This is a genomic window from Mesorhizobium sp. M0217, assembly GCF_040321955.1.
Lineage (GTDB): Bacteria > Pseudomonadota > Alphaproteobacteria > Rhizobiales > Rhizobiaceae > Mesorhizobium.
This window is the reverse complement of record NZ_JAMYSN010000031.1, coordinates 1-53,248: the sequence shown is the minus strand read 5'-3', so window position 1 is coordinate 53,248 and position 53,248 is coordinate 1. Positions and strand designations below refer to the sequence as shown.

The 53,248-nt window shown below is 62.2% G+C and carries 63 protein-coding genes and 1 pseudogene (1 of these 64 cut by a window edge); 29 read left to right on the top strand and 35 right to left on the bottom strand.

The features are described 5' to 3' along the window. From NKJ18_RS29200 to NKJ18_RS29180, 5 genes are all read right to left on the bottom strand, one after another. Window positions 1–2 carry a 2-nt sliver of a TIGR02117 family protein gene (locus tag NKJ18_RS29200; protein ID WP_023715183.1) on the bottom strand. The gene continues 664 nt to the left of window position 1, outside the view, so a 2-nt sliver of its 666-nt coding sequence is all that appears in the window; its start codon straddles the left edge of the window (only 2 of its three bases are visible, at window positions 1–2); its stop codon lies off the left edge, out of view. A 105-nt stretch (window positions 3–107) separates the two neighbouring features. Then, complete coding sequence (locus NKJ18_RS29195; protein WP_023671483.1) at window positions 108–911, bottom strand: amino acid ABC transporter ATP-binding protein; 804 nt, start codon at window positions 909–911, stop codon at window positions 108–110. Window positions 912–995: 84 nt separating this feature from the next. Next, window positions 996–2,153: an amino acid ABC transporter permease gene (locus NKJ18_RS29190; protein ID WP_023705694.1), complete on the bottom strand. Its 1,158-nt coding sequence runs from the start codon at window positions 2,151–2,153 to the stop codon at window positions 996–998. A 4-nt stretch (window positions 2,154–2,157) separates the two neighbouring features. After that, a complete protein-coding gene (locus NKJ18_RS29185; RefSeq protein WP_023671481.1) occupies window positions 2,158–3,345 on the bottom strand; it encodes an amino acid ABC transporter permease in 1,188 nt (395 codons plus the stop codon). 62 nt (window positions 3,346–3,407) lie between these two features. Continuing rightward, a complete protein-coding gene (locus NKJ18_RS29180) occupies window positions 3,408–4,436 on the bottom strand; it encodes an amino acid ABC transporter substrate-binding protein (protein WP_023715182.1) in 1,029 nt (342 codons plus the stop codon). A 458-nt stretch (window positions 4,437–4,894) separates the two neighbouring features. Between NKJ18_RS29180 and NKJ18_RS29175 the strand changes: the two genes are divergently transcribed. From NKJ18_RS29175 to NKJ18_RS29155, 5 genes are all read left to right on the top strand, one after another. After that, window positions 4,895–6,064 (top strand): cystathionine beta-lyase, encoded by a 1,170-nt coding sequence (locus tag NKJ18_RS29175; protein WP_023671479.1) that lies wholly within the window; start codon window positions 4,895–4,897, stop codon window positions 6,062–6,064. A gap of 226 nt (window positions 6,065–6,290) precedes the next feature. Continuing rightward, the gene (locus tag NKJ18_RS29170) at window positions 6,291–7,379 is read left to right on the top strand and encodes an HPP family protein (protein ID WP_352761058.1); all 1,089 of its coding nucleotides are present in this window, start codon (window positions 6,291–6,293) and stop codon (window positions 7,377–7,379) included. Between the two features lie 99 nt (window positions 7,380–7,478). Then, window positions 7,479–8,147 (top strand): RNA polymerase sigma factor, encoded by a 669-nt coding sequence (locus tag NKJ18_RS29165; protein ID WP_352761057.1) that lies wholly within the window; start codon window positions 7,479–7,481, stop codon window positions 8,145–8,147. A 115-nt stretch (window positions 8,148–8,262) separates the two neighbouring features. After that, window positions 8,263–8,787 (top strand): DUF4142 domain-containing protein, encoded by a 525-nt coding sequence (locus NKJ18_RS29160; RefSeq protein ID WP_023824487.1) that lies wholly within the window; start codon window positions 8,263–8,265, stop codon window positions 8,785–8,787. 10 nt (window positions 8,788–8,797) lie between these two features. Next, a complete protein-coding gene (locus tag NKJ18_RS29155) occupies window positions 8,798–9,109 on the top strand; it encodes a cupredoxin domain-containing protein (protein ID WP_023730436.1) in 312 nt (103 codons plus the stop codon). Here the strand turns inward: NKJ18_RS29155 and NKJ18_RS29150 are convergent. After that, on the bottom strand, window positions 9,085–9,969 hold the full coding sequence (locus tag NKJ18_RS29150) for a crotonase/enoyl-CoA hydratase family protein (RefSeq protein WP_023730435.1): 885 nt from the start codon (window positions 9,967–9,969) through the stop codon (window positions 9,085–9,087). The two genes, NKJ18_RS29155 and NKJ18_RS29150, sit on opposite strands and share 25 nt — an antisense overlap. Window positions 9,970–10,050: 81 nt before the next feature. On the opposite strand from NKJ18_RS29150, the gene NKJ18_RS29145 reads away from it, so the two are divergent. Continuing rightward, on the top strand, window positions 10,051–10,641 hold the full coding sequence (locus NKJ18_RS29145; RefSeq protein WP_023730434.1) for a TetR/AcrR family transcriptional regulator: 591 nt from the start codon (window positions 10,051–10,053) through the stop codon (window positions 10,639–10,641). Window positions 10,642–10,733: 92 nt separating this feature from the next. On the opposite strand, the gene NKJ18_RS29140 is transcribed toward NKJ18_RS29145, so the two are convergent. Then, window positions 10,734–11,960, bottom strand: a complete 1,227-nt coding sequence (locus tag NKJ18_RS29140) for an anion transporter (RefSeq protein WP_031203129.1) — start codon at window positions 11,958–11,960, stop codon at window positions 10,734–10,736. 767 nt (window positions 11,961–12,727) lie between these two features. Next, entirely contained in the window at window positions 12,728–12,964 is a 237-nt protein-coding gene (locus NKJ18_RS29135; RefSeq protein WP_023671471.1) for a hypothetical protein, read from the bottom strand. 273 nt (window positions 12,965–13,237) lie between these two features. Between NKJ18_RS29135 and NKJ18_RS29130 the strand changes: the two genes are divergently transcribed. The 5 genes and pseudogenes from NKJ18_RS29130 to NKJ18_RS29110 all read left to right on the top strand — a co-directional run bounded on the left by NKJ18_RS29130 (window position 13,238) and on the right by NKJ18_RS29110 (window position 16,039). Beyond that, the gene (locus NKJ18_RS29130) at window positions 13,238–13,564 is read left to right on the top strand and encodes a hypothetical protein (RefSeq protein ID WP_023727873.1); all 327 of its coding nucleotides are present in this window, start codon (window positions 13,238–13,240) and stop codon (window positions 13,562–13,564) included. 772 nt (window positions 13,565–14,336) lie between these two features. Beyond that, a pseudogene (locus NKJ18_RS29125) lies at window positions 14,337–14,503 on the top strand (Thivi_2564 family membrane protein). 13 nt (window positions 14,504–14,516) lie between these two features. Next, window positions 14,517–14,810 carry a hypothetical protein gene (locus tag NKJ18_RS29120; protein ID WP_352543700.1) on the top strand — a complete coding sequence of 98 codons (294 nt, stop codon included), beginning with the start codon at window positions 14,517–14,519 and terminating at the stop codon, window positions 14,808–14,810. Between the two features lie 161 nt (window positions 14,811–14,971). Further along, the gene (locus NKJ18_RS29115; protein ID WP_023705683.1) at window positions 14,972–15,442 is read left to right on the top strand and encodes a GFA family protein; all 471 of its coding nucleotides are present in this window, start codon (window positions 14,972–14,974) and stop codon (window positions 15,440–15,442) included. A 402-nt stretch (window positions 15,443–15,844) separates the two neighbouring features. Next, window positions 15,845–16,039: a hypothetical protein gene (locus NKJ18_RS29110; protein ID WP_023689885.1), complete on the top strand. Its 195-nt coding sequence runs from the start codon at window positions 15,845–15,847 to the stop codon at window positions 16,037–16,039. A gap of 83 nt (window positions 16,040–16,122) precedes the next feature. Here the strand turns inward: NKJ18_RS29110 and waaF are convergent, their stop codons facing one another. Then, window positions 16,123–17,145, bottom strand: coding sequence for a lipopolysaccharide heptosyltransferase II (waaF, locus tag NKJ18_RS29105; RefSeq protein ID WP_352761052.1), 1,023 nt, complete (start codon window positions 17,143–17,145; stop codon window positions 16,123–16,125). Between the two features lie 518 nt (window positions 17,146–17,663). On the opposite strand from waaF, the gene NKJ18_RS29100 reads away from it, so the two are divergent. After that, entirely contained in the window at window positions 17,664–18,647 is a 984-nt protein-coding gene (locus NKJ18_RS29100) for a glycosyltransferase family 25 protein (RefSeq protein WP_352761049.1), read from the top strand. Window positions 18,648–18,666: 19 nt separating this feature from the next. Here the strand turns inward: NKJ18_RS29100 and msrA are convergent, their stop codons facing one another. The 9 genes from msrA to NKJ18_RS29055 form a co-directional block, all read right to left on the bottom strand. Continuing rightward, complete coding sequence (gene msrA, locus NKJ18_RS29095; RefSeq protein WP_023814803.1) at window positions 18,667–19,185, bottom strand: peptide-methionine (S)-S-oxide reductase MsrA; 519 nt, start codon at window positions 19,183–19,185, stop codon at window positions 18,667–18,669. A 68-nt stretch (window positions 19,186–19,253) separates the two neighbouring features. Beyond that, entirely contained in the window at window positions 19,254–19,577 is a 324-nt protein-coding gene (locus NKJ18_RS29090) for a hypothetical protein (protein ID WP_023689880.1), read from the bottom strand. Window positions 19,578–19,580: 3 nt separating this feature from the next. Next, entirely contained in the window at window positions 19,581–19,772 is a 192-nt protein-coding gene (locus NKJ18_RS29085; protein ID WP_352761046.1) for a hypothetical protein, read from the bottom strand. Beyond that, window positions 19,757–19,996, bottom strand: coding sequence for a hypothetical protein (locus tag NKJ18_RS29080; RefSeq protein ID WP_023684348.1), 240 nt, complete (start codon window positions 19,994–19,996; stop codon window positions 19,757–19,759). Before NKJ18_RS29080 ends, NKJ18_RS29085 begins: the two co-directional genes overlap by 16 nt. A gap of 96 nt (window positions 19,997–20,092) precedes the next feature. Beyond that, window positions 20,093–20,296: a Pam3-gp28 family putative phage holin gene (locus NKJ18_RS29075; RefSeq protein WP_023689878.1), complete on the bottom strand. Its 204-nt coding sequence runs from the start codon at window positions 20,294–20,296 to the stop codon at window positions 20,093–20,095. After that, window positions 20,293–20,985, bottom strand: a complete 693-nt coding sequence (locus NKJ18_RS29070; protein ID WP_023814806.1) for a glycoside hydrolase family 108 protein — start codon at window positions 20,983–20,985, stop codon at window positions 20,293–20,295. Before NKJ18_RS29070 ends, NKJ18_RS29075 begins: the two co-directional genes overlap by 4 nt. A 170-nt stretch (window positions 20,986–21,155) precedes the next feature. Further along, entirely contained in the window at window positions 21,156–22,100 is a 945-nt protein-coding gene (locus NKJ18_RS29065) for a glycosyltransferase (protein ID WP_023814807.1), read from the bottom strand. Between the two features lie 36 nt (window positions 22,101–22,136). Next, a complete protein-coding gene (locus NKJ18_RS29060) occupies window positions 22,137–23,894 on the bottom strand; it encodes a phage terminase large subunit family protein (RefSeq protein ID WP_352761043.1) in 1,758 nt (585 codons plus the stop codon). A gap of 265 nt (window positions 23,895–24,159) precedes the next feature. After that, window positions 24,160–24,864, bottom strand: a complete 705-nt coding sequence (locus NKJ18_RS29055) for a hypothetical protein (RefSeq protein ID WP_155923799.1) — start codon at window positions 24,862–24,864, stop codon at window positions 24,160–24,162. 46 nt (window positions 24,865–24,910) lie between these two features. Here NKJ18_RS29055 and NKJ18_RS29050 point away from each other — a divergent pair, with 46 nt between their 5' ends. Next, window positions 24,911–25,732: a HEAT repeat domain-containing protein gene (locus tag NKJ18_RS29050; RefSeq protein ID WP_352761041.1), complete on the top strand. Its 822-nt coding sequence runs from the start codon at window positions 24,911–24,913 to the stop codon at window positions 25,730–25,732. 332 nt (window positions 25,733–26,064) lie between these two features. Here NKJ18_RS29050 and NKJ18_RS29045 read toward each other — a convergent pair whose 3' ends face one another. From NKJ18_RS29045 to NKJ18_RS29035, 3 genes are read right to left on the bottom strand one after another with little or no spacing between them, the layout of a single operon-like run. After that, the gene (locus NKJ18_RS29045) at window positions 26,065–26,802 is read right to left on the bottom strand and encodes a terminase large subunit domain-containing protein (RefSeq protein ID WP_352445939.1); all 738 of its coding nucleotides are present in this window, start codon (window positions 26,800–26,802) and stop codon (window positions 26,065–26,067) included. Next, window positions 26,702–27,088, bottom strand: coding sequence for a hypothetical protein (locus NKJ18_RS29040; RefSeq protein WP_023730426.1), 387 nt, complete (start codon window positions 27,086–27,088; stop codon window positions 26,702–26,704). The genes NKJ18_RS29045 and NKJ18_RS29040 overlap by 101 nt, the downstream gene beginning before the upstream one ends. Further along, window positions 27,081–27,506 carry a hypothetical protein gene (locus NKJ18_RS29035; protein ID WP_352761039.1) on the bottom strand — a complete coding sequence of 142 codons (426 nt, stop codon included), beginning with the start codon at window positions 27,504–27,506 and terminating at the stop codon, window positions 27,081–27,083. The genes NKJ18_RS29040 and NKJ18_RS29035 overlap by 8 nt, the downstream gene beginning before the upstream one ends. 440 nt (window positions 27,507–27,946) lie before the next feature. Here NKJ18_RS29035 and NKJ18_RS29030 point away from each other — a divergent pair, with 440 nt between their 5' ends. The 5 genes from NKJ18_RS29030 (at window position 27,947) to NKJ18_RS29010 (ending at window position 30,474) form a co-directional block, all read left to right on the top strand. Continuing rightward, complete coding sequence (locus NKJ18_RS29030; protein WP_023727105.1) at window positions 27,947–28,762, top strand: class I SAM-dependent methyltransferase; 816 nt, start codon at window positions 27,947–27,949, stop codon at window positions 28,760–28,762. Between the two features lie 247 nt (window positions 28,763–29,009). Continuing rightward, window positions 29,010–29,453: a Ros/MucR family transcriptional regulator gene (locus tag NKJ18_RS29025; RefSeq protein WP_023671447.1), complete on the top strand. Its 444-nt coding sequence runs from the start codon at window positions 29,010–29,012 to the stop codon at window positions 29,451–29,453. Window positions 29,454–29,495: 42 nt separating this feature from the next. Next, window positions 29,496–29,690 carry a hypothetical protein gene (locus NKJ18_RS29020; RefSeq protein ID WP_023689866.1) on the top strand — a complete coding sequence of 65 codons (195 nt, stop codon included), beginning with the start codon at window positions 29,496–29,498 and terminating at the stop codon, window positions 29,688–29,690. A 114-nt stretch (window positions 29,691–29,804) separates the two neighbouring features. Then, window positions 29,805–30,074: a hypothetical protein gene (locus tag NKJ18_RS29015; RefSeq protein WP_023697755.1), complete on the top strand. Its 270-nt coding sequence runs from the start codon at window positions 29,805–29,807 to the stop codon at window positions 30,072–30,074. Between the two features lie 94 nt (window positions 30,075–30,168). Then, a complete protein-coding gene (locus NKJ18_RS29010) occupies window positions 30,169–30,474 on the top strand; it encodes a hypothetical protein (RefSeq protein WP_023671444.1) in 306 nt (101 codons plus the stop codon). 22 nt (window positions 30,475–30,496) lie between these two features. Here the strand turns inward: NKJ18_RS29010 and NKJ18_RS29005 are convergent, their stop codons facing one another. Both NKJ18_RS29005 and NKJ18_RS29000 read right to left on the bottom strand, forming a co-directional pair. After that, window positions 30,497–30,910 carry a DoxX family protein gene (locus NKJ18_RS29005; RefSeq protein ID WP_023700688.1) on the bottom strand — a complete coding sequence of 138 codons (414 nt, stop codon included), beginning with the start codon at window positions 30,908–30,910 and terminating at the stop codon, window positions 30,497–30,499. 145 nt (window positions 30,911–31,055) lie between these two features. Continuing rightward, window positions 31,056–31,559 carry an Lrp/AsnC family transcriptional regulator gene (locus NKJ18_RS29000; RefSeq protein ID WP_023671442.1) on the bottom strand — a complete coding sequence of 168 codons (504 nt, stop codon included), beginning with the start codon at window positions 31,557–31,559 and terminating at the stop codon, window positions 31,056–31,058. An 84-nt stretch (window positions 31,560–31,643) separates the two neighbouring features. Between NKJ18_RS29000 and NKJ18_RS28995 the strand changes: the two genes are divergently transcribed. The 4 genes from NKJ18_RS28995 (at window position 31,644) to NKJ18_RS28980 (ending at window position 33,620) form a co-directional block, all read left to right on the top strand. Next, the gene (locus NKJ18_RS28995) at window positions 31,644–32,201 is read left to right on the top strand and encodes an RBBP9/YdeN family alpha/beta hydrolase (RefSeq protein WP_023697757.1); all 558 of its coding nucleotides are present in this window, start codon (window positions 31,644–31,646) and stop codon (window positions 32,199–32,201) included. Between the two features lie 67 nt (window positions 32,202–32,268). Next, window positions 32,269–32,634 (top strand): VOC family protein, encoded by a 366-nt coding sequence (locus tag NKJ18_RS28990; protein WP_352761036.1) that lies wholly within the window; start codon window positions 32,269–32,271, stop codon window positions 32,632–32,634. 402 nt (window positions 32,635–33,036) lie between these two features. After that, window positions 33,037–33,213: a hypothetical protein gene (locus tag NKJ18_RS28985; RefSeq protein WP_023671438.1), complete on the top strand. Its 177-nt coding sequence runs from the start codon at window positions 33,037–33,039 to the stop codon at window positions 33,211–33,213. Window positions 33,214–33,326: 113 nt separating this feature from the next. After that, entirely contained in the window at window positions 33,327–33,620 is a 294-nt protein-coding gene (locus NKJ18_RS28980; RefSeq protein WP_023685943.1) for a DUF982 domain-containing protein, read from the top strand. A gap of 49 nt (window positions 33,621–33,669) precedes the next feature. Here the strand turns inward: NKJ18_RS28980 and NKJ18_RS28975 are convergent, their stop codons facing one another. After that, entirely contained in the window at window positions 33,670–34,389 is a 720-nt protein-coding gene (locus tag NKJ18_RS28975; protein WP_023671436.1) for a Crp/Fnr family transcriptional regulator, read from the bottom strand. A 281-nt stretch (window positions 34,390–34,670) separates the two neighbouring features. Here NKJ18_RS28975 and NKJ18_RS28970 point away from each other — a divergent pair, with 281 nt between their 5' ends. Both NKJ18_RS28970 and NKJ18_RS28965 read left to right on the top strand, forming a co-directional pair. Next, the gene (locus NKJ18_RS28970) at window positions 34,671–34,901 is read left to right on the top strand and encodes a DUF6894 family protein (RefSeq protein ID WP_023671435.1); all 231 of its coding nucleotides are present in this window, start codon (window positions 34,671–34,673) and stop codon (window positions 34,899–34,901) included. 106 nt (window positions 34,902–35,007) lie between these two features. Beyond that, window positions 35,008–35,508, top strand: a complete 501-nt coding sequence (locus tag NKJ18_RS28965) for a hypothetical protein (protein ID WP_023685942.1) — start codon at window positions 35,008–35,010, stop codon at window positions 35,506–35,508. Window positions 35,509–35,546: 38 nt separating this feature from the next. On the opposite strand, the gene NKJ18_RS28960 is transcribed toward NKJ18_RS28965, so the two are convergent. The 3 genes from NKJ18_RS28960 to NKJ18_RS28950 form a co-directional block, all read right to left on the bottom strand. Then, window positions 35,547–37,661, bottom strand: a complete 2,115-nt coding sequence (locus NKJ18_RS28960; protein WP_023715168.1) for an EAL domain-containing protein — start codon at window positions 37,659–37,661, stop codon at window positions 35,547–35,549. Window positions 37,662–37,806: 145 nt separating this feature from the next. Continuing rightward, on the bottom strand, window positions 37,807–38,364 hold the full coding sequence (locus NKJ18_RS28955; RefSeq protein WP_352761034.1) for an RNA polymerase sigma factor: 558 nt from the start codon (window positions 38,362–38,364) through the stop codon (window positions 37,807–37,809). Window positions 38,365–38,514: 150 nt separating this feature from the next. Next, entirely contained in the window at window positions 38,515–38,904 is a 390-nt protein-coding gene (locus NKJ18_RS28950) for a DUF427 domain-containing protein (protein ID WP_352761032.1), read from the bottom strand. Between the two features lie 820 nt (window positions 38,905–39,724). Between NKJ18_RS28950 and NKJ18_RS28945 the strand changes: the two genes are divergently transcribed. From NKJ18_RS28945 to NKJ18_RS28930, 4 genes are read left to right on the top strand one after another with little or no spacing between them, the layout of a single operon-like run. Continuing rightward, window positions 39,725–40,216, top strand: a complete 492-nt coding sequence (locus NKJ18_RS28945; RefSeq protein WP_023671429.1) for a Csu type fimbrial protein — start codon at window positions 39,725–39,727, stop codon at window positions 40,214–40,216. A 27-nt stretch (window positions 40,217–40,243) separates the two neighbouring features. Beyond that, complete coding sequence (locus NKJ18_RS28940) at window positions 40,244–40,966, top strand: fimbrial biogenesis chaperone (RefSeq protein WP_023828877.1); 723 nt, start codon at window positions 40,244–40,246, stop codon at window positions 40,964–40,966. Further along, window positions 40,938–43,352, top strand: a complete 2,415-nt coding sequence (locus NKJ18_RS28935; protein ID WP_023828876.1) for a fimbria/pilus outer membrane usher protein — start codon at window positions 40,938–40,940, stop codon at window positions 43,350–43,352. Before NKJ18_RS28940 ends, NKJ18_RS28935 begins: the two co-directional genes overlap by 29 nt. A 14-nt stretch (window positions 43,353–43,366) precedes the next feature. Continuing rightward, a complete protein-coding gene (locus NKJ18_RS28930; RefSeq protein WP_023685934.1) occupies window positions 43,367–44,323 on the top strand; it encodes a Csu type fimbrial protein in 957 nt (318 codons plus the stop codon). Here NKJ18_RS28930 and NKJ18_RS28925 read toward each other — a convergent pair. The 7 genes from NKJ18_RS28925 to NKJ18_RS28895 all read right to left on the bottom strand — a co-directional run bounded on the left by NKJ18_RS28925 (window position 44,317) and on the right by NKJ18_RS28895 (window position 51,148). Beyond that, window positions 44,317–45,294: a branched-chain amino acid ABC transporter permease gene (locus NKJ18_RS28925; protein ID WP_023685933.1), complete on the bottom strand. Its 978-nt coding sequence runs from the start codon at window positions 45,292–45,294 to the stop codon at window positions 44,317–44,319. The genes NKJ18_RS28930 and NKJ18_RS28925 overlap by 7 nt on opposite strands. Before the next feature lies 1 nt (window position 45,295). Next, window positions 45,296–46,183: a branched-chain amino acid ABC transporter permease gene (locus tag NKJ18_RS28920; RefSeq protein ID WP_023685932.1), complete on the bottom strand. Its 888-nt coding sequence runs from the start codon at window positions 46,181–46,183 to the stop codon at window positions 45,296–45,298. 174 nt (window positions 46,184–46,357) lie between these two features. Next, window positions 46,358–47,062: an ABC transporter ATP-binding protein gene (locus NKJ18_RS28915; protein ID WP_023671422.1), complete on the bottom strand. Its 705-nt coding sequence runs from the start codon at window positions 47,060–47,062 to the stop codon at window positions 46,358–46,360. Then, window positions 47,059–47,850: an ABC transporter ATP-binding protein gene (locus NKJ18_RS28910; protein ID WP_352460554.1), complete on the bottom strand. Its 792-nt coding sequence runs from the start codon at window positions 47,848–47,850 to the stop codon at window positions 47,059–47,061. The genes NKJ18_RS28915 and NKJ18_RS28910 overlap by 4 nt, the downstream gene beginning before the upstream one ends. A gap of 14 nt (window positions 47,851–47,864) precedes the next feature. Beyond that, window positions 47,865–49,073, bottom strand: coding sequence for an ABC transporter substrate-binding protein (locus NKJ18_RS28905; protein ID WP_352761027.1), 1,209 nt, complete (start codon window positions 49,071–49,073; stop codon window positions 47,865–47,867). Window positions 49,074–49,294: 221 nt separating this feature from the next. Next, entirely contained in the window at window positions 49,295–50,341 is a 1,047-nt protein-coding gene (locus NKJ18_RS28900; protein ID WP_352761025.1) for a GSU2403 family nucleotidyltransferase fold protein, read from the bottom strand. Window positions 50,342–50,551: 210 nt separating this feature from the next. Further along, window positions 50,552–51,148 carry a YdeI/OmpD-associated family protein gene (locus tag NKJ18_RS28895; protein ID WP_352761022.1) on the bottom strand — a complete coding sequence of 199 codons (597 nt, stop codon included), beginning with the start codon at window positions 51,146–51,148 and terminating at the stop codon, window positions 50,552–50,554. Window positions 51,149–51,319: 171 nt separating this feature from the next. Here NKJ18_RS28895 and NKJ18_RS28890 point away from each other — a divergent pair, with 171 nt between their 5' ends. Then, on the top strand, window positions 51,320–51,934 hold the full coding sequence (locus NKJ18_RS28890; RefSeq protein ID WP_023715162.1) for a hypothetical protein: 615 nt from the start codon (window positions 51,320–51,322) through the stop codon (window positions 51,932–51,934). Window positions 51,935–52,129: 195 nt separating this feature from the next. Here the strand turns inward: NKJ18_RS28890 and NKJ18_RS28885 are convergent, their stop codons facing one another. Next, the gene (locus NKJ18_RS28885; RefSeq protein WP_023743299.1) at window positions 52,130–53,041 is read right to left on the bottom strand and encodes a S1C family serine protease; all 912 of its coding nucleotides are present in this window, start codon (window positions 53,039–53,041) and stop codon (window positions 52,130–52,132) included. Between the last annotated feature and the right edge of the window lie 207 nt (window positions 53,042–53,248).

Sequence of the window (53,248 nt, the reverse complement as noted above, 5' to 3'; positions counted from 1 at the left end):
ATGCGGCGGCGGCTTTGTGTTTCAATGGAGAAGATCAACCCCGACCCCAGATAGCAAAAGAGCCCGGCCGCATTACGGCCGGGCTCTTTTGGTTCGCATGAAAATGCTCAGTGCAGGATCTGCGACAGAAACAGCTTCGTGCGCTCGTGGCGCGGATGGTCGAAGAACTCGGCCGGCGTGTTCTGTTCGACGATCTGGCCCTGATCCATGAAGATCACCCGGTTGGCGACCTTGCGGGCAAAGCCCATTTCGTGAGTGACGCACAGCATGGTCATGCCTTCCTCGGCCAGGCCCACCATCGTCTCCAGCACTTCCTTGATCATTTCGGGATCGAGCGCCGAGGTCGGCTCATCGAACAGCATGATGCGCGGGTTCATGCACAGCGAACGCGCGATCGCTACGCGCTGCTGCTGGCCGCCCGACAGCTGGCCCGGATATTTGTTGGCCTGTTCGGGGATCTTGACGCGCTTGAGGAAGTGCATGGCGATTTCCTCGGCCTGCTTCTTCGGCGTCTTGCGCACCCAGATCGGCGCCAGCGTGCAGTTCTCCAGGATGGTCAGATGCGGAAACAGGTTGAAGTGCTGGAACACCATGCCGACCTCGCGGCGCACCTCGTCGATCTTCTTGAGATCGTTGGTGAGTTCCTTGCCGTCGACGATGATCTTGCCCTTCTGGTGCTCTTCCAGCCGGTTGATGCAGCGGATCATGGTCGACTTGCCCGAGCCCGAAGGACCGCAGATGACGATGCGCTCGCCGCGCATCACCTTGAGGTTGATGTCCTTCAGCACATGGAACTCGCCATACCATTTGTGCATGCCGATGATGTCGATTGCGACATCGGTGGTCGAAATGTGCATCTTCTTGGCATCGACCTTGATCTCTTCGGCGCTGACGGCGTTTTCTATGACCATGGCAGGTTCCCCTTTTTGTTCTGTCTTTTAGCTATGATGCATGTCGTTGTCCCAAAACCGCTAAACACTTTTGGGCGACATGCATCAACGTTTGTGGCCGGTGTCGAGCCGGCGTTCCGTGTACATCGAATACCGCGACATGCCGAAGCAGAACAGCCAGAAGACGAAGGCTGCAAAGATGAGACCGGATCTCGCGGTCTGTGGGGTCGCCCAATTGGCGTCCGAGAAGTTCTGCTTGACGACGCCAAGCAGGTCAAACATCGAGATGATGATGACGAGGCTTGTGTCCTTGAACATACCGATGAAGGTATTGACGATGCCGGGGATGACCAGCTTCAGTGCCTGCGGCAGCACGATCAGCACCATCTTCTGCCAGTAGCCCAGGCCAAGCGAATCCGCACCCTCATACTGGCCCTTGGGGATCGCCTGCAGGCCGCCGCGCACCACTTCGGCCATATAGGCGGCGGCAAACAGCGAGACGCCGATCAGCGCCCTGAGATATTTGTCGAACGAAACCCCGGCGGGCAGAAACAGCGGCAGCATGACGCTGGCAAAGAACAAAACGGTGATCAGCGGGATGCCGCGAACGAACTCAATGAAGACCACGCACAGTGTCTTGACGATCGGCATCTTGGAGCGCCGGCCAAGCGCCAGCACGATGCCCATCGGCAGCGACACGGCAATGCCGACAAAGGACAGGCTCAGCGTCACCAGCAGCCCGCCCCATAGCTGGGTCTCCACATGCGGCAGGCCGAAGATGCCGCCGACCAGGAGCACGAACGCGATGATCGGCAATGCCAGGAATAGAAGAATGGCGTTCAACCCCTTGCGCGGCACGCGTGGCATCAGCAACGGCACCAGCAGCGCCACGAACAGGACGGCGACCAGGATCGGCCGCCAGCGCTCTTCCAGGGGATAGCGGCCAAGCATCAACTGGCCGAACTTCGCGTTGACGAAGGCCCAGCAGGCGCCTGACCAACCGTCCGGCTGGATGCCGCCTTGCGCCACCGTGGCGCATACAGTCCGGTCCGGCCCCGTCCACTGGGCGTTGATGAAGGCCCAGTTGACGATGGGCGGCACGATCATCACCACCAGCGCAATAGCCACTACAGTCAGGATGACGTCGCCCACCGAACCGATCAGGTTCTTGCGAACCCAGGCCAAAGGCCCTCGCACGCCGGCCGGGGCTTGTTGAGCGAGTGCCATTTCGGTCCGCACCCAGGAGGTATCATGTTCCTGCATGGCCTTACCTCTCCACCAGCGCCATCCTGGCGTTGACCACATTCATCACCGCCGACGTCACCAGGCTGATGATGAGATAGACGACCATCATGATCAGCACACCCTCGACCGCTTGACCGGTCTGGTTCAGCACTGTGCCGGCGATCGCCGTCAGGTCGGGGTAACCGATGGCAATGGCCAGCGACGAGTTCTTGGTCAGGTTGAGATACTGGCTGGTCAGCGGCGGGATGACGATCCGCATGGCTTGGGGAACGACGACAAGCCGCAGGATAGATCCCGGCCGTAGCCCCAGGGCGCCAGCCGCTTCGGTCTGACCCTTGCTGACGCCGAGAATGCCGGCGCGCACGATCTCGGCGATGAAGGAGGCCGTGTAACAGGACAGCGCCAAATAGAGAGACAGGAACTCCGGCCCGATCTGAAAGCCTCCGGTCAGGTTGAAGGTCGATTGTTTTGGAAAGTCGAAGCTCAAGGGAAAGCCGCTCAGCGCATAGGCCAGGAGCGGAAGGCCGACGATCAGCGCCGCCGAAGTCCAGAATACGGGAAACTGCTGGCCGGTTGCCATTTGCCGCTGGCGTGCCGTGCGCGCGACAAAAAAAGCCATGGCGATGCCGACGAGCAAGGCGACAAACATCAGCCAGGAGCCGTCGCCCCAGATAGCGCGCGGAAAATAGAAACCGCGTTGGTTGAGGAAAGAGCCGAACGGCAAATTGAAACTGTCGCGAGGCGCCGGCAGTACCGCGAGCACGCCTGAATACCAGAAGAAGATCACCAGCAGCGGCGGGATGTTGCGGAACACCTCGACATAGACCGTGCAAATCTTGCGAACCAGCCAGTTGCGCGATAACCGGCCGACGCCGACAATGAAGCCAATGATGGTCGCGGTGATAATGCCGGCAACGGCGACGATAATGGTGTTGATAAGCCCGACGACAATGGCCTGGCCATAGGTCGAATCGGAATCATAAGCGATGGGCCTGACTGGAATGTCAAAGCCTGCTCGGTTGTTCAGGAAGCCAAAACCGGAAGTAATATGCAGGCGCTGCAGGTTGACGATGACGTTGTGGACGATCCACCAGACGCCCGCCACCAGCAAGATGACAACCACCGCCTGGAAGAAAAACCCGCGGACTTTCGGATCGTTGATGAAGGAACCGCGGCTCGGCTCCTCGCGAAGAACTTCCTGCGACGCCATTGCTCATCCCCTGGAAAGAGAAACCGGAAGGCAGATGATCTGCCTTCCGGATCACATTTCGATCAGCGGATCGGCGGTGCGTATTGCAGGCCGCCCTTGGTCCACAGCGCATTGATGCCGCGCGCGATCTTCAGCGGGCTTCCGGTGCCGACATTGCGCTCGAACATCTCACCGTAATTGCCGACTGCCTTGACGATGTTGACGACCCAGTCATTGCTCACGCCAAGGTCGGTTCCGATCTTGGTTTCGGCTTCCTGACCGAGCACGCGCTTGATCTCCGGATTATCCGAGGTCTTCATCTCTTCGACATTGGCCTGGGTGATGCCCAGTTCCTCTGCCTGCAACAGGGCGAAGTAGGTCCACTTGACGATGTGGTACCACTGGTCGTCCCCCTGGCGTACGGCAGGGCCGAGCGGCTCTTTGGAGATGATCTCGGGCAGCACGACATGGTCGGCCGGCGCACTCAGCGTCAGGCGGATGCCATAGAGGCCGGATTGGTCGGTGGTGTAGACGTCGCAGCGGCCGGCGTCATAGGCAGCGTTGACCTCTTCCAGCTTTTCGAAGACGACCGGGTTGTACTCCATCTTGTTCGCCTTGAAGTAATCGGCGAGGTTGAGCTCGGTGGTGGTGCCGCTCTGCACGCAGACTGCCGCACCTGAAAGCTGCAGCGCCGAATTGACGCCAGGCAGTTTCTTGGCGTTGATCATGAAACCCTGGCCGTCATAATAGGTGACGCCGATGAAGTTCAGGCCAAGCGCGGTATCGCGATTGATGGTCCATGTGGTGTTGCGCGACAGGAGATCGATCTCGCCCGACTGCAACGCGGTGAAGCGCTCCTTGGCGCTGAGCGGCGTGAACTTGACCTTGGAGGCATCGCCGAAGACTGCACCAGCGACAGCGCGGCAGAAATCCGCGTCGATGCCTTTCCAATCGCCTTTGTCGTCAGGCGCCGAGAAGCCGGCCAGGCCCGTCGAGACACCGCACTGGATGAAGCCCTTCGCCTTGACGGTATCGAGCGTTGTCGCCGACGAGGCCGAAGCCATCCATCCAAGCGCAGCGGCACCGAGAATGCCAATTGCAATATGTTTCATAACCCACAGACCCTTTTCTGTTTTCAGGTAAACCCTGATCCTCAGGCAAATCCTGATCTTTTCCCGCGTGAACCCGGCTCCCATCCGGCTCATTCCGGAACCTCGCGTCGTAATCGACGCCCGGCCCCTCCCATTCACGAACTGCATCGAAGGCGATTATCTCTGTGAGGTCAAGGGAAATGACCGTTTCACGACAGCTTTGAAAACCAATTGCCGCAAATGCCTGAATTGCGGACAACACCCTCAGGAAAGCAGCAAGCCCCGCAAACAAAAACGGCAAAGTCCGTCGACGCTAATCCACATCCACTCATGAAATCCGCGGCTCTGGATTGCCACGCGTTCCAGACTATTCATGGGGGAATTGGCCTATGCAAAGGGCACCGCGTGGCGGGCGCCCGCTGTTGCACGGCCAATGCCGCCGCTCTATGGCTAGCGCTTTCACCACGAGGCGAAGAGCAATGGCGACTGACTGCAACGAGATGGGTATCAACACGCGGCTTGCCCATTCGGGCAACAATCCGCACGACTATTTCGGCTTCGTCAATCCGCCGATCGTGCATGCCTCGACCGTGCTCTATCCCAATGCGTCGGCGATGGCGGCGCGCAGCCAGAAATACACCTATGGCACACGCGGCACGCCGACCACCGATGCGTTGGCGCATGCGATCGACGCGCTGGAAGGCTCCGCCGGCACCATAATCGTGCCGTCGGGCCTGGCGGCGGTGACCGTTCCGTTGCTGGCGTTTCTCTCGGCAGGCGATCACATCCTGATTGTCGATTCCGTTTACCATCCGACCCGCAATTTCGCCGACACGATGCTGAAGCGGCTGGGTGTCGAGGTCGAGTATTACGATCCGCATGCCGGCGCCGGCATCGCCAGCTTGATCAAGCCGAACACCAAAGTCGTGTTTACGGAATCACCGGCCTCCAACACCTTCGAGGTGCAGGACGTTCCGGCGATCGCCAAGGCGGCGCATGAAACGGGCGCCATCGTCATGATGGACAACACCTGGGCAACGCCGCTCTATTTCCGTCCGCTCGACCACGGCGTCGATATCTCGATCCATGCGGCGACGAAATATCCGGCCGGGCATTCGGACGTGCTGCTGGGCACAGTGTCTGCCAATGCCAACTGCTGGAAGCAGCTTTGCGAGACGTTCTACACGATGGGCTGCTGCGCCGGCCCCGACGACGTCTATCAAGTCCTGCGCGGCCTGCGCACGATGGGCGTTCGGCTGGATCACCATCAAAAGAGCGCGCTTGCCATTGCCGTCTGGCTTGAAGGCCAGCCCGGCGTGGCCCGCGTGCTGCACCCGGCGCTCCCCAGCCACCCCGACCACGCGGTGTGGAAGCGTGATTTTTCCGGCTCGAGCGGCATCTTTTCCATCGTGCTCAAAGGCGGCGGCCAGAGACAGCAGCATGCCTTCCTCGATGCCTTGAAAATCTTCGGTCTCGGCTATTCCTGGGGCGGCTATGAGAGCCTTGCCGTGCCGGTCTTCCTCGGCGACCGTACCGTCGCCAAGGGCCCCTATGACGGCCCGCTGATCCGGCTGCAGATCGGGCTCGAGGATGTCGAGGACCTCAAGGCCGATATCCTGCGCGGGCTGGAAGCGGCCGCTGCGGCATGACACCAGCAAACTTGCGAAGCTGATTCCGCTAGCCCGCTTAACCCGTTGAAAGGATTGGCGAGCGACTTTCGTAGGACGATCGACGTCGCAAAGCCGCTCATGGGTAGACCAAGCGCAATGTTATTTCCCCAACGCGCGCTTTTTCGGATCGGTTTGACTTTCAAAATCGTCGGCCCAACGCCATTGCAGGCGCTGCGCCCACAATTCCAGCCGGACTGAGCTTACCATGGCCTTTCGTCTCTTTGTCCCCATTCTCGCCGGCGCGACGCTGCGCGAGCGCCTCATCGCCTGCATCGGGGCGATGATCGGCATTGCGCTGACCGGCGCGATCGGCGCGCTGGTGCTTGGCAACGGCCCGCATGTGCCGCTGCTGGTGGCGCCGATGGGGGCTTCGGCGGTGCTGCTGTTTGCGGTGCCTGCAAGCCCGCTGGCGCAGCCATGGTCGATCATCGGCGGCAATACAATATCGGCGCTGGTCGGCGTGATCGTGGCCCATTTCGTCCATCAGCCCGTTCTCGCCACGGGCATTGCCGTGGCGATGGCGATCGCCGCCATGTCGTTCTCACGCTGCCTGCATCCGCCGGGCGGAGCCGCCGCACTGACCGCCGTGCTCGGCGGGCCGGCCGTGATCGGTGCCGGCTTCCTGTTTCCGTTCGTGCCGGTGGCGCTGAACTCCATGATGCTGGTCGCGCTCGGCTATGCTTTCCACAGGCTGTCGCGACGCAGCTACCCGCATGTGCCGGCCCCTGCCCCGAAAAGCACGCACGGAACCATCGATCCGCCGGCTCAGGAGCGCATCGGCTTCCGGGCCGAGGACATCGATGCCGCGCTGGCTGCGCTCGACGAGACCTTCGACATCGACCGCAACGATCTCGAACAACTGCTGCGACAGGTCGAACTGCAAGCGACGATGCGCGCACACCGAACCATGTTGTGCGAGGACATCATGTCGCGCGACGTGATTTCGGTCGATGAACACGCGTCCGCCGATCGGGCGCGTCATCTGCTGCTCGACCACAATATCCGCACGCTGCCGGTTGTCGACAAGGACGCCAGGCTGGTCGGCACCGTTGGATTGAGGGAATTGGCGCGAGCCGGCGAAGCCGTCGGAAGCGTTACGTCGGCAGCGTCGACCGCCGCCACCGGTACGCCCGCCATGGCCCTGCTACCGGTGCTCACCGACGGCCGCACCCATGCAGTCATCATCGTGGGAGAGGACAGCCGCATCCTTGGTCTGATCACGCAGACCGATCTGCTTGCGGCAACGGCGCGAGCACAGGCTGCTGACAGGCGGTTGACGGAAGCAGTATTCTAGGCGCCGTCGGAGCCCGAAAATAGCCGGGAACCTTTTGCCGGCGATGTCATCCAATGTCTTGATCGAGGTTCGGTCGGGGATTGGATCGAGGAACTTGCCATGCCTGCTATGTCTGTAGCAATGCCCACTGCTGCTTCAAGCGAGATGCTTCTCGTGCGCCGCGCGCTGGCACGCGAAGGCAACGCCTTCCGCATCATCATGAAGACCCATAATCAGCGGCTCTATCGCATCGCTCGCGGGGTGGTGCGCAACGATGCTGAAGCCGAGGACATCGTCCAGGAGGCCTATGTCAGAGCCTTTGCCCATCTCGATGCCTTTCGCGGGGAGTCCTCATTGGCCACCTGGCTGTCGCGCATCGTCATCAACGAGGCGCTCGGTCGTCTGCGCAAAAGGCGGCGGACGGTGGCGAAAAACCCGCAAGCCGAAATCATCCAGTTCCCCCTCAATCCCAGCGACGATCCGGAGCGGACGATGGCGCAGCGGCAGATCCTCGAGTTGGTGGAACGGGCGACCGACAGCCTGCCCGATGTTTATCGGACGGTGTTCGTGGCGCGGGTTATCGAGGGGCTCAGTATCGAGGAGACCGCCGAGCTGCTTGGCGTGCGGCCGGAAACCGTCAAGACAAGGCTACACCGCGCCCGCGCCCTGGTACGCAAGGCACTCGACGACCAGATCGGGCCGGTGCTGCTCGACGCCTTCCCGTTTGCCGGCCGGCGCTGCGACAGGCTGACCAGCGCCGTCATGCAGCGGCTCGGCCTGGAGAGCTGATCATCGGCTGATTTGGCCGATTTCCCCGGGAACGTTTGCCGCCGCTGCGCATCCAATGACCGTCAATTGAAAAACATGGCCCGGCGCGATCCCGCGTCCGGGCGAAGGAGATGCCATGCTTACCCGACACACCGCCACCCTCGCAGCCTTGCTGCTGCTTGGCGCCGCCCCGCTTGCACAAGCCGCCGACAAGCCGACGGACCCGCAGATCGCCCACATCGCCTACACCGCAGGCGTCATCGATGTGGAAGCCGCCAAGCAGGCGATCAAGAAATCGAAGACCAAGGAGGTCGTGGATTTCGCCAACGACATGGTGCGCGACCACGAAGCGGTCAACGCGCAGGCACTGGAACTGGTAAAGAAGCTGAAGGTGACGCCGGAAGACAACGCAACCAGCCAGGCGCTGACCAAGGCTGCGGCCGAGGAGCGGGCGAAGCTCGCCAAACTCGACGGCGCAGCCTTTGACAAAGCCTATGTCGACAACGAGATCGCCTACCACAAACAGGTCGACGGCGCGCTTGAAACCCTTTTGATCCCATCGGCCAGCAATGCCGAGTTGAAGAGCCTGCTGCAGACCGGCCTGAAGATTTTTCAGGGCCATGAACAGCACGCCGAGCATGTTGCAGGTATGCTGAAGTAAGGACCAGGCCATGTCGAAACGGCTGCTATGGATTGCACTGGCGCTGGTCTTCGGGACCTCACCCGTGCAGGCCGAAACCATCCAGGTCACCATCGACAAGCTTGTCTTTTCGCCGGCCACCGTCGAGGCGAAGGTCGGCGACACGATCAAGTGGGTGAACAATGACGTGTTCGCCCACACGGCTACCGTCAAGGGCGGCTGGGAAGTGATGATCCCGCCGAAGTCAACAGCGAGCCTGACCCTGCAGAAGGCGGAAGCGGTCGACTATTTCTGCCGCTTCCACCCCAACATGAAAGGTCATGTGGCCGTGACGGCGCCTTGATCGCGGTCCGCAAGCCCGTCCTGCTGCGTTGAGGCTCGCTTGGCTTCATCCGGCCGGGTGATGTGCGTCCACGAGCCGTGACAGCCCGGCTGGCGGCGTGCGATCCAGGCATCCAGCCCTTCGCGCAGATCAGCGGTCGGAGCCATGCGGGCGAACTGCTCGGCCTCGACAGCCAAGCCATCCGCGATGCTCTGGTTCAGGCCGCGCGCCACTGCTGTGAGGATCGAGGCAATTGCTGCAGGAGAATGCCTGGTCATGCGCCGGGCGAGATCAATTGCGGCGGGCATCAGCTCCTCATGCGGCACCACCTGATTGACGAGGCCGAGTTCGAGGGCGCGCGGCGGCGGGAACCAATCGCCGGTCAACAGCAGCTCGAGCGCCCTCTTGCGCCCTGCCAGCCTCGGAAGCCGCTGCGTGCCGCCGAAAGCAGGCGGCATTGCAAGGTTGATCTCAGGCTTGGCGAACAAGGCGCGGTCGCTGGCGATAGCGAGCGGCACGGCTTCGGTGATCTCGCAGCCGCCGCCGAAGGCGATGCCGTTGACGGCGGCGATGACGGGCTTGCGGAACGCCTCCAGCCTTGCCGTCAGCCGCTGTCCGCGCATGACGAAGTCGCGCAGGGCAACGTCGACGCCGATGGCCACGCTGCCTGAGAACTCATGGATGTCGCCGCCGGCGGAGAAGGCGCGCTCTCCTGCTCCAGTGAGGATGACGGCGCGGATGGCATCGTCGGTCTCGGCGGCATCGAGGAGCGCAAGCAGGCGATCAATCAGCGCATAGTTCAAGGCGTTGAGCTTCTCCGGCCGATTAAGTGTGAGGATGGCGATCCCGTTGCGGGCCCCGGTGAGCACAAGCTCGGTCATGTCTTTTCCTTCCCTGTGTTTGTCGACGGAGAGGATCAGGCTTTCGGTTGTATGTATATTCACTAGTCGGTATACTTGCGTATGAGCGAAGCACCAAGCCCTACCCGCAAACGCATTGTCGATGCCGCAACGAAGCTGTTCTATGCCGAGGGGATCGGCCGCGTCAGCGTCGATGCAGTGGCGGAAAAAGCCGGGCTGACCAAGCGCACGCTCTACTATCATTTCAAGAGCAAGGACGATTTGATCGCGGCCTATCTCGACGGTCGCGACCAGCCGAACCTCAAGCAGATAGCCGGCTGGTTCGAGATGGCCGAAGGCGATGTCGAGCGCAAGGTCGAGGCGATTTTCACCAATCTGGCGCGCGTGGCGAAGCACCCGAAATGGAGAGGCTGCGGCTTTCTGCGCACGGCAGCCGAACTCGCTTCCATGCCCGGACACCCGGCCGTTAAAGCGGGGGCGCGGCATAAGCAGAATTTCGAGACCTGGCTGGCCGGCGAACTCACAGGCCACGGCGTCGACGAGCCGCAGACCCTGGCGCGCGAAATCGTGCTTTTGATGGACGGCGCGTTCTCGATCATGCTGATCCACCGCAACCCCGACTATGTCGAGGCCGCCGGACATGCCGCTGCAACGCTGGTTCGAGCAAGGTCAGGATCGGCGACTATCCGCTAGAGCGTTCACCGTTTAATGGAGACGGCGAAACACGCTATTTCTTTGACGCAATTCCGGACGGAGAACCACTTCACACTTTTCGTGGAGTTGCTCTAGAATCCAGCCGCCAGCCATGCCGTGCCGACGGCAAGGGTGAGCAGCGTCAGTGGCAGGCCGACCTTGAAGAAGGCTGAGAAGGACAGCTGCGTGCCGGCCGCCCGCGCCTGTTCGGCGACGATCAGGTTGGCGACCGAGCCAAGCAAGGTGAAGTTGCCGGCCAGCGTCGAGCTCATCGCCACCACCAGCCAGGCACGCCCGGGGTTCTCAAGGCCGGGTATGAATGGCCGCAGCGCCAGCACGGCCGGAACATTGCTCATGATGTTGGAGAGCACCGCGGTGAAGCCCGATAGACGCCAGACGTCGTCCAGCCCGAGGTTCTTGGCCGAGGCGATGATGTCGGGCGTCAGCAGCGTCTTTTCGGCGCCGGCGACAACGATGAACAGGCCGGCGAACATGAACAGCAGCGGACCGTCGATCTCGCGGTAGATGCGGGCCGGCTTGATGGCGCGGGTGAGCAACAGGATGGCGCCGCCGATGAGCGCTGCCTTGGCAACCGGAACGCCGGCGAAGAAGGCGATGGCCAGGCCGATGCAGACAACCACCGCCTTCAGCACCTGTCCCGGCAGCATGCGGCCGCGATAGACTTCCGGGTTGAGATCGGCGGTGCGGGCGAATTCGGCGCGGTAGACGATGCGCACGATGACGATGACCGCGACGAGGCCGAAGAGGGCAACCGGCGCCAGGGCGGCCGAAAAGGCCGGGTAGGAAATTCCCGACAGCGCGCCGATGACCATGTTCTGCGGGTTGCCGGTGATGGTGGCGACGCTGCCGCAGTTGGACGCGGTGGCGGTGGCGATCAGATAGGGAATGGGATTGCGATTGATGACACGGGTGACGTGGACGACGATCGGCGCCATGACCAGGCAGATGGCGTCGTTGACCAGGAACGCCGACAGCACGCCGGTCAAAAGCGTCACCATCACCAGCAGCACGAAAGGCGCGTGCGCATGCTCGATAGCGTAGGCGCCAAGCGCCCGGAAGGCGCCGGACACCTTCAGATGCGCCACCACGATCATCATCCCGAGCAGCAGCGTAATGGTGTCGAAATTGATGGCGCGATAGGCATCTTCCATACTGAGTGCGCCGATGGCGATCATCGCCGCACCCCCCAGCAAGGCGATCCCTGCCCGGTCGAGACGGAGGCCTGGAATACGCCCGATTGCGACGCCGGCATAAGTCAGGACAAGGATCAAAAGTGCCGCTGCGCCCATCAATGTCATTGGCAGACATCCTTGTCCAAACGAACCGACGCAGAAACGGACTGTTCCCGCTCAGGCATTTGCCGGGCAGCTTTAACGCCGCTCCAGCAAAGCGAAAGCCTATAACGATCCGAATGCGAAAATCGGTGGGCAAAATCGCGGGTCGACCGATGCCGGGAGCAACCGGAGCTTGACTTTGAGACGGCCGAAATTGGGAACGAGACACGCGCGGCGGACTGCCGGTGGCCTGAGATCGCCATCCGCGAAACTTCCCCCTCGGAAGGCTCGTGATCTATGTGATTAAATTCTAATTTAGGCTTTCCGGGTATGGATAGCTTAGCCGTATTTCGGCCTTGGGGTTTCAGATGGTCCAGGTTCTTGAGAGGGAATGCCGTGTCTCGGAGAACGAGGCTCTGCTGGCGCGTCCGATAGAATGTCCACAATGCCACGGAACCCGCAAGGTGTTTGTCTGTGCCCGGTGGGCGAGCTCGAACGGCCATTGCTGCCCTGGAGGAACACACCGGCTCAGGTGCCCCGGTCACAGCGTCACGTGCATGGAGTGCGAAGAGAACCTTGAGCGTATCTGAAAGCGATCGCGACCATTTCCTGTTCGGAAAACGCAAAAAGCCCGCTCCGGCGAACCGGAGCGGGCTTTGCAACAATACGCCAAGAGTACCCTGCTGAGACCAGTACCCTGCCGAGAGCCGACCCGCTTTGCGTTTCCGCCACTGCAATAAATTGGTAGCGGCACTTCCAGAAAAAGCGATTGTTGGCTAACCGCCGTCGGATTACTCGCCCGACTGGCCGTCGCCAGTCACACTGCTGCCCAGAATTCCAAAGTCCTGAGACTTTGTTCCTTGTCCCGCAGTCAGGAATCCATCCGCATCCAGGCCGCGCCGCAGCAGTTCCCGCACTGCCGCGGACCGGCTTGGCATGCGCTTTTCGAAGCGCCAGTTTTCCAAGGCAGCCAATTCCTCGGCTGTCAGCATGATCTGCAGTCGCTCGGGTCGTTCCAGCTCGGCCATTCGCGCCTCCAACCGTCAAGACCAAAAATATGGTGAGTTAGTATGTGTCTCAATTGCAGTATAGCTAGGGGTCCCCGTGCAGCGCGTCAAGAGAGGCTGATGGGTGACTCACATACAAGACCAACGATGAGGAAGACACGCCGATAGCACAACCCTCGCAGTCTGCTAACTACTTGATTTACTTGAGAATATTTTATATTCTTCTTGCCATCTGAAGGTCGTTGGCGCATCTTGATCACGACGGGACAACCGGCTCCTGAAAGGAAGGTTTCCATGCGCTACGGATATTCGGCTCGGCTACGGGAGGATCTCAATTCACGGGTCCTGGGCGCGCTGCGCTCGCGCGGAATGGTCAATATTGCGGTGGTTGCCGAGGACATACGATTGCGTAACCTGGACGAGAACGTCGCCCTTGAAGACGTCGAGCGGCTTGTGATGCAGACGGCCCAACTCTACGGCGCGGTGATGGAATTGGACGGACTGACCTCCGTCGAGGCGGGGAGATTGACTTCGCTTGCCGACGATAAGCACGAACTGTCTGGCATCGGCAATTCCGACACCACAGGCGGCCAAACCGCTCCCCTGCTGGGATTGTCCTAAGCGCGACCCTCTCTTTCAATCGACAAAATCCGCGAGAGAGATTTGGACCGAACTCGGCGGCGCCTGGAGCGTCCAGACGACGCCTTGTCCCCAAATTCCAGTTGTCCGGTGCCGCTAAGCGCTTGTGGCGCAACCCGCTGGAGGACGACGGAGCCAAAACCGCGGCGCGTCGTCCCACTCAAGTTCGGCGGCCTCGTTGTAGAACGTGATGCGGCCCCGTGTGTCGATGGTGTAGGCTGCAACGGGCAACGCTCCCAACAAACTGGCGGGCCCGACACCTGGGATTCCAATCCCCGCATGTTGGATGACGTATTTCCCTACCCCAAATTCCCCACCTGCTCGATTTGCCCGTTCCGCGGTAGCTGAGATGCACGTGCGAGGTTTCGGTTCCCGTCGTCCCCTTGGGACGGCAATTGTTCTCCTGCGAAAAGGCGATCACCCGCCGGGCGGCGCCGGATCTCAGGGCTCGCGCAAATGTCGACAACGAAGCGCAACTCAGGCCGTCTTTGTCGGAAGCTCGTCAACCCGAGGCGGTTCTCCCGTTAGCCCCGCCTGACGCCAGCAACAAGTTGCCTGGGACTGTGTCGCCGATGGCAAACGACAACCATTGCGGCAAACAGGCCCTGATCGGCATCCAGCTTCAAAGGCTGCGGAACGTTGTTTCGCGGCCTTTACGCTGCGCCGATGGCTTCGCATCGACAGGAACCAATCAAGGGCCAGAGCATTTGCCGCTGCGTACTCTTCTCAGACGTAGCCAGACGGAGTGAGGGACATGGCTTCATCGGTACTTATCGGCATTCTAATCACTTTCTGGTGATCATCCTGGTGCTCTATCTCATCCAGCGTCTGCCGCTCGATGGCCGCACGAGGCAGATCGCGCAGATCGTTGTCATCATTATCGGCATCATTTCGCTGTTGAAATACCTGGCCGTATTTTAGGATAAGGATCGCCATGACATCCCAAACAATCGCATGGATCATTGGAACGGCGTTGTTTGCAGCAACAAGCACGGCCCACGCCCGACCCGACACGCGTTCGATGAGCTGCGAGGAGACGCAGCGCCTGATCCAGAGCCATCACTCGGCGGTGTTGACGACCGGCCGGAATACTTACGATCGCTATGTCCGCCAATACGGCAACGAGTGCGACTGGCCGGAGGTGCCGGTCGCTGCCTCCGTTCCGACACGTGATCGCCAGTGCCGTGTCTATTGGTGCCGGGAACCGGTGTTCGATTTCCCGAACTGACACATCCAGCAGCCTTGCGGCGGTCGTTGCCATGGCGCTCCCGGGTTCAGACGATGCTTTGCGCGAGGCGACATGGAACCCTTGCGCTGCGGGTGAATTGATTGTGCGCATGGCGCTGCAAGATGTAGTGGTGTGATGCCCAACCAGATGGAGGAGCGGTCATGCCCAATGATACAAGGCGGAGCGGCAGCTGCCTGTGCGGCGGCATCCAGTTTTCGGTGACAGGAGATCCCTTTCGGATTGGCCTTTGCCATTGCAAGGACTGCCGCAAGGCTAGCGGGTCGGCTTTTTCGGCGTTTGCAGTGTGGCCGCTCGAGGCGTTCGAAACGACGGGTATCGTCAGCAGCTACGGCGACAGAAGTTTTTGTCCCACCTGCGGCGGCCGGGTCCCTTTGGTTCGTGAGAATGAGGTGGAAGTGACGATTGGCAGCCTCGATGAGGTGCCCACCGAAGGGCTGGAGCCCAGCTATGAACTCTGGGTCAATCGCCGTGAGCACTGGTTGCAACGCTTGCCTGCCGCCCGGCAATTCGAGCACGACCGGGTCGATGACGAGCCGACAAACCGGACAGCCGAACCAATTTCTGACGGTGTCGAGACGCCGTCTAGCTTGCCGCAACGCAAGTCGGCCTAGCGCGAGCGGCGCAGACAGCCGGCAGGCAGGAAATCGTTCTCGAAACCGCCCGATGCCGAACGGAGCGTCCCCGGTCAGCTGGAATTCGTCTTGTGGTTGCAACGATGCTACGTTTGTTTGGAAACGAGAGCTTAAGACCACGCAATATCGTTACGTCAACTATGCTGTCCAAGCATCTCGTGGTGTGAACTGAAGGAATCTTCCTTTCTTGTACAAAAAGAAGCTTTGTTTATTTTCTTTCCGTCACATATTGTAGCGAATCTTGAAGCCGGATGGGGCGGCTTTCATGCAGCCAGCGCCTTCGCAGGATCGCGGTCCGCACGTGCAATATCCACTTCACGGCAATCTTCATGCAAGCATAGTCAGCGCAAAGTTCATGCGCAGACATTGGGGGGGGCACCAATGGACCAGCCGAGCAAAATGGAGAACCTGCAGTTCGCGCAAGGGATGCTGCGGGAGCTTCGGCAGAAAGCCGAAGCCGACGGCCAGAAGCTTCTGACCTACCTCATCGACATGGCCTACCTTGAAGCCAGCGACCGCATCCGTGCACATTGGGTCGGCAATCACGAGCCCGAAAACCGCAGGGCCAAGGGGTAGTGTCAAGGGGTAAACCCGAAACGGGGCTATGGTTGCCCCCACGGAGCGTTTGATCAGACGCTTGGGGCCGGCGAGGCCACCGGTCAGTTGGCAATACCGGCTGAGAGGTCAGCCAGAACCTCCCTCACCCGAGTTTCGCTGACGCCGCGCGTGTCCTTGACCCAGCTAGGCGTCGAAAGCGGCGGTTCGATAAAGCGAACATGGTTGTTTACGGGCCCATGCACATAGGGGCGATTCAGCCCGTAGATGAGCGCGCATGGGACGTTCAGGGCAGCGGCGGCGTGGGAAATCCCGCCATCAACCCCGAGGAACATGGTCGACGCGGCGATCTGGCAAATCGCGTCAGCAATCGACGGGGTCGAGGTGAAGTCGATTGCCTCAGGAATGGCGGCGCGGATTTTTGCGGCACCGGCGTGCTCGCGCGGTCCGCCCACAATCCAGATTGCCCAGCCGCGATCATGATGGTCTCTGGCGATCGAAATGAAGCGCTCGACGGGCCATGAGCGGAAATTCTCAATGTCGGCAGTATAGAGCGCCAGGGCCGGTCGGCCGGCATCGATCTTCTTGTGCTGGCGCCAATCGTCCAACTCGGCCGGATCGACCACAAGCCGGGGCGCCGGCCACTCTGCGCCCGCAGCCGGCTTTTCGCCAAGCGAGGCAATCGAGCAGACCTCCTCGAAGAGCCGCGTCTTGCGGGGTCCGAAGGCCCATAGATGCGCCAACCAGCCGGCGGGGAAGCGATTGAGGAGGCCGAATTGCAACTCCTGCGGATAGCCGATGCGCTCCTCTATTCCGGCCATGAACGCCATCAGCGCCGCCTTGGTGCTGCTGGTCATCAGATAGGCCGTACGGTAATTTTCCTTGCGCAACTCACCAACCAGGCGGCTGCGCTCGCCAAAACCGGGGCGCTGATGACGCTTGGCAAGCGCCCAGCCCTTCCTGACATGCGGCATCAGGCGCGCCAGCGGCGCTGCGACAGGCGAGGTGACGACATCTATGGGGCGATCAGGAAATCGCGCAGCGATGATCTGGATGGCAGAATGGCAACGGACGAAGTCGCCGACCGCGGGGAAGCCGACGAAGAGGATTGGATCGCCGGTCGTCAAGGAAGCGCTTCGCCGTCAACGATGCGGAGTGTAGGGGTCGCGCGAAAATGGACGGGAGGCATTTCGGGATCGATCGAGGCGTGCAGGACTTCGTCCTGTGGGCGGCCGGTGCCGGCCGACGACCTAGCGCCGGTGCAAACCAAATCGACATGACGCTGAATCAGCCGCATTGACCTTGCCTCACAATGCTCTCAAGACGGCCCAGTTGCGTCACGGGCTGGGCATTGTCAAGGTCGCGCCAGAAACGCAAAAAGCCGCGGCGGCCTCGACCGGGTTACGGAATCGTTAATCAGCGCTTGCTACTATGCCGGATGACCAAGAATCTCGGCAATGCGCCCACGACCATCTCTAGGCAACAGCCAAAGACCTCCGCTCTTGGTCGGCTGGCGCCGCCCTGTTTCCCCTTGTGGTCGTCGCGCTTGGATACATGATCGGCCGGCAATTCTTCGGCTTCTAGGGCGACTCGACTCGTCTATCCGCGCACGGTTAAGCCTCGCGCCTCGCCGGGGATGCAGTCAATGTCCACCCAACCTCCAAAATCAACCGGCGGCACGTACGCCGCTACCCACTGCCCCGCACGTAAGCAAATTTTGTGCAATAACGGGAACGTGATATTCACTGATCACCGGACAAAGGGGGCGCTGATGAGGTGTCTGGTGATCAATCTTGATCGTTCTCGCGATCGGCTGGCGCATGTCGCGTCCGAGTTCGGCCGGATCGGAGTACCACTTGAGCGTGTCTCCGCCATTGATTGCCCCGATTGCTGCTCTGTCGCCAAAAGCCCGCTGAGCGCTGCTGAGGTTTGCTGTTTCCTGAGCCACCGCTCGTGTCGGGAGATCGTTGCGAACGGCGCGGATCAATATGGCGCGGTTTTCGAGGACGACGTCGTTTTCGGCGCTGGCGCCGGCTCGCTGCTTGCTTCCGATCGATGGGTGCCACGCGATGCCGATGTGATCAAGCTGGAAACGCATTTTGCCAAAGTGAGGGTCGGACGCAAGGAAGTCGCTCTCGATGATGGGTTTTCGCTTGCCAGACTTTATGGGCTGCACGCGGGCGCCGCAGGCTATGTCCTCTCCAGATCGGCAGCGCAAAGATTGCTGCGCAGGACCATGCATCTGAGAGGAGAGGTCGACTTCGTTCTTTTTCACCCAGGATTCATGACCTGCTCGCTCAACCGAATCTATCAGATCATGCCGGCGCTTTGCGCACAGCACCATTTTGTTTCGGGACGAGAGCGCTTTCCAAGCCTCGTGCGACGGCCCGGGAGGCGGCCAAAGGAGTTTCTCGATCGAATTGTTGGAGAAGCGGTGCGAACCTTTGCCTATCTTCGAAACCAGAGCCTGACCGGAACAAAGAAGATCGAGGCCGTCGCGTTCTCAGACTCTGAGGTCGACGACAAACCCGTCCACGGCGCGTTCGTCTATGGGCAGCCCGAGCACGGCCACCTCTACGAGGCGGCCGGCATACCGATCGCGCGGAAGAATAGTTCGACCGCCAGATAAGCAGACGATAGCGGCTGCGTTACGAAACAGCCTTTTCGCGGACCGGAAGCTTCCAGCCCGGCCTGACAAAGTGGCAGGTATAGCCGTTGGGGTATTTCTCGAGATAGTCCTGATGCTCTGGCTCCGCCTCCCAGAAATCGCCCGCCGGCGCAAGCTCGGTGACGACCTTGCCCGGCCACAGTCCAGAGGCATCGACATCGGCGATGGTGTCTTCGGCGACGCGCTTCTGCTCGTCGCTGGTGTAGAAGATCGCCGAGCGATAGCTCATTCCGACATCGTTGCCCTGGCGGTTCCTGGTGGTCGGATCGTGGATCTGGAAAAAGGATTCGAGCAATGTGCGAAAGCTGATCCTGGCCGGATCGAAAACGATCTCGATGGCTTCGGCATGGCTGCCGTGGTTGCGATACGTGGCGTTGGGCACATCGCCACCGCTATAGCCGACGCGGGTAGAGATCACGCCGGGACAGCGCCGGATCAAATCCTGCATGCCCCAGAAACAGCCGCCGGCTAGGACTGCACGTTCGGTGGACGTCGCCATATCATACCTCCATTGGATTGCTCCTTAGGTAGGCATTGTCGCTGGCTTCTTCCAGCATCTCAAGTGCATCACTCGTTGCCGGCCGAGCCGAACCGCCGCACGATGACCTCGAAGACGATGTCGGAAATCCACATGGCCGAGACGCCGATCAAAAAGGCGGCGGCGAGCGTCGTGGTGTCGTCGGCCGGATCGGGGATAGGCATGCCGGTTGCCCTGAACCAGGCGACGGCAGGCAGCGTCAGATACGCAGCCGCCAGCGCCCCGCAGATCGGCGAGGCAATCATCTCGCGCAGCTTGTAGCGATGGCGCGACAGTGCTCGCAGCACGCCGCCAGCTAGCCCGGCGGCGACGACCGGCCCCTTGATGCCGAGCATGTCGAAGAGGTCGTGCATCGGCTAAGGCCTCCATGCGCAGAGCTTTTGTCCCTTGCGGTTGTGCGCCAGGAGCGCTCTCGCCTCGGCGTCCGACAGGACGTCGACGGCTTCGGCCGACAGGCGCAGCGGGCTCGAAATCGCGCAGAAGCCGCCCGAAGCAGTCGTGCACCCGGCAAGCGCCACAAGCAGCGCAAGCATCAGTCCCTTGCCCATGATTTCAGCTCCTTTCGAACAGCGTCCGCCGGCAGTGCGCCGACGTCGTTCTGCACCTGCTCAGCGACCGCGCGCGCCGCGGCCTCAGCGGCCGCCAGTTTGCCGCGCTCGGCCCTGGCGCCGGCCAGCCGCTGGTGAGCGCCCCAGCAAAGGGCGGCGATGACCGATGCCAGGAAGCCCAGCAGCGCTTTGTTGCCAAGCAGGACGGCGAGGAGCGCGCTCACAGCAGCCACCCGGCGACAAGCCCGGCGGCAAAGCCGATAGCATAGAGTTTCGCGGCTTCGAGATAGGCGATGAGCAGTTGTTGAAACCCTTCCATGTCAGTGCTCCCAGCCGGATTTGCGGGCCAACCAGTGCCAGGTCTCGGTGACCGAGGCGATGGCGAGACCGGCGGCGATCTCCAGACCAGCTTGAATGTCGGGGTCGGAAGAAAATGCCGCCGCGTCGTCGGCGCCGAGCAGGCCACGCGCGACCAGAACACCGGCGCCGTAACGCAAGCCGATGCGGATGAAGACGGCGATCATGTCGAACTCCTTGCGAAAATCGATTTCAGGATTTGAAGCAGCGCACGCCAGAACGGCAGGCGTTCGACGGGGCTGACGCGCCCGCCGGTAGACACCGGCGGCATCGCACTGCCGGGCTTCGGCGAGAGCGCTGATGGCAGGGTCGGGGAGCCCGGCAAAGGTGCCGGAGCGGGCTGTAGTGCCGACATCAACAGCGCCTGGGAACGGACCGACCTGATGCGATCGCTCCAACCCTTGCCGAAAACCGGCCAGGTCGGCAGCCGCCGCAGGAATGCCAGGCGGGCATCGCATAGATCGTCGATGACTGCGCCCGGTGGCCTGGCGCCCACAGCTTTGAGCGTGGCCGGGCCGATCCTGCCGTCCTGTGCGGTGCCAACTGCCGCCTGCAGATATTTAGCCGCCCTGCCCGGCCCACTGTTCACGGCGAAGTCGAAGACAGCATAGTCGACACCGCCGGGAAGCTCGGCGCCGGCTACCGCGTCCCAATAGAAGCGGCGATAGACCGTCGCCACCTGAGCGTTGCTGATCTCTCGCAGATCGGCCTTGCTGGCATCCGCCTTCACGTAGCGGCGGAAATTGGCGATGGTAACGCCTTTCATGGTAGCGCCACCGGGATCGGCCGGATTGTCGGACCAGCCGCCTTCCGATTTGAGGACGAGCGCAAGCGCCCGCGCGAAGTTGCGGTCCATGGGTAACCTCTGGAGATTGTGGAATTTAGCTCGGAGATTTTAGCCAGTCACAGATCACGCAAAGGAGACGAGTGTCCTGTTGATCCTGTTTGTGCCGACGGCATGTCGGTTGGCCAGCTATAACGCTTCCTCACCGGATAGGAATTTTGGATGGAGCGGCTAAAGCGGGCTCACGGAAGCACTTCGCCGTCAAGGATGCGCTTATAGAGTTCCAGGTAGGCCGTTGCGGTTTTCTGGATCGGAAATCTTTCGGCTGCCGATTCACGGCATGCTCGCGCGGAAATGCTGTTGATCTCATTGAGACCGTGAGCAAACTCATCATCGGTTTCGAAGAAACGCCCGCTGTCTGCATCGACCGTTTCGGCAAGCGCACCGCACCGAGTGGTCAGCACAGGCGTTCCGCACAGCATTGCTTCGACCGCCGCCATGCCGAACGGCTCTGCCCAGGAGATCGGGTTAAGGAAGGCGTACGCCTCGCCGAGCAATCGGAGCTTTTCCTCGCCATCAACAGTGCCGTGGAAGCGGTAGCGCCGCGATAAGCTCTTGAAGAACAGAGACTCTTTCCGGGTTTGGCTGCGCCCGAGCAACTTCCACCTCGAGCCACCCGCAATATCGAGAGCGAAGTTAAATTTCTTCGCCAGATCGACGGCCCGGTTGAGGCCCTTCCCGGCCCTCGCGATACCGCCCAAAAACAACAGCCGCTCACCTTTCCGATCTGCCAGCCGGTAGGCATCCACAGGGAAGCCGTTGTAAACAAACGTTTCTCGATCATGATGATGCGCGTGACTGGCGCTGACGAAGCTGTAATTTTGCCCCTTCCTCGGGGCGTTTGGAACATAGCCGTGCAGAGTGTAAAGCGCACGATATGGGCTTTCTACATCGTACCAGCCGTTGAAATGCACGATGTCAGTATTGATAGGGATCGCCCCCAGACATTCCACTACTGACGCGGCCTGCCGGACCTCGCAACGCGGATGGGTGGAGCCCACTCCGGCAATGAGTGTGATTTCATGTCCGAGAGATGCGAGTGCGCTGGCGAGCCAATCGATTTGCCGCTGGGTGCCGCCATAGCCTCGACAGGGAATTTTGCCTTGCACTGCAATAGTAATATGCATGTTCCAACGTTTAGACCGTTGCTCACATTTCGCAAGCTAGGCCCACGCTCTCACAACGAGTTTCCAGCTAGCGTTCGTTATGTCGTTAAAACCTGTTCCAGCCTTGTTAAGGACTTTAAGTGCGCCAGCAGCATTACCAATCCGTACATTCAAATTGGTCGCATCTGGCACGATGCTAATAGCTTGAGCGGTCGCATCAGTTGTATTGAGAGATGGGTTAATGGGTATCTCGTCACCAACCGAATACCCCGAATTAACCGTAGTACATTGAATGAAGGCTGCATAGAGCTTCGGCTTCACCCCCAGCCCATGAGCCAACGTCAGCGACCCGCCGGATGTGATGGTCTGTTGCGGGCTTTCATAAAACTTCTGAAGCAACGCCGTGGACGACTGGACATAGCGTGCATCCTGTTCGGCCTGCGACCATTGCAGCTTGATCCATCCTCCCCAGGCACCGCCAGCCTGCCTGCGCCGCCATAGCTTTTGGTCTGCCGCCGTAGTGTCGTTGACGAAATCATGCACCGTCTGCGTCCGGTAGCCAGTGCTTCCGTGCGCTTCCACAAACCCCAGGAACCAATTTACGCCGTCTGGCGCATTAGCCGCCGCCGAGGCCATATACCAGCCGTTGTCCAGGGCGTTGTTCCAATCGGTGATCGTCTGCGCGACGACACCGAGGTTAGGTCGGCTATCAAGTTTCAGATCAAACCCAGCCTTGACGAACCCCGTTGTAGCCAATTGCGTGGTATTCGTTCCAGGCGCTGCGGTCGGCCCCGTTGGCGTCCCGGTAAATGTCGGGCTGGCCTTCGGCGCCAGGCTGGACACCGCAATCCCACTGTCCTTCCCCACCTTGCCCGTGGTGCCCGCGAAAGTGACAATATTGTCGGTTGCCGAAGACGCAGGCCCCAAAAAATCTCCTACTCCCGTCCCGTCGGCGCCTCTGTCGCCGGCACGGTCGAACATCAGCCAGATGCCGTTGGCCACCGTCGGCAAAGTGCCGGCGCCGCTGACATAGGCGAGCGTCAGTTTGCGGTAGCGCGTCGCGGCCATCAAATCGTCGCGCAGTTTCACCACCTTGCCGTCCTTGCGATGGTAAAGCCGAAATTCCTCGAACCAGGGCAGCAGCGACGAGAACACCTTGAAGCGGCCGGACTGCATGCGGTCGAGCATCTCCATCAGCCCGGCCTCGACCGAGACCGAGCCGTCGGCGAAGCGGGCGTGGCCCGACAGCATGTTCAGCCCATGCGCGGAATATTGTCTGGCAAGTGCGGTGCCCGCCCCTTCCAGCGTCTCGCGGCGGCCGTCGCGCGGCCAGGCCCAGGGCAGCCATTCGCCCCATGGCTTCAGCGCCAGCACCTGCATCGCCGGCGTCTGCTGCGAGGCCCGCGCCGCCTTGGAGATATAGACGACATCGGCCTCCGTATCCCAGGCCAGCTCGACCGCGGCCGACGGATGGTCCCAGCCGAAATCGAGCGCGCCTATCCGCGGCCAGTAGCGCGGCAGCCGGAACGGCTCGCAGGCAATCAGCTCCTCGGCAATCGGAAAGATGCGGCCGGAGCCCAGCACCGGAATGCCCTTGGCCCTCGCTTCGCGCTCATGTTCGGGATAGGCGGCGATGATCGCGGCACGCTCGTCCGGCGAATAGTGTTCGACGTCGTCTATGGTCATGAAGGTGACGTGACGGGTCATGCAAGCATGCTCCAATAGAGTGTGGCCATTGATACCACCGCTCGTCAATGCGAAGCTGACCCAAGACTTGGGGGAACACATGATTCGGATTGCAATCGTTGTCGCCATTGCCGCCAGTGCATCTGCATGCACCAGCCAGGCGAATGTTCCTTACGATACGAGTAAAAAAATCTGCAGAACCCGTACCGATCCAGGAACAGGGTTCAAACGCGAGGTCTGCGTCCCCGACACTCCCAATCAATCCTGTATGCTCTATATATATCAGTATACCGGTCGAGAGAAAATATTGTGCGGCCCATTAACGCGCAAATCGCCAACCGCCGAAGGTCGTGCCAGGCAACTTGCCGGCACCAAATACCCCTGATTCGACTTATCAACTGGGTTTGATGCGGATCACCTTTGGCGCCTGCGCATCCATGAACATGTAGCACCTGCCAAGCAGCGCCTTTTTGCCGAGCTCATCGAACACATTCTGCCCCAGCGGCGTGATCAGCACCTCGCCCGTAGCCAGCCCATCCTGGTGGCGGGCCTCGATCTCTTGCCAATGCGCATTCGCAACGTCGGAAAGCACGACATTGAAGGCTGGATGATTGTAGCTGACCAGCACGTTGCCATCATCCATGTCGGACGGCTTCATGTCCGGGTGATAGTTGTAAATCATGGCAAGCGTCTGGATGGCGGCCATGGCTGCCGCCTCATCGGACAGGCCGGCTTCCGTCAGCACGCAGGTGCCGTTTTCAAGGATGGCAAAGTCACGGCCTCTGTCGAAGTAATAGCCGAACCGTTCCTCGATGCGATCGATGGGTTGTGAAAACGAGGGTCGCCATTTGGGCACCTGGGGCTTTGACACCTCAGCACCACCCGCCGGCGACACGACAAGCGACGACAAACCGCCTGTCAATACCTGCCGCCTGTTCATGGACTTGGTTCCTCGACAACCTGGCCACCAGTCTAGTCGCGGTTCGCGATTCCGCAACGCGCCGAAACGGGAAAGCTTCGCTCTCATCTTTTCCTTTATCGCTTTATGCGGTAGGTCTTGCCGTGCATCGGCGACATCGATGCGTCTGGGCTGGTGCATTCTGCGCGGCCTGTACTCTACGCGGGTGGGACAGCCACTCTTTGCCATGACAGATCTATTCGAGGCGATGCGCCTGTCCGCCGAGGACAGCGAGGTTGCTCATCTTTTTTTCAGCGAAGGCGGTAAGATCCTGCTGCCACTCGGCAAATCGACAAATGCCATGACAGGTCAGGAGATGCTGGAGCGGCTGCTGTCGTCCCCGCATGATGACGATGGCGCGCTTGCCAACGACCTTCTCGGCGAGCTCGGCAAGACGGTGCCGTTGGAAAGCCTTCGTCTCCTGCTGACCTCTGCCAATGCTGAGACGCGAGCGGCGGGTGCGTTTATTGCCACCTTTCAAAACCAGAACATAAGTTCGATGGTGGGTGAGCTGGCCGCGCTGCTTGGGGACAGCAACCCGCGCACGCGCTTCGATGCCGTGGAGTCTATCTTGCGATGCAGTACGCGGAACGATGGTCAGCATCTCGCGCAGGCGTTGTTTGCCCTTGATGATTATCACGATGGTGTACGCATGGGAGCCGTCAAATTTGTGCGCTTTGCAAAAGACTGGCAGTTAAAGCTTGCGCGTCAGCACGCCGCGTTGCTCAGGCCGCAAACGCCGTTTTCGGCGATCGCCGATATCTCCGGGCAATGGCGAGATGATGCATCAGGCATGATCCGTGCGATGCTCGACCATTCAGAGCCGGTAGTGCGACGTTACGGCCTGGGGCTGGCCAGCCGGGCGAGGTTGGTCGTTGTTGACGCGTTCGTCGAATGGGCGCAGGCGTCCGCCGATACTGAAATCAGCAAACTGGCAACCGATTGCATCGAGCACAACCAGATATCGCACCACGCCGTATGGCAATCATCATTGCCGGCAATCGCCTGAGGCGCCGCTGATCTCGGGGTCAAGATAGCGACGTGACAGGACGTAGAGCCTGCCGAACTGATTCAAAGTAATGTCGTATGATGTTGTCGCGCACGACATTTGCGCCGGGCGTGGCGGTTCTTACCTTCTCCCCTTGTGGGGTGAGAAGCGGTCCGCGTGGCGGACGAAAAGCCAATTGCTTGGCTTTTCGAGCTTCGAACGCCCTGAGCCTGCGAAGGGCCGGGTGGTGGCCGATCCAACCCGCCGGGTCCCCGCTGCTCCGCAGCGTCCCGGCGTTCGCCGGCCTTTCGTCGTGCCACTGGCACGACGAATTCGCTTCGCGAACCAGCTGCTCACCCCACAAGGGGGGAAGGGAGAACCTCCTGCGCCGTCAAGAACCGCAACACCACGTCGCTCATGCCCAGCAGCGGCGTGAACGTCACGATGGTGATGCCGCCCGTCGCGTTGGTGCGGGTCAGGCCTTCGGAATAGATATCGAGCGGCGGCTCCTCGTCGAACCAGACGCCGTGCAGGGTTTCGCCCTGCCACTTTTCGCGGCCCTTCTCATAGCTCTTGAACGAAAGCACCGATTCATCGGCCTGCACGTCGCCGCCGCCGCCCCAGCGCACCACGATGCTGTCGAGCGCGCCCGGGGCGCCGCGGCCCATCGTCGTGTGCAGGATGGCGTTGGCCGGGATCATGCCGGTGCCCCATGCCGCCTGCTGCTGCGGCGGGCCGACGAGCACGCGCTGCGGGTTGTCGCGCGTGCCCTCGCCCGTCACGCCGGCAGCCCATAGCCTGACGGGGGTGTCGAAGGTCTTGCCCTGCCACCACGCGGGGTAGCGGCCGGTGAGATGCATGGCCCATTCGGCGCCGCCGGCCCTGGTCTTGCCGAGCTGGTTGCCGGCCATGAACAGACGTTCCCGGTTCTGCGCGCCGGCGGCGTGAAACTGAGCCTGCCTGGGATAAGGCCGGTAGGCGGCAAGCTGGTTAGTCCTGCGCCTGCGGTCCAGCTCCTGCAGCAGCGCCAGATAGTGGCGGCGCGTCTTCAGGCTGGTCGCCAAACGGCCCGAGGACGGCTTCGAAGCCACGGATGCGGCGGCGGATCTCGTCATCGCTCAGGGCTTCCAGATTGTCAGATGAAACATGCAAATCCTTGGCCAGATCCTTGGGCAGCACCGATTGCACGATCTTCAGATACTGGTCGGGCTTGTCGGCCCGGACCGCGGCAATCACGCCGGCGCCATGGGCGCGGAAATCGGCGCGAACCGCGTCGAGGAAATCATCGCCAAGCGTCTTCTTCGTCCGCTTCGGCTTGGCAGCGGCGGCAGTCGCCTTGCGGCCAGGGCGCGCACGCGGCGCCGTCCGGTCAGCCATGATCCGAGATCCCGGCGGGCTCGGCGGTCGCTGCCTGCTTCGCCTGCTTTGCCGGCCTTGCCCGCTTGATCTTGCCGGACTTGATCTTGCCGGACTTGCGCCGTGCCGATTTTGGCCCTGACCGTGTTGGGGCGGCCTTGCGGGCTGCATCAGCGGCCGGCGCGTGGCGCTTTCCGGCAGACGCGGCTTTCAGGTTTGCCCTGGCGATCGCCCTTGCGTCGTGCGCGCCGCGCGGAAAGCCGAAGCCGCCGATGGCATCGACAGGACCACCGCGAACCATGCCGATCAGCACGCCCGGCACGACCGGCTCGATACGGCCGATGCGCGCCTGCGGGGCAGCGCCCTCGAACACGCCAATGGCGCTGACGACCTCGCGGCCGTCATCGTCGGTGATGATGGTGGCATAGCGGTTGGACAAGGGAGGCCTCGCGGATAAGGCAGAATGAACCGAGGATAGCGTTCCTTCACGCCCCCCTCTGTCCTGCCGGACATCTCCCCCTCAAGGGGGGAGATTGGCAGCTCCAGGGTCGCGACCAATTTGCAGCGCTGACGATTGGCGAAAGCAAGGCGGCAGTCCGATCTCCCCCCTTGAGGGGGAGATGGCCGGCAGGCCAGAGGGGGGTGCTGTCCCGCCGACATCCGATATCCGCACGTTGTGGGCATCAGGAAAACAAAACCCGCCTCGTGGGCGGGTCGGTGGCGCAAATCAGCACCATGGACAAATCATAGCAAAGCTGCCCTCACCCGTCAATGCAGATAAGAAATAATTCCTACTCCAGTCAAAGCCTCGTCCTTTGGCGCCGCCAGCATTGCGCGAGGGCCGCTTCGATGGGATGCTGGGCCTCGTCGGAGAGCGCAATGAGCAATGTGACCAGTCACTATGGCAGCGGCGGCATCGTCGAGCGCATCCTGTCGGCTGTGCCGGACGCCAGGGCCGGCAGCCTCGCAGCCAAACAACTCTATCCGTTCGATCAGCTTCATGGCCGCGAGCTGATCGCCACGCAGGAGCATGCCGCGCGTCTTGCGCCCTCCGCTGGCGATCGGGTTCTGGACATCGGCAGCGGCATTGGCGGCCCGGCCCGGTTCCTTGCCGAGACCTATGGGTGCAGCGTCGACGGCGTCGACCTGACGCAGGCGTTCGTCGAGGCATCCCGCCGATTGACCGAGCTCTGCGGCCTAAGTGACAAAGTCCGTTTTCATGAGGCCGATGCGACAAGGCTGCCTTTTGCGGACGACACATTCGACGCGGCGATCTGCTTCTATGTCGGCATGAATATCGCCGACAAGGCGGCGGTCATCGGGCAAGCGTGGCGCGTACTGAAGCCGAAGGCCAGGCTTGTCTGGACCGAGGCGGTGCTGGCGGACGGCGAGCCTCACTATCCCTTGCCTTGGGCGGTGTCGCCTGTGGCCAGCCATCTCGTCGACCGCGAAACCCTGAAGGCCCTGTTTGCTTCAGCCGGATTCCGGGTCGACGATGTCATCGACGAAACCGGCGATCATGTCGAGCTGGCGTTGAAACGGGCAAATTCCGGCATCGTGCCCTCGCCGGCCCAGCAGCAGGCCAATGAGATCGTGCTCGGCGCCGAGTTCGTGCATCGGCGAAAAAACTACATAAGCAGCCTGAGCGAGGGAAAACTCGCGTCACTGGCCGTTATTGTTTCCAAGCCGGCATGAAACAAAAACCCGCCTCGGCGGCGGGTTGCTGGCGCAAATCAGCACCATGAACAAATCATAGCATAGCTGCCCTCACCGGTCAAGATATGTCAGGAAAGAATTCCTACATCGACATCGATCGGAGACTCGGCGATGCTAGCGCTACCACATCCGGCGTCAAGTCATATGCATATGTTCTAAAGTGCCATGCCGTCGGCGGATGTTGTCTGATAATTTGCCCTTTGGCATCAAGGGGGCAAAAGAAGCCATGTCTGAGGACAAAATCCGAAATATAAATCTGACCGCCGACATCGTCGCGGCATTCGTGCGCAACAATTCAGTGCCTCCGGATAGCTTGCCGGCGTTGATCGAGAGCGTCAATGCAGCGCTCGCGGCCGTGGACAATCCCGTTGCTCCGCCGCAACCTGCGCCTGAGCCCGCGGTCAACCGCAAGCGCTCGGTAACGCCGAATTTCATTTACTGCCTCGAGGATGGCAAGAAGTTCAGGTCGCTGCGGCGTCATCTCGGCTCCGCCCATGGCATGACGCCGGAAGCCTATCGCGCCAAATGGGACCTGCCCGGCGACTATCCGATGACGGCGCCCAGCTACGCCGCCAAGCGATCGGAGCTGGCAAAGGAGTTCGGGCTCGGCATCAGGACACCCGAGGCGCCGGCCGCCAAGGCGCCGGCCAAGAGCAAGACCAAGGCGTAAAGGCACGCCCCCTCCGTGCCGTACGCCTGCTGGAGGACGATCGTGGTGGCCGGAGAGCCCAATGACGTTCGCGTGGAACGTGTCGACCGCCGCCAATGGGCGGTGCTGGTTGCCGAGAATGGCACGGTGACCCAGCATCTGTTCATGGCCCAGGAAGCGGCCGAGGAGTTTGCCGACGGCGAGCGGACAAGGCTCGGCCTTCCCGCCAGGCCGCCGGCGGCGGATCCGCTGGCCTGAACAGTCCTTCAACCGGCTGCAGGATACAAGACGCAGCCTTCGACAGGCCGTCTAGCGACTGGTCATTAGCTGGCTCTTATGGAATCATTCCACTCCAACTCGGGGGAGAGCGGGATGGACAAACCAGCCATGGCATCCGTGTTCAGGATGCGGCAAGCGCCAGCCACTGTTTCGGGCGTTCGCAGCGTCGGCCAAGGCCAGGCCGATCCGGTCATCGGCAGAAGGCCGCTCGGCGAGGCGATCCGCTTCGTCATCGACGCCCATCCCCATTACGACATCAGCGGCGTTTCGATCGCCTATGGCGACGGCTCGGCCCCGCGCCTCGGCAGCCGGGAGGTCAAGGCGCTGTGGGCCGAATATGGCCGCCGCTGGATGGAAGAGTAGCGCAGGCCATCGGCCGACGCCTATCGCTTGCATCCCCGTCCGGATCGTAACAGCGGCTCATGCGTTGAGCGTGAGCCAAATGGGAGCAACAGCCATGAACGTCGCCAATCTGCAACTCGAAGGCCTGCTGATGGCCGTCGCCTCGATCAATCAGGTGCTGGTGCGCAAGGGCCTGCTCACGGTGGAGGATATCGACATTGCGCTGCGCAAGGCCGAGGCCATCGAAACCGGCGAGGAGCGGTCCGACGGCATGTCGGAGTCCAACCGCGACGCCGTCAACTTTCCGATCCGACTGCTGGAACTGGCCAATCAATGCCAGCCGGAGGCGGACATGCCGTCCTTCTCGAAACTGGCCCGCATGGTCGGTCAGATGAAGGAACCCTACAACGACCAGATGTGAGGCGGTCTGCCGACGCGGGGCCTCACCCTCGGCCAATCTTCGAGGCCAGCACGCTGCCCGGTCCATGCACGGCGGCGAACAGCAGGCCGGCGGCGAACGGGAAATGGGACATGAAGGCGCCGAACTCGGCCTGGTTGCCGGTCCAGTGCGACGGACCGTGGAAGGCAAAGCCGAGGAAGACCACGTAGACGGCGGCGACCAGGGCGGCCGGCGTGAAGAACGCTCCGGTCAGCAAGGCGATCACCAGCAGCGTTTCGAGGATCGCGGCGCACCAGGCCAGAAACAGCGGGAACGGGAAGCCGGCGGCGGCGATGTAGCCGGCGGTCATGTTCATATCCATGAACTTGAAGGCTGCTCCCATCGCGAACATGGCGGCCAAGGTCAGGCGGGCGATGAGAATGGCCGCGGTCTGCCACGGCGATTGAACGGCTTCCATGATGTGCTCCAAAGGTTTGCAACGGGTTTCGCCCCAAGGACGGGCGCCACGCCGCCGATCCTACACCAGCCCGCGAAATTCTTTCGCGGCAAAGCCGGACCTCGCAAAAGGAGGCGCTTGCAATCCTCTTGCCGCGCGTGGCCGCTCAGAGCTTCGCCATCAGCTCCCGCCCCAACCGTTTCGGCGGCTCGGCGCGCAGCACCACATTGGTCGTCACCGCGCCGTAGCGGCCGATGGCATCGACGATGCTTTCGAGGTCGGGCGGCGACGGCACGACCACCTTGACCAGAAAACAATCCTCGCCGGTCACCCGCAGCACCTCGACCACTTCCGGCATGGCCGCGAATTTCTTCAGGCAGGTCTGGATGTGCTCATGCGTGGTGCGCAGGCGGATCATGGCCATGGTGCCGAGACCGAGGGCGGTGGGATCGATCGCGGCCCGGTAGCCGGCGATGATGCCGCGCTCCTCCAGCCGCTTCACCCGCTCCGACGTCGCGGGCTGGGACAGGCCGACGCGGCGGCCGAGTTCGGAAATGCCGATGCGGCCATCCTCCTGCATGATCTCGATGATTGCCATGTCGGTGGGGTCGAGCCGTGGCCGGTAATCGCCGTTTGCCATGAACACCTTCAATCCATCGGAATTCTTCATCGCTTTCCGATGATCTCTCATTCCGCGAACAAGGAGAAGCCCTAGGATTGGGACATCATCTGCGGCGAAGAAACAGGATTTTCCATGACCGACTTCATCATTCTGCCGGGCAGCGGCGGATCGGGCGAGGCCCACTGGCAGACACGCTGGCAACAGGCCGACCCGGCGATGCGCCGCTTCAGCCCGGCAAGCTGGGAGCTGCCGGATTTCGACGACTGGGTGGCGGCGCTGGACGTCGCGGTGTCACAGGCACAGACCCCGCCGGTGCTCGTCGCCCACAGTCTCAGCTGCCTGCTGGTCGCGCATTGGCAGGCGGTGTCGAGCCGTCGGATCGGCGGGGCGTTTCTGGTTGCGGTTCCCGACCCGGCCTCGCCGGTCTATCCCGCTTACGGAATTCCCTTCGCCGATACGCCGCGCGGGCCGCTTCGCTTCCCCTCGCTGATCGTGGCCAGCACCGACGATCCCTATGATCCGAACGGCTATGCCGGTGAGAAAGCCACACAATGGGGCAGCGAACTGCACATCGCCGGGCCGCTTGGTCACATCAACAGCAATAGCGGGCTGGGCGACTGGCCGGCGGGAATGGAGCTGCTGACGGCCTTCGTGAGAGACAGACAGGCCGACCACGCAATCGCACCGTAGGCGCCCGAAGCGTGCGCGCGGGCTTGCCCCGACTTGTCCCGCCAGCTATCTCTCGGGAGGGGCGTTTGTGAGGTCCGTCCGATATCTGGTCCGCGATGTCGATCTGTCCATCGCGTTTTATACGAGCTATCTGGGCTTCGCGCTGAAGCAGCAATTCGGTCCGGCGATGGCCATCCTGACGCGCGGCGACCTCTCGCTCTGGCTCGCCGGTCCCCTGGCGTCGGCAGCCAGGCCGATGCCGGACGGCCGGACACCCGAGCCGGGCGGATGGAACCGCTTTGTGCTCGAAGTCGAGCAGTTGCCGGCAGTCGTGACTGAGATGGTCGAGGCCGGCGTGCGGTTCCGCAACCAGATCGTCGAAGGTCCGGGCGGGCGACAGATTCTTTGTGAAGACCCGTCCGGCAACGTGATCGAGCTGTTCGAGCCCAGCTAGACTTCGGCCGTCGCCTCGGATTCGGCGCCGGGCTTTGCCTGGCCTTCCCACTGCCGCTCCGCCTCTGCTTTACGCTTCGGACAATCCTCGTAGTCATGCTCTCGCGAACCGCAATAGGAGCAGCATTTTGCCGGCGTGTCGGTTCGAAGCATTGTGGCCATGCACAAGAATGCACGAAAATTCATCCGGTTGCAGCAGCGTCCGCGACGTCGCTGCTGGGATGCGTGACCGCCAGCCTGGCACCGCCCTCAATAGCCGCCGCCGAGGATCGGCAGAATCTCGGCGGCAGACATTGCGCGCGGCGCGTATTCGTCCGGCCTATATCAAAGTTAAATGCGGATGCTGGGCGTGAGGTGGTAGGTGATCGCGATGGGGGGACTCTCAACGCGCTCGAGGTGTCCCATGGACGTTCGAAATCTGATTGCCAAATTGTCAGCCGCGGTATTGCACCGCCGCGCCGCGTCTTCGCCGATACTGTTCAGGCCGATCCGCAACTCGCTCGCCGACATCCCGTTGAAGCCGGCGCCGCGGCCGCCTTATCGTCCGCATCGGCCGATCTGGCCGGCAAGCAACATGTAGCTCGCCGGGCTGCAACCAGTTTGTGATTTCCTCGTTTATGGCGATCCCGTTTTCAAGGAGGCAAGTGATGAGATCGATCCGGGCGAGGCGCGAATGGTTTGGATGGTGAGCGCATGAGCCGTTTTCTGCCCCTGACGATCAGATTCGTGGACGGCAGCGCGATGACGGTGTCGTCGATCGCCGACGCCAGGAGGGCGCTAGGCGGAACATGGAAGAACAAGCAGACGGCGGCCTACAAGGCGGCCGACAGGCTGGTGGATGACGCGTTGAACGGCATTTGCCGCCCGGACATCGCCTTTGCCGCTTTCCAGAATGCCGCCGCCCAACAGGGCTTGCTGAAGCCGGCGAAGCCAAGTGCCGCCCTTGCCATGCTCGACGAATTGGCGTCGCTGGATGGGCATCGTTGAAAGACCGGCTGACGGATTGCCTGCGATGTCATGGCGAACGCCGGATAGCCTATCTCGGCTCGCGGTTCATGCTGAGATAAGTCGGGTCGAACTCGGCGATTTCCACCAGCTGCTGCCAGTCCAGAATGGTCACCATGTAATTCGCCCAGCCGATCACACCGATCTTGCGTAGCGCGCCGATGACCCGGTTCATGTGGACGACCGAAAGCCCAAGCACATCGGCCAGTTCCGCCTGCGACAGGGGAAGCCGGAAACTCATGCCGTTGGTCTGCTTGACGACCTGGAGCCGCACGAACAGCTCGCACACAAGATGCGCCAGATGCGAAGTCTTGGACCGCCGGCCCATGGCCACGATCCATTCCCGATGGATGGCGCCATCGACGAGCGTGTCCAGCCAAAGCAAGCGGCTGAGATGAGGCGCCTGTTCGGTGATCGTCCTTAGCCGACTGTGGTCGGCGGCGATCACCCGGCATGGCGACAAAGCTATAATGCCATGGTCCATTGTCTTGAGCAGGAAGGCGTGCAAATCGACAAAATCGCCTGGCACCTGCAACGAGGTGAACTGGCGGCCGCCATCCTCCAGCACCTTGTAGCGCGCCGCCAGACCCTCGATGATGAGCGTGCTGTAGCCTGGCCTCGATCCCTCTGAAACGATGTCCTGACCGGTGGCAAAATCCATCTCGATGGTCATGGCGGCGGCCAGCAGCCCCTTTTCCTGCTCGGACAAAGCGTCATGCTGGCCAAGGTTGAGATAAAGCGGTTCTAGCATCGAGGATCCAGTTCGAGATTTCGTGGACATTCGGCCTAGCCAAACGCCGGAGATCGGGTGCGGTTGCAATCGGCCGGCACGGCGACGGCTCCTGGCAGGAAATCTGCTCAGGGCACAGTCGCATGGAACCATGGGTGCGGGTTGGGATTTAATCCATGTCGCTCAAAAATGGCCCCGATTTTGAGACAACGACATGCATAAAAAAACAGACCTGAAGCGCGTCGCCTGCGTCCTTCAACCGCGATGCGCCTTAGCGTTCTCACGCAGGGATCCTTGCACACATGGAACGGTTCTACTTCGACTTGTACAACGCCGAGACCCAGATTGATGAAGAGGGGCAGCTTTTTCCCAGCCGGGAGCGTGCGGGAGCCGAAGCGCTGCGCATATTGCACGATGTGGCGCGCGACGAGATACCGGAGGGCGACCACCGGCGGATCACCGTCAAGATGCTGAACGAGAACAGGGAGCAGATATTCGAAGCGTCGCTGACCATGGCGTCGCTGTGGAGTTGAACTCGTCGACCCTGTCGAGGACTGTATGGAACCTCTTGCCCTCCCCTCTGTTTCCTAAGGAGGGGCCAGCGGCAGAAGCTGCACGGCTGATTGACTGGAGGCATCTATGTCCTTGCAAAAGCTTCATCCCGAGCAGGTCGACGACACACGCAGGCTTGCCTATTCGACCTTTGCCCCGGCGCTGATCGGTTCGCTCACCAAGCGTCTGGCGCGGTGTCAGGGCGTCAAGGAACTGGGCGCCCTGGAAAAGTCGCTCATCCGCCTGATCGAAGACTCTGATGTCGATGGGCCGCAAGCCGAGGCGATGAAAGAGTTCGCCATCGAGCTGGTGGTGTCGACGATATCGGAAGCCCGCGCTCACCCCGACACCAAGAGCGATGTCGAAGCCGTTGGCGAGCGCCGCGCCGAAGGCCGCTCCGAGAACCCGCAGACGCTCGAGGAGCAGTTGCAATCAGGCCTCGAAGACAGTTTTCCGGCCAGCGATCCGCCCGCCGTCGTCTCGACCGCCATTTCCGGCGGCTCGAAGGACCTTGTCGGCACCGACGAGGTGTTGCGCCGCAAGAAGGAGGCGGCGCAACGAAAGCAGGAAAAGGCCGACGCCGGTTAGCCGGACAAGTCGCGCCAGCCCGAGGCGGTGACAAGCCGTCAGCCGAAGCGCTTTTCCGGTGACTGTCCGCTGGATGGTGACTGTTCGCCGGCCCGCGCGACGATCGCCTCAAGCGGCTCCGGCCGGTGCAGCAGAAAACCCTGGCCATAGGCCACGCCCATGCCGCGCAGAATGTCGAGCGCTTCCTGCTGCTCGATCTTTTCGGCCACCACCGCGCAGCCGAGACTTTTGGCGATGCCCGCTATGGCCGAGACGATCTCGCGGTCGAAACGGCTTTCCGCGATATTCTCGATGAACGAGCCGTCGATCTTGATCTGATCGACCGGAAAGCGCCGCAAATATTCGAACGAGCTCATGCCGGCGCCGAAATCGTCGAGGCTGACACGGCATTGCCGCTCGCGCGCCTTGCGCACGAACTGCTCGGCGGCGTCGAAATTGGTTACGGCCGCGGTCTCGGTGATCTCGAAGCCGATGCCGGAATGCGGCGCCCCGGTCTCGGCGATGACGGCGTCGACGAAATCCCATAGCAGCGGATCGCTCAGCGTCTGCGCCGACAGGTTGAAGCCGAGCAAGATGGCGCCTGAGCGCATCGCCTCGCCATGCTGCGAAAGCGCTGTCCTGATGATCCAGCGGTCCAGCCGCGAGGCAATGCCGAAGCGCTCGGCGACCGGAATGAATTCGTTGGGCGGGATCAGCTTGCCATTGCGCCCGGCAAGCCGCGCCAGCACCTCGACATGGCGGCTCTCCTGCCAGGGCTGGCCGAGCAGATGGATTTCCTGGCCGAACAGTTTCAGCCGCCCTTCATCCATGGCGTCGACCGTGTCGGCGGCGACACGCGCAGCGTTGAGGCCGCCGGAGCCCGACGCCGCATCGGCCGAAAACACCGCGAAGCGATTGCGCCCGGCCGCCTTGGCGGCATAGCAGGCGTCGTCGGCGCAGGCCAACGCATCGGCAACCGTGGTGGTGGTGTCCTCGACGAAGGCGATGCCGATGCTGGCCGCGAGTTTTCGCGAGGTCGCCGGCAGTCCGAGGTCGGCGTCACGGACCGCCGCAAGAATCGCGCCGGCCAGCGCCTCGGCCTTGGCCGATTGGCAATTGGGCACCAGCAGCGCGAACTCGTCGCCACCGAGGCGCGCGGCACGCGCCGATGCCGGCAGGCAGCCCAGAATACCGGCGGCCACACCCTTCAGCGCCAGGTCGCCGGCGGCGTGGCCGGCGAAGTCGTTGAGCGCCTTGAAGTAGTCGAGATCGACGTAAAACACCGCCAGCGGCAAAGCCCGCTCGGTGGCGATGTGCACGGCCAGCAGCCGGTCGAAGGCGGCACGGTTCAAGAGGCCCGTCAGCGCATCGTGGTGAGCGGCGTAGGCGAGTTCCCGCTCGCGTTTCTTGTCCTCGGTGATATCGCGCACGGTGCCGAGAATCTGGCCCGCTGTCTCAGGCGCCGCGATGAAGCGCACCAGCGATTCGACATGGCGGATTTCGCCGTCGCGCCTGACGATGCGGTATTGCGCGGCGACGACGCCGTCGGTCGAAAGCGGCGCCAGATGGGCGCGCTCTGCGGCATCCTTGTCGTCGGGGTGCAGATAGGAATGCCAGAGGTCGGCGGCCACCTCGTCGGTGTCGGCGACCAGGCCGAATATCTCCCTGGTGCGGGCGTCCCAATAGCTCTTGTTGGCGTCGATATCGTGATGCCAGATGCCGGTGCCGCTGGCCGCCAGCGCCAGGCGAAAGCGCACATTGACCCGCTCCAGTTCGGCTTCCGCCTCTTTCTGCCGGCTGATGTCGGTCTGCACGCCCATCAGCCTGACCGGCCTGCCCGTCTCGTCACGCTCGACAATGCCGCCGCGGTCCAGCACCCAGATCCAGTGGCCGTCCTTGTGCTTGAGGCGTAGCTCGGTCTCGATCGAGGCGGTCAGGCCGGAAATGTGCCGCTCGCCGCTGGCCAGCGCCCGCTGGCGGTCGTCGGGATGCGTCAGCTTCAGCCAGAGGTCGTCGCTGTTGGCAAGCTCGCCATCCTCATAACCCAGCATGTGCGACCAGGTTGGCGAATAGAAACAGTCGCCGCTCAAAATATCCCAGTCCCATACGCCGAGATGAGCGCGTTCGAGCGCAAGCGCCCAGAATTCGCCGTTGCGTATTTTCTCTTCAGCCATGCCCTGGTTTCGCTCACTCCGTCGCCGCCACTATGCACGCAAGCAGAGAAGAAAGCGTTACCGGGTGCGCCGCGCCCACAGTACGGACAAGGCCTGCAATCGTGCCGGACCATGCCGTAAGGCGTCATCATGCGATTGGGGCTCGTCATGCCATTGGCGCCCTGATTGGAACCGCCCTGCCCGGGCCTGGCTCGACGATCCTTATCGCGCGGCGGCGCGCATTGTCCTCAAGCAGGCCGCGCAGTTCCTCACGGCCGCGCGCGATGCGCGACATCAGCGTGCCGGCCGGCACGCCGAGCATCTCGGCGGCCTCGGCATAGGAGAAGCCCTCGATGGCGACCATGGTCAGCGCGGCACGGCGGTCGGGGCTGATCGCCTGCAGCGCGTCGATGATCTTGCGGGCCGCGACATTCTCCAGCTGGTCGGCGGGAGAGGCCTGCACCTCGCCGGCCTCCAGCGGCAGCATCGAGGCCTCGCCTCGCCGGTTCACCTTGCGCATCTGGTCGATGAACAGATGATGCATGATCGTGAACAGCCATTTTCGCGGGCTCTCTCCCGTCTGCCAGTTGTCCAGCCGCAGCAGCGCCCGCTCCAGGCAGTCCTGGACGAGATCGTCGGCGGAATCGCGGTCGCGCAGCAGCGAGCGCGCATAGCGGCGCAGGCGCGGGATTTCGTCGAGAATTGCTCTCTGCTTTTCGTCCATGACCTTTTGTCTTCGTTTCGGCATGCCGTTGCCGCAAAACCGCTGCGCCCCCGGGTGAGGACAGCTTTGGCTGATCTGAAAAATTCCTCTGTTCATGCCTGTCGTCGGCTCCAAAAACGCTGGGCACTTTTGGGCGACAGGCATGACGCGCTAGCGCGGCGTGGCGTCGATGGCGACCCGGTCGGGATAGAAGGCGCCGTGGGCGCGAATCTCGGCCATCTCGTCGAAGGGCTGCTCATAGGCCCACATCGCGTCGTTGCCGGTTTCACCCGCCGGCAGCACGTTCCAGTAGCTGGAGTCGCCCTTGTAGGGGCACAGCGTCGACCGCTCCGTCTTCCTGAGCTTCCGGAAGTCGATGTCCTCGAACGGGATGTAGAAGGAGAAGGGATGGGGCGGCTCGGTCACCATTTTGGCTTTTGCCGAGGAAGCGATGATGGTGCCGTTTGCAAACACGACGACACACCCGTTGAAGGGCTCGACGGTGATCACCTTGCCCGGATTGCGCCTGAAGCCGGGTGACGGGTTCGCATGCTGATCCATGACTGCTCTCCTTGTCCGCTGGTGGTTCGATGCCGGTCGACGGCGTCAGCTCTCACTGGTCACTGATGGGCCGGCGACAGCGGTCACACGCGACAGCTTCTGGCGCTTTTCGAGCTGTGGCTTTTCATAGGTCTTCTTCATCGTTCTTCCTTTTCTGACGTCTGGCAGCCGGTCCGCGCGGCTGCCGGCCGTGGATCATGGCTCCAAGGGACAACAGGCGCATCTCCCGTCCGGCCGATGCGCCGCCGAAGGAAATCCGGGCCAGCGTGGCAAGAACGATTCGCATGTGTTTCGCCGCGATCCGACGGCGGTGTATTTATCTCAGCCGGGACGGCCATGCTTGGGCCGGGCGGAACACGGTTTTGGCGAATGCGGCCCTGTCAGCACGACCGCAAGGCTTGGACAGGCGCGAACAGCTACCGGCGCGGCTATGGCGATGGCTGCTTGGCGCCGGTGCACGCCGCGAAATATCGATAATAAAGGACGGCAGGTGAGACTCTACAAAATTAAGATGATTTGCCAGATATTTTCGCCTTTTCCGCACGAGAACTAAAATAAATTATCGACAGACGAACTTTCACTTTGGAAAAATGTCCATTTCATCTCTGTTAACCAAATATTAACCAAAATTATCCGATACATACCGAAGTTATTCGCTGTCGCAATCCGAATCTAAGTTGTAATAATAATTGCACAGTTCGCTTGTGACATTACTGTACCGTTGATGTCTTGCGAAGCATGCAGCGGAGGAGCTGTAGGGGTGAAATCCGGGTCAAGACCGTTTTGCGAAGAACGATCTGCCCCGACGGAGGGCCATCGCATGAGATTGCTAAAATACGCGCTGCTGCTGGGTGGGTCGCTGCTTGCAACCCTTCCCGCGACCTCCACCGTCTTGACCACCAACTTTAACGTGAAGATCACGATCACAAACGAATGCAAGATCCTGACGGCTAGCGATCTTATTTTCGGTTCGCACGGTATCATTGATACCAATGTGGACCAGACCAGCACCATTGGCGTGCAATGCACCGCCGGACAGACCTACGTCGTGGGTCTGGGTCTCGGAAATGGCGCGGGCACAACCGTCGGGAGTCGCAAGATGACCGGGCCGGGCGCAGCGGTGGTCAACTATAGTCTTTACCAGGATGGCGGCCATGCGCAGGTCTGGGGCATCACATCCGGCACCGACACGCAAGCGGGAACCGGCAATGGCAGCGTCCAGAGCCTCACGGTCTACGGGCGCGTTCCGATCCAGCCGACACCGGTGGCGGGCGACTATGCGGACATCGTTCAGGTCACCCTAACCTACTGATTATCGGCACCAATTACGAGGAAGACCATGCGATCCATGCTTTCATGCATTGGCGCCACGGCTCTTTTATTGCTCTGCGCCGGGACGTCACACGCTGCCTCGCTGAGAGTAGCGCCGACAGGCCTCGAACTGATCGCTCCCGACAGCGCGGCGGTTCTCAACCTCGCCAACGATGACGCCAAGCGGCCGATCAATGTGCAGATCCGGGTCTTCGCATGGAGCCAGGCCGGCGGCATCGAAACGCTGACGCCGACCACGGACGTGGTCGCCAGCCCACCATCGACCAAACTCGGACCCAATGCCCAATACGTGGTTCGCGTCGTGCGCGTGTCGAAGGCGCCGGTGCGGGCCGAGGAAAGCTACCGCGTCATCGTCGACGAACTGCCGGACCCCTCACGCAAGAAGGCCGGTACGGTCGCGCTCGCGCTTCGCTATTCGGTCCCGGTGTTTTTCCGCGACGCCGATGCCGCCGCGCCGGCAGTCGCCTGGAGTGTTTCGCGCAAGGGCGGCAGTCTTGTGCTGACAGCCAGCAATACCGGCGAAAGTCGCCTCCGCCTGTCCAACCTATCCCTGACCCAGAACGGCAAGAAGCTTGGCAGCCGAAACGGACTCGTCGGTTATGTCCTGGGCGGCGCGACCATGCAGTGGCCGATCGGCAGCAGCAAATCACTGTCCGCGGGCTCGGTGCTTTTGAAGGCACAGAGCGATCTTGGACCCTTCGATGCCAAAGTTGCCGTCAAGGGCAAATAGGATCGCGCTAGTCGTCGCGCTCGCGATTTTCACACCTTTCTCGGCGGTGAACGCGCAAGAATTGCCGGCCGTGACGAACCCTGAAGACCCTGGCCAGCAAGCCGGCCGCAGCCTTTATCTAGAGGTGTTCATCAACGACGTCTCGACCAAACTGATCGGCAGCTTCACCCAGATGCCGGATGGCGGCCTGGCATCGACGCCGCTAGAGCTGAAGGAGCTCGGGCTGAAGCCGCCGCAGGGCGCTGTAGACACCGACGGCCTGGTCAGGCTCGACCAGCTGGCGGATGTGTCGTTTCAGATCGACGAAGCGGCGCAGCGCCTCTACGTCACCGCCGCCAATGACAGCCGCGAGGCGCGCATGGTCGATCTCGGCTTGCGCTTGCAGGACCGGCCGGCGCCGCAATCGGGCTTGGGCGCGGTTCTCAACTATTCGCTGTTTGCCAGCTCCAACACATTGTTCGACAAGGACGTCGAGCTGTTCCAGGGCGTTTCCGGCGGCTTCGATGCGCGCGTGTTCAGCCCCTATGGAACGCTCAGCCAATCCTTCATCGCCGGCTATTCCGACGGCAGGCTGGGCGGCTTCACGCGGCTCAACACGACATGGAGTTATTCCGACCCCGACCGGCTGATGACCTATCGGGCCGGCGACTTCATCTCCGGTGGATTGTCGTGGACGCGTCCGGTCTATCTCGGCGGCATCCAGGCGCAACGCAACTTCCACCTGCGATCGGACCTGGTGACGCTACCCCTGCCCTCCTTCGGCGGCACCGCGGCGGTGCCGTCGACGCTGGAGGTCTATACGCAGAACGTGCGCACCTATTCCGGCGACATCCAGCCCGGGCCGTTCCAGGTCACCAATCTGCCGGTGTTCACGGGCGCAGGACAGGCGCAGGTGGTGCTGCGCGACAGCCTGGGCCGCGAGACCACGGCCACCTTGCCGTTCTATGCCTCCAGCATGCTGCTGCGCCAGGGACTGCTCGACTTTTCCGTCGAGGCAGGGATGGCGCGGCGCAATTTCGGCATCTCCTCCGACGATTATGACAGCCGCGTCATGGGGGTCGCCAGCGCGCGTTACGGCGTGACCGACCGGCTGACATTGGAAGCCCATGCCGAGGGCGGCGCCGATCTGATCAATGGCGGCATAGGTGCTGCCTTCCCGCTCGGGGCATATGGCGCAGCTTCGCTGGCCGTCGCCGGCAGCCATCATGACGGACGCACCGGGTCGCTGGTCGATGCCAGGGCCGAGTTCGGTTATGACGGCTGGGCGATCAACGCCCGCATGCAGCGGTCATTCGGCGGCTTTGAAGATATCGCTTCGGTGACGGCACAGCCGGTCATACTCGATCCCGATGATTTCACCCGTTTCAGCGCCGGCGTGCCGCGGGCGGTCGACCAGGTGACGCTCAGCGTGCCGATGCCGATCGACTTCTCCAGCCTCAACTTCTCCTATACCCACCTCAAGGATGCCGAAGGCGAGACCAGCCAGATCGTCGGCCTCTCCTATAGTCAGGAGATCTTCAAGCGCAGCACGCTCTATGCCACGGCCTTCGCCGATCTCGACGACGGCGACAGTTATGGCATCTTTGCGGGGATTTCGATCCCGTTCAATGACGACGTCATGGCGTCGACGGGTGTCGAGCATGGGCCTGACGGCCTCAATGTCGTGGCCGACCTCGCCAAATCGGAGCGGGCCGAGGACGGCAGCATCGGCTGGCGGCTGCGCACCTCCGAAGGCGAGGTTCCCAACCGTTCGGCAGCGGTGAGCTACCGCGCGTCGTTTGCGCGTTTTGAGGCCGGCGCCCAGCAATTCGACAAGGACTTTCGCGTGACCGGCCAGATGGACGGCGCCATTGCGGTCGCAGGCGGCGGGGTGTTCGCCACCAACCGCATCGACGATGCCTTTGCCGTCGTCGATGTCGGCACGCCTGATGTCGAGGTCTTGCATCAGAACCGGCCGGTAGGCAGGACCGACAGCAAAGGCCGCATCCTGGTCACCGGCCTCAACTCCTATGAGCTGAACACGGTCTCCATCGACCCGAAGAATCTACCAGTCGACGCGGATGTCCCGGCTACCAAGGAGACCGTCGTCCCAGCCGACCGCAACGGCGTCGTGCTGAAGTTCGGCGTGTCCGAGGCGGCGCAGGCCGCGCTGGTGACGCTGGTCGACTCGAGCGGAACGCCGCTCGAAGCCGGACTGTCGGGACGCGTCGATGGCGGCACCGAAGACTTCGTCGTCGGCTATGACGGGCAGGCCTATATCAAGGGCCTCGGCAAGCAGAATTCAGTGCAGGTCGAGCGCGCTGACGGCGGTTCATGCCGGGCAGAGTTTCCCTTCGAGGCGGCGCGCGGCCGGCAAGTGGTGATCGGGAACGTGGTGTGCCAATGAGAGCTGGAGGAAAAATGCTGCGCGCCGTAATCATCGCCCTGCTGCTGGTGCTGCTCCCGTCGCTCGCCCGGGCGCAGAGCTGCAGTTACACCGTCACCAGTTTGAATTTCGGCATCATCGACACGCTGTCGGGCACCGCGGCGACATCGACAGCCACCTTCACCGCGACTTGCAGCGGCAGTTTGCCATTGCTGCTGCCCGTCCTGGTCTGTCCGCATATTGCCGCCGGCACCGGCGGTGCAACCTCGGCGGCGGCCCGGCAGATGGCGAGCGGCGTCAACAGCCTCAACTATCAACTCTATTCGGACCCCGCAATGAGCGTTGTCTGGGGCACCTATAACTGGGCCTATGCCTCGCGCCCGCCACCGCTGCTGCTGAGCCCCAATCTCTTCGGCAACTCAATCGACACCCTGACGCTCTATGGCCGGGTTCCCGGCGGCCAGGCGACCGTTCCGCCGGGCACTTATCTGTCGACATTTTCGGGCGGGCAACTCGAGTTCCGCTCCCGGACAACCCTGTTGAGCAGCAGCTGCAACACCGGCGCGGGCAACTTGGGCACCAGTCCGACCTTCACCATCAACGCCACGGTCGCGGCAAACTGCCTGGTCGCCACCCAGAACATCGATTTCGGCCCCAAGGGGGTGCTCGACGCCAATGTCGATGCCGCCGGCCAGGTTACGGTCACCTGCACCCCGTCTACCGCGTACACGGTTTCGCTCAATGGCGGCACGACAGGGGGCACGCCGACCACCCGCAAAATGTCGAAGGGCGCCGAGAGGGTCACCTACGGCCTCTACAAGGATCTGGCGCGCTCGCAGCCCTGGGGTGACGCCGGAACGCCGGGAAGCACGGTGGCCGGCACCGGAACCGGTACGGCCCAGGCGCTCACCGTCTATGGCCGCGTGCCGCCGCAGACGACGCCCTCGGCCGGCGTCTACACCGACACGGTGGTGGTGACCATCACCTATTGATCGCGGCCATTGCCTGGTGAAAGCCAGCGCGCGTAAATCTCGCCGACGATGCCGCGGCGAAAGACCAGCACGCAGATCATGAAGATCAGGCCGGTGGCGATGGTCACCGGGAAGCCGGAGGTGGCGAGCGTGTTTTCCAGCCCGACGACGAGGCCAGCGCCGACGACCGGCCCGACCATGGTGCCGATGCCGCCGAGCAGCGTCATCAGGATCACCTCGCCCGACATCTGCCAGGTGACGTCGGTCAGCGTCGCGAACTGGAAGACGATCGCCTTGGTGGCGCCGGCAAGCCCGGCAAGGGCTGCCGACATGACGAAGGCGGCGAGCTTGTAGCGGCCGACCGAATAGCCCAGCGAGATGGCGCGGTTCTCGTTCTCGCGGATCGAGCGCAGGATCATGCCGAAGGGCGAGTTGACGATGCGCCAGACGGCGAAGACGCCGATGAGGAAGACGGCAAGCACGACGAAATACATGTTGAGCGTGACGTTGAGATCGACGATGCCGAACAGATGCCCGCGCGGCACGCCCTGTATGCCGTCCTCGCCTTCGGTGAACGGCGCCTGGACGCAGAAGAAATAAAACATCTGCGCCAACGCCAGCGTGATCATCGAGAAATAGATGCCTTGCCGGCGGATGGCGAGGAAGCCCATGACCAGGCCGAGCACGGCCGCGCCGGCGGTGCCGAGCAGGATGCCGGCCTCGGGCGGCCAGCCCCATGCCTTGACGGCGTAGGCGCAGAAATAGGCGGCGGCGCCGTAGAAGGTGGCGTGGCCGAACGACAGCAGCCCGGTGTAGCCGAGCAGCAGGTTGAAGGCGCAGGCAAACAGCGCGAAGCACAGCATCTTCATCAGGAAGATCGGATAGACGAAGAAGGGCGCGGCTATCAGCGCCAGTATGGCCAATGCCAGCAATACCCGCTCAAGCCGCACGGAGGCGGCGGTGCGCTGGTCGTGAAGGGCTGCCTCGCTCATCTCAGGCGTCCCTTCCGAACAGGCCGGCGGGGCGCAGGAGCAGCACGACCGCCATGATGACGAAGACGACGAGGTTCGACGCCTCGGGATAGAACACCTTGGTCAGGCCCTCGGCGAGGCCGAGCATGTAGCCGGTGACGATGGCGCCGAGGATCGAGCCCATGCCGCCGACCACGACGACGGCGAACACGACGATGATGAGATCCGAGCCCATCAGCGGGCTGACCTGATAGACGGGTGCGGCGAGAATACCGGCAAGGCCGGCGAGCGCCGCGCCGAGCCCATAGGTGAGCGTCAGCAGCAGCGGCACGTTGACGCCGAAGGCCTGCACCAGCTCGGGATTTTCGGTCGCGGCGCGCAGATAGGAGCCGAGCCTGGTCTTTTCGATCAGGAGCCAGGTGCCGATGCAGATAATGAGCGAGGCCACCACCACCCAGCCGCGATAGTTGGGCAGGAACATGAAGCCGAGATTGGTGCCGCCGGCAAGCTGCGCCGGAACGGCATAAGGGTTGCCCGACACGCCGTAGTAGAAACGGAACACGCCTTCGATGACCAGCGCCAGTCCGAAGGTGAACAGCAGCCCGTAGAGCGGATCCAGGCGGTAGAGCCGCGACAGCGCCACGCGCTCGACCGCCATGCCGAAGACGCCGACGATGAGCGGAACCAGGAGCAGCGCCGGCCAGTAGCCGATGCCGAGATGGACGAGCAGCAGGTAACCGATGAAGGCGCCGAGCATATAGAGTGCGCCATGGGCGAAATTGATGATCCGCAGCAGGCCGAAGATGACGGCCAGGCCGAGGCTCAGCATGGCGTAGAAGGAGCCGTTGATCAGCCCGACCAGCATCTGGCCGAGCAAGGCCTGGACGGGGATGCCGAAGATCATGGTCATGGCGTCACCGAGGGTGTTGCAAGCGGGATGCGTCTGTGCGGCACGTACCCCACCCGGACCTTCGGTCCGACCTCCCTACAAGGGGGAGGTAGGGCGGTGGCCCTCCACCCTCCCCCTTGTGGGGAGGGTCGCTGCGCAGCAGCGGGGTGGGGGTACTGCCGTGGGCTGTCGTCATCATACCCCCAACACCTCGTGCAGCTGTTGCGTGTGAGCGGCAAGCTCGCTTACGGCAAAACCCTCCACCACCTTGCCATGCTCCATCAGATAGAAGCGGTCGGCGATGCGGGCGGCGAAGCGGAAATTCTGCTCGACGAGCAGGATGGTCATGCCGCGCTTTTTCAAGGTCGCCAGCAGTTCGCCGATGCGCTGGACGATGACCGGCGCCAGGCCCTCGGTCGGCTCGTCGAGCAGCAGCATCTGCACGCCCGTCCGCAGGATGCGGGCGATGGCCAGCATCTGCTGTTCGCCGCCGGAGAGTTTGGTGCCGGGGCTGTTGCGGCGCTCCTTGAGGTTGGGAAAGAGATCGAAGATCTCGTCGACGCTCATGCCGCCCTTGGCCACCACCGGCGGCAGGATCAGGTTCTCGTCGACGGTGAGCGTGGCGAAGATGCCGCGTTCCTCCGGCACGAAGCCGATGCCGCGATGGGCAACACGATGCAGCGGCAGGCGCATCAGGTCGCTGCCATCGAAGGCGACGCTGCCGCTGCGCTTGCGGACCAGCCCCATGATGGCGCGCAGCGTTGTGGTCTTGCCGACGCCGTTGCGGCCGAGCAGCGTCACGGTCTCACCGCGAAAAACGTCGAGGTTGACGCCATGCAGCGCATGGCCCTCGCCATACCAGGCATGGAGATCGCGCACGGCAAGCAGCGGCTCACTCATGCTCGGTCCCCCTGCTCGGTCCCCATGTAGGCGACCCTGACGCGCTCATCGTTGCTCACCGTCGCGTAGTCGCCGGCGGCGAGCACCTGGCCGCGCTGCATGACGGTGATCCAGTCGCAGAGGTCGGCGACGACGGTGAGATTGTGCTCGACCATCAGCACGGCGCGGTCCGTTGCCAGCGAGCGGATGATGCCGGAAATGACGCCGACATCCTCGTGCCCCATGCCGGCCATCGGCTCGTCGAGCAGCAGCACTTTCGGGTCGAGCGCCAGCGTGGTGGCGATCTCGAGCACGCGCTTTCGGCCATAGGAGAGATCGCCGGCCGGACGATGCGCGACATCGTCGAGACCGACGACGGCAAGCAGTTCGCGCGCCCGTGGAGTCAGTTGGTCAAGCGCGGCCAGCGAGCGCCAGAACTGGAAGCCGAGCCCGCTCGGCCGCTGCAAGGCGACGCGGACATTGTCGAGCACGCTCAGATGCGGAAAGATCGCCGATATCTGGAACGAGCGGACGAGACCCATGCGCGCCACCCTGGCCGGCGCGGTGCGGGTGATGTCGTTGCCCAACAGTTCGATCCTGCCGCTGCTCGGCTGCAGGAACTTGGTCAAGAGGTTGAAGATCGTCGTCTTGCCGGCGCCGTTCGGCCCGATCAGTGCATGGATCTGGCCGTGATGGACGTCGAGGTCGACATTGTTGACGGCGACGAAACCGGCAAAATCGCGCCGCAGGCCGCGGGCGGAGAGCACCACCCGCGGCTTGATTTCGGCACCGTCCGGCTGGACGGCCACGGCTTGCGCCAGCGTCACTTGGTGACGAGCGGGCAGCCGCTGTCTTCAGCCTTGATGAAGGCCTTGTCGCCCGGAATGGTCGCAAGGTAGGTGTAGTAGTCCCAGTCCTTCTTCGACTCCTCGGGCTTTTTGACCTGATAGAGATACATGTCGTGCACCATCGAGCCGTCGGCCTGTACCTTGCCGTTGGCGTTGATGATGTCGTCGACGGGCATTTCATGGAGTTGCTTGGCGACCGCCTCGGTCTCGTCGGTGCCGGCCTTGTCGATGGCCTTGAGATATTGCAGCACCGCCGAATAGGTGCCGGCCTGGATCATGTTGGGCATGCGGTTGGTGCGCTTGAAGAAGCGCCCGGCGAAGTCGCGGCTCTTGTCGTCGCGGTCCCAGTAAAACCCTTCGGTGAGCACCACGCCCTGCGCCGCCTGCAGTCCGAGGCCGTGCACCTCGGCAAGCGTGAACAGAAGTGCTGCCAGCCGCTGGCCGCCGGCGACGATGCCGAACTCGGCCGCCTGCTTGATGGTATTGGAGGTCTCGAGGCCGGCATTGGCAAGGCCGATAACCTTGGCGCCGGAGGACTGCGCCTGCAGCAGGAAGGAGGAATAATCCGTCGATCCCAAGGGGTAACGCACCTCGCCCAGCACTTTGCCGCCGCTTGCCTCAACAACCTTTGAGGTCTGCTCCTTCAGCGAATAGCCGAAGGCATAGTCGACGGTGATGAAATACCAGCTGTCGCCGCCCTGCTGCACAAGCGCGCCGCCGGTGCCGACCGCCTGCGAGTGGGTATCGTAAGCCCAGTGGAAACCGTAGGGCGAGCATTGCTTGCCGGTCAGGTCGGCCGATGCCGCTCCGGTAACGATGTCGATCTTCTTCTTTTCCTTGGACAACCCCTGGACGGCGAGCGCCACCGAGGATGTCGTCAGTTCCATGATCGCGTCGACCTGCTCGGTGTCGTACCACTGGCGCGCAATGTTGGAGGCAATGTCGGGCTTGTTCTGGTGATCGGCGTTGACGATCTCGATTGGCGCGCCCTGCACCTTGCCGCCAAAATCCTCGACCGCCATCCTGGCGGCCTCGACCGACCATTTGCCGCCGAAATCGGCATAGACGCCCGACTGGTCGTTGAGGATGCCGATCTTGACCTTGCCGTCGGAAATTTCGCCGGCCGCCGCCGGCATCGCAGTCGCCGCAAGCAGCACGGCTGAGACGAGATAGGATGCTTTCACAGGTGGTTCCTCCCTTGTGGCCGACGCTGGAAAACGCGGCGGCCTTGCAATGGTTCAACAACTCCGTCCGGTTCTCGCTGAAATCCGGGCCAGCGCCCGCCACTTCTCCTCTTGGCAACCCCTCCGCCCTGGGTGCGCCGGGAACCGTAGCATCACATTTCGCGAGGCGAGAATGCTATTTTCGTAGCATGGCGTGCTAGCGCGGCCGCTACCAGTCGGGCTCAATTGGAGAGTCTTCGGAAAAGCCGCTCGGGCCAGGCAGAGAGAGCGTTGCGGCCGCAGCGTCCAGCAGTGCCCCCGGAAGCCCTTTGAGATGCTCGCTGTCCAGCGGAAGCGCAAGATAGCCCGTGGGCAATGCGTGCAGCCGCTTCCGCCTGTTCACGATCTCTCATTGCCTTGACCGCAGACCGATCAGGCCGCGTGGCCAGCCAAGCCTTGTGCAGAGCGAACATTCGAGGGTCGACCGTCGGCATGCTTACGGGATAGCCACGCTCATCGATCGCCACAGCCTCCACCTTCGGGGCGTTGATGAGCCATTGCAGCCCCTTCATGGGTGCGCTGTCGAGGTCGTCGGCAAGCTGTGTAATCGAGGTAGTGGCGTTGTCCTTGAGGACATGTCTTGCCCGCGGACGGATCAGGTCGACCAGATAGCCATCACGGTTCGCTGCCCTGAAGGCCCGGGGCTGGAGCGGCTTGAAGGACCTGTCCACTTTACGCAACACGCCTATCAGGCCGGACTGGCTTACCCTCTCGCCGGTCACGAAGCTGATGCGGCGTCGGGAATCGAAGAGCAGGTCGATGTCGCCGGTTGCCGTGAGACCGCTGGTGATCTGGACGCCCGCCAGAGCCTCGTAAGCGAACAGCGCATTCGTGCCGACGACCAGCAACTGCTTGCCCAGCGGGTCTGTTTCGGCGCACCGCCGCAATATCCGTGCGGCGATGGCCGGTACCCTGCCCAACCCCATTGCCACATTGACTTTCGCCAGGCCGTTCAGGCGATCGGCCAGACCTGCCAGCAGATCCTTGTTCTGCACCCTGCCCTCGGAAAACGCAGCGAACGCCTTCTCCGTCTGGCTGCTTTTCGGCCCGAGTGAATTCTCGACCTGCCGGACCTTCCGCAGCAGGTATTCAGCACCGCTGCGCTCAACCCAGCGCATGCTGCCTGCAAAGCGCCTTTGGCGCTGGTCATCAGCACGCTGCCAGGCCTCGTAGACCTGTTGCGTATCTATGAGTTGGCGCCGCTGCTCGCCGGTCAACTCTCTCAGCATCGTTTTCCACTCTTAAGCCAGGATCAAGTTAACATAGTGGAAAACTCTTAATTAACAATATGTTGCTATGTTTTTCCACTATCGCAGCTATCATCCACACGCCGAGTGGAAAATACGGTAAAAACAATAGGTTATGTCCGAGAAAGGGAGGCCAGAACCTCACACGCGGGTTTTTAGCTGCGCGCGCCATGGCAGCCGCTTGCCGTCGCCTCACCGCTTCTGCGGATAGATCGTCTCGCCGCGCTTCAGCATCTCGACAAAAGCCTCGATCTTCTTCCTGCGCCCCGCCTCCGACTTCATGTTGTGCGTTCGAAACGCCAGCGCGAACCGGTTCTGGGCGGAAAGCTTTGCCAGCATCTCCTTCGCCTTCGGCTCGGCGTCGATGGCGGCCTGCAGATCGTCAGGGATCTTCATGTCCTTGCCTGAGGCATAGGCGCGGTCCCAGCGGCCGTCGGCCTTGGCCGCCTCGACCTGTTTCAGCCCGTGTTCGGTCATGCGGCCCTCCTCGACCAGGCGGGCGACATTGTCGATGTTGATCTTGCTCCAGATGCTCTTCTTGCCGCGCGGCGTGTAGCGCTGCAGAAAGCTCTTGTCGTCGAGCGGCTTGCGTATGGCGTCGATCCAGCCGAAGCACAGCGCCACGTCGATGGCCTGCTTCGGCGTGATCGAGGCGAGGCCCGAGCCGACCTTGTGGACCTTGATCCAGACCTCGCTCTCGCCGGCATGATTTTCGCGCAGCCAGGCGTAAAAACTGTCGGGATCGGGGAATTCATGAACCTTGTCGGGATCGACCTTGAACGGCGCCATCATCACCTCGTTGTTGCCGGGCCGGCTGTATCGGCTGTCGATGCCAGTTTCCGTCAGCGGCGTCGATACCCCCTAGCCTATTGCGAGCCGGCTTGCGCCCAAGCCGACGCTCATGGCAGTTTCCCGGCTGGTCGAGCCGGGCAAGGCAGACTGCAATTCGGGGGAAATGCCATGCGATCGATGTTACTCGGCCTCATCCTTCTGCTGCCGGCCTCGGCGCTCGCCGAACCCATCGAAACCCAGAAGATCATCACCGCGCTGACCGGCGACTTCAATGGGGACGGCGCCGCCGATCTGGCGATGATCGTCGAGACCGAGCCCGAAGACGATACCATGGACATGCATTTCTTCCTGAGGGACAAAAAGTACAATTTTCTGAAACCCGCCGGCGTCGTGCATGAGCAGGTCTACGGCGAATGGAACGACTACGACCAGCCGCATTATGAGGGCTCCGGCATCGAACCGGAGTTGACCTTGCTGCCCAACGGCTCGATCAAGATCTATCTGCCGGGGCTGATCGGCCCCGGCGAGCGGACCGACATGACGCTGACCATCGCCTGGCGCAACGAGGCCTTCGTCGTCGCCGGCGTTGCCTATGACCATTACAAATACCAGTCCGTTGTCGTCTACAGCAGCTGCGACTACGACGTGCTGACCGGCAAGGGCAAAAGTATGCAGACGCAGGATGATGACAGCAAGGTGAACAGTATCGTGTCTGTCGAAGGCCAGGTCGTGCCCTTCGCGGAGTGGGACACGGGGACGCCTTTTAGGGTATGCGGGGATTGAGGGGGCAGCCAATCTCCCCCCTCGTGGGGGAGATGGCCGGCAGGCCAGAGGGGGCCGCTGTCCCGCCAACGCACCGGCCAGTGTCTGCCACGTTTATCCCGCGATTCTTGTCAGAAAACAGATCGAGAGGTCGCGATCCTTCGCGCCCCCCTCTGCCCTGCCGGGCATCTCCCCCACTTGGGGGGAGATTGGCCTTCACTGCAGATGCGGTTTCTTCAAAAAGCTGTTTCGGTCGGCGGATTTCACTCGCAGCCAAGTCTCACGACCGTCACGCACGACCCTGAGAGGAATCTCCGAACCCGCCGGATTCTGCCATAGCTTTCGGTAGAAATCGGCGAGCCCGTCGACCTCGCCATCGCGCACGTCGGAGATGATGTCGCCCTGGCGCAGGCCGGCCTTGGCGGCGGGGCCGCCTTCGGCGACGCTCATCACCACGACCGCACCGTTCGACTCGGCCGAGAAGGCGCCGAGCCATGGGCGCGGCGGCTTCGCCACCTGGCCGCGCGTCAGCAGATCGTCGAGGATCGGGGTCAGAAGGTTGATCGGCACGACCATGTTGATGTCGGCGACCTCGCCGTTGCGGCTCATCTGCAAAAGCAGCGAACCGATGCCGAGCAGGCTGCCATCCTGGCCGATGAGTGCCGCGCCGCCCCAGGACGGGTGCGCCGGGGCAATGAAGATCGCCTCGTCAAGCAGATATTCCCAATAGCCGGCGAATTCCTGCTTGGTGACGATGTGCGCCTTGACCGAGCGGCCGGTGCCGTCGGCAAAGACCACGGGGTCGCCGATATTGGCCTTTGACGCGTCGCCCAGCGCCACCGCCGGCAGGCCGAGCGGCGCCAGCGCCTGCACCAGGCCGAAGCCTGTCTCCTGGTCATAGGCCAGCGCATGTGCCGGCACGACGCGGCCGTCCTGGTCGGTCAGCCAGACCTCCTCGGCCTCGGTGATGAGATAGCCGATGGTGAGCACCAGCCCGTCGCCGCGGATGACGACGCCGCTGCCTTCCCGGCGCGTGCCCAGGGCATTGGCCGTGAAGGCATCGTCGGGAACCATGGCGCGCACGCCAACGACGGAGCGCAAGAGCGGGGAAACGGGATCGATCGGCATGCGGTCATCCTGGCAGATATGCGTGGGCAGTATCCTCTATAGGTATGCCGCGCTGCACAGGGCGCAAGGGCTTAGGCAACAAGGCAATCATTTCAGAGGCTGGCGCTGCCCCTCATCCGCCTGCCGGTGTCCAGCCGATAGATGGGTAACACTTTGAACCGGATACATAGGTGACACTTCTCTCCCTCTATGCGTCCGCCGCAGCGC

Excerpts from the sequence above, each read along its gene's own strand:
- NKJ18_RS29195 (WP_023671483.1), bottom strand. The coding sequence starts at position 911 with ATGGTCATAGAAAACGCCGTCAGCGCCGAAGAGATCAAGGTCGATGCC.
- NKJ18_RS29190 (WP_023705694.1), bottom strand. The coding sequence starts at position 2,153 with ATGCAGGAACATGATACCTCCTGGGTGCGGACCGAAATGGCACTCGCT.
- NKJ18_RS29185 (WP_023671481.1), bottom strand. The coding sequence starts at position 3,345 with ATGGCGTCGCAGGAAGTTCTTCGCGAGGAGCCGAGCCGCGGTTCCTTC.
- NKJ18_RS29180 (WP_023715182.1), bottom strand. The coding sequence starts at position 4,436 with ATGAAACATATTGCAATTGGCATTCTCGGTGCCGCTGCGCTTGGATGG.
- NKJ18_RS29175 (WP_023671479.1), top strand. The coding sequence starts at position 4,895 with ATGGCGACTGACTGCAACGAGATGGGTATCAACACGCGGCTTGCCCAT.
- NKJ18_RS29170 (WP_352761058.1), top strand. The coding sequence starts at position 6,291 with ATGGCCTTTCGTCTCTTTGTCCCCATTCTCGCCGGCGCGACGCTGCGC.
- NKJ18_RS29165 (WP_352761057.1), top strand. The coding sequence starts at position 7,479 with ATGCCTGCTATGTCTGTAGCAATGCCCACTGCTGCTTCAAGCGAGATG.
- NKJ18_RS29160 (WP_023824487.1), top strand. The coding sequence starts at position 8,263 with ATGCTTACCCGACACACCGCCACCCTCGCAGCCTTGCTGCTGCTTGGC.
- NKJ18_RS29155 (WP_023730436.1), top strand. The coding sequence starts at position 8,798 with ATGTCGAAACGGCTGCTATGGATTGCACTGGCGCTGGTCTTCGGGACC.
- NKJ18_RS29150 (WP_023730435.1), bottom strand. The coding sequence starts at position 9,969 with ATGACCGAGCTTGTGCTCACCGGGGCCCGCAACGGGATCGCCATCCTC.
- NKJ18_RS29145 (WP_023730434.1), top strand. The coding sequence starts at position 10,051 with ATGAGCGAAGCACCAAGCCCTACCCGCAAACGCATTGTCGATGCCGCA.
- NKJ18_RS29140 (WP_031203129.1), bottom strand. The coding sequence starts at position 11,960 with ATGACATTGATGGGCGCAGCGGCACTTTTGATCCTTGTCCTGACTTAT.
- NKJ18_RS29135 (WP_023671471.1), bottom strand. The coding sequence starts at position 12,964 with ATGGCCGAGCTGGAACGACCCGAGCGACTGCAGATCATGCTGACAGCC.
- NKJ18_RS29130 (WP_023727873.1), top strand. The coding sequence starts at position 13,238 with ATGCGCTACGGATATTCGGCTCGGCTACGGGAGGATCTCAATTCACGG.
- NKJ18_RS29120 (WP_352543700.1), top strand. The coding sequence starts at position 14,517 with ATGACATCCCAAACAATCGCATGGATCATTGGAACGGCGTTGTTTGCA.
- NKJ18_RS29115 (WP_023705683.1), top strand. The coding sequence starts at position 14,972 with ATGCCCAATGATACAAGGCGGAGCGGCAGCTGCCTGTGCGGCGGCATC.
- NKJ18_RS29110 (WP_023689885.1), top strand. The coding sequence starts at position 15,845 with ATGGACCAGCCGAGCAAAATGGAGAACCTGCAGTTCGCGCAAGGGATG.
- NKJ18_RS29100 (WP_352761049.1), top strand. The coding sequence starts at position 17,664 with ATGTCCACCCAACCTCCAAAATCAACCGGCGGCACGTACGCCGCTACC.
- msrA (WP_023814803.1), bottom strand. The coding sequence starts at position 19,185 with ATGGCGACGTCCACCGAACGTGCAGTCCTAGCCGGCGGCTGTTTCTGG.
- NKJ18_RS29090 (WP_023689880.1), bottom strand. The coding sequence starts at position 19,577 with ATGCACGACCTCTTCGACATGCTCGGCATCAAGGGGCCGGTCGTCGCC.
- NKJ18_RS29085 (WP_352761046.1), bottom strand. The coding sequence starts at position 19,772 with ATGGGCAAGGGACTGATGCTTGCGCTGCTTGTGGCGCTTGCCGGGTGC.
- NKJ18_RS29075 (WP_023689878.1), bottom strand. The coding sequence starts at position 20,296 with ATGATCGCCGTCTTCATCCGCATCGGCTTGCGTTACGGCGCCGGTGTT.
- NKJ18_RS29070 (WP_023814806.1), bottom strand. The coding sequence starts at position 20,985 with ATGGACCGCAACTTCGCGCGGGCGCTTGCGCTCGTCCTCAAATCGGAA.
- NKJ18_RS29065 (WP_023814807.1), bottom strand. The coding sequence starts at position 22,100 with ATGCATATTACTATTGCAGTGCAAGGCAAAATTCCCTGTCGAGGCTAT.
- NKJ18_RS29060 (WP_352761043.1), bottom strand. The coding sequence starts at position 23,894 with ATGGCGACAACGATTGCAATCCGAATCATGTGTTCCCCCAAGTCTTGG.
- NKJ18_RS29055 (WP_155923799.1), bottom strand. The coding sequence starts at position 24,864 with ATGCACCAGCCCAGACGCATCGATGTCGCCGATGCACGGCAAGACCTA.
- NKJ18_RS29050 (WP_352761041.1), top strand. The coding sequence starts at position 24,911 with ATGACAGATCTATTCGAGGCGATGCGCCTGTCCGCCGAGGACAGCGAG.
- NKJ18_RS29040 (WP_023730426.1), bottom strand. The coding sequence starts at position 27,088 with ATGGCTGACCGGACGGCGCCGCGTGCGCGCCCTGGCCGCAAGGCGACT.
- NKJ18_RS29030 (WP_023727105.1), top strand. The coding sequence starts at position 27,947 with ATGAGCAATGTGACCAGTCACTATGGCAGCGGCGGCATCGTCGAGCGC.
- NKJ18_RS29025 (WP_023671447.1), top strand. The coding sequence starts at position 29,010 with ATGTCTGAGGACAAAATCCGAAATATAAATCTGACCGCCGACATCGTC.
- NKJ18_RS29015 (WP_023697755.1), top strand. The coding sequence starts at position 29,805 with ATGGACAAACCAGCCATGGCATCCGTGTTCAGGATGCGGCAAGCGCCA.
- NKJ18_RS29010 (WP_023671444.1), top strand. The coding sequence starts at position 30,169 with ATGAACGTCGCCAATCTGCAACTCGAAGGCCTGCTGATGGCCGTCGCC.
- NKJ18_RS29005 (WP_023700688.1), bottom strand. The coding sequence starts at position 30,910 with ATGGAAGCCGTTCAATCGCCGTGGCAGACCGCGGCCATTCTCATCGCC.
- NKJ18_RS29000 (WP_023671442.1), bottom strand. The coding sequence starts at position 31,559 with ATGAAGAATTCCGATGGATTGAAGGTGTTCATGGCAAACGGCGATTAC.
- NKJ18_RS28995 (WP_023697757.1), top strand. The coding sequence starts at position 31,644 with ATGACCGACTTCATCATTCTGCCGGGCAGCGGCGGATCGGGCGAGGCC.
- NKJ18_RS28985 (WP_023671438.1), top strand. The coding sequence starts at position 33,037 with ATGGACGTTCGAAATCTGATTGCCAAATTGTCAGCCGCGGTATTGCAC.
- NKJ18_RS28980 (WP_023685943.1), top strand. The coding sequence starts at position 33,327 with ATGAGCCGTTTTCTGCCCCTGACGATCAGATTCGTGGACGGCAGCGCG.
- NKJ18_RS28975 (WP_023671436.1), bottom strand. The coding sequence starts at position 34,389 with ATGCTAGAACCGCTTTATCTCAACCTTGGCCAGCATGACGCTTTGTCC.
- NKJ18_RS28970 (WP_023671435.1), top strand. The coding sequence starts at position 34,671 with ATGGAACGGTTCTACTTCGACTTGTACAACGCCGAGACCCAGATTGAT.
- NKJ18_RS28965 (WP_023685942.1), top strand. The coding sequence starts at position 35,008 with ATGTCCTTGCAAAAGCTTCATCCCGAGCAGGTCGACGACACACGCAGG.
- NKJ18_RS28960 (WP_023715168.1), bottom strand. The coding sequence starts at position 37,661 with ATGGCTGAAGAGAAAATACGCAACGGCGAATTCTGGGCGCTTGCGCTC.
- NKJ18_RS28955 (WP_352761034.1), bottom strand. The coding sequence starts at position 38,364 with ATGGACGAAAAGCAGAGAGCAATTCTCGACGAAATCCCGCGCCTGCGC.
- NKJ18_RS28950 (WP_352761032.1), bottom strand. The coding sequence starts at position 38,904 with ATGGATCAGCATGCGAACCCGTCACCCGGCTTCAGGCGCAATCCGGGC.
- NKJ18_RS28945 (WP_023671429.1), top strand. The coding sequence starts at position 39,725 with ATGAGATTGCTAAAATACGCGCTGCTGCTGGGTGGGTCGCTGCTTGCA.
- NKJ18_RS28940 (WP_023828877.1), top strand. The coding sequence starts at position 40,244 with ATGCGATCCATGCTTTCATGCATTGGCGCCACGGCTCTTTTATTGCTC.
- NKJ18_RS28935 (WP_023828876.1), top strand. The coding sequence starts at position 40,938 with ATGCCAAAGTTGCCGTCAAGGGCAAATAGGATCGCGCTAGTCGTCGCG.
- NKJ18_RS28930 (WP_023685934.1), top strand. The coding sequence starts at position 43,367 with ATGCTGCGCGCCGTAATCATCGCCCTGCTGCTGGTGCTGCTCCCGTCG.
- NKJ18_RS28925 (WP_023685933.1), bottom strand. The coding sequence starts at position 45,294 with ATGAGCGAGGCAGCCCTTCACGACCAGCGCACCGCCGCCTCCGTGCGG.
- NKJ18_RS28920 (WP_023685932.1), bottom strand. The coding sequence starts at position 46,183 with ATGACCATGATCTTCGGCATCCCCGTCCAGGCCTTGCTCGGCCAGATG.
- NKJ18_RS28915 (WP_023671422.1), bottom strand. The coding sequence starts at position 47,062 with ATGAGTGAGCCGCTGCTTGCCGTGCGCGATCTCCATGCCTGGTATGGC.
- NKJ18_RS28900 (WP_352761025.1), bottom strand. The coding sequence starts at position 50,341 with ATGCTGAGAGAGTTGACCGGCGAGCAGCGGCGCCAACTCATAGATACG.
- NKJ18_RS28895 (WP_352761022.1), bottom strand. The coding sequence starts at position 51,148 with ATGGCGCCGTTCAAGGTCGATCCCGACAAGGTTCATGAATTCCCCGAT.
- NKJ18_RS28890 (WP_023715162.1), top strand. The coding sequence starts at position 51,320 with ATGCGATCGATGTTACTCGGCCTCATCCTTCTGCTGCCGGCCTCGGCG.
- NKJ18_RS28885 (WP_023743299.1), bottom strand. The coding sequence starts at position 53,041 with ATGCCGATCGATCCCGTTTCCCCGCTCTTGCGCTCCGTCGTTGGCGTG.